52 protein-coding genes, 1 tRNA gene and 1 riboswitch (2 of these 54 running past the window's edge) are annotated in these 56646 nt (G+C 65.4%); of the genes, 22 read left to right on the forward strand and 31 right to left on the reverse strand.

Annotation, left to right across the window (positions count from 1 at the left end; translation table 11 throughout):
• Positions 1 to 304, reverse strand: partial view of an MOSC domain-containing protein gene (locus NX782_RS02770; protein WP_258843969.1) — the start only. It extends 548 nt beyond the left edge of the window; 304 of the gene's 852 nt are visible here — the first part of the coding sequence; it begins with the start codon at positions 302 to 304; its stop codon lies off the left edge, out of view.
• A 54-nt stretch (positions 305 to 358) separates the two neighbouring features.
• Positions 359 to 880, reverse strand: coding sequence for a hypothetical protein (locus tag NX782_RS02775; RefSeq protein WP_258843970.1), 522 nt, complete (start codon positions 878 to 880; stop codon positions 359 to 361).
• Between the two features lie 138 nt (positions 881 to 1018).
• Positions 1019 to 1129: riboswitch (TPP riboswitch) on the forward strand.
• Between the two features lie 75 nt (positions 1130 to 1204).
• Here NX782_RS02775 and thiC point away from each other — a divergent pair.
• From thiC to thiE, 5 genes are read left to right on the forward strand one after another with little or no spacing between them, the layout of a single operon-like run.
• The gene (gene thiC, locus NX782_RS02780; protein WP_258843971.1) at positions 1205 to 3085 is read left to right on the forward strand and encodes a phosphomethylpyrimidine synthase ThiC; all 1881 of its coding nucleotides are present in this window, start codon (positions 1205 to 1207) and stop codon (positions 3083 to 3085) included.
• A gap of 2 nt (positions 3086 to 3087) precedes the next feature.
• The gene (gene thiS, locus NX782_RS02785) at positions 3088 to 3291 is read left to right on the forward strand and encodes a sulfur carrier protein ThiS (RefSeq protein ID WP_258843972.1); all 204 of its coding nucleotides are present in this window, start codon (positions 3088 to 3090) and stop codon (positions 3289 to 3291) included.
• 23 nt (positions 3292 to 3314) lie between these two features.
• Positions 3315 to 4115 (forward strand): thiazole synthase, encoded by an 801-nt coding sequence (locus NX782_RS02790; RefSeq protein ID WP_258843973.1) that lies wholly within the window; start codon positions 3315 to 3317, stop codon positions 4113 to 4115.
• A 1-nt stretch (position 4116) separates the two neighbouring features.
• Positions 4117 to 4860, forward strand: a complete 744-nt coding sequence (thiD, locus tag NX782_RS02795) for a bifunctional hydroxymethylpyrimidine kinase/phosphomethylpyrimidine kinase (protein WP_258843974.1) — start codon at positions 4117 to 4119, stop codon at positions 4858 to 4860.
• Positions 4861 to 4862: 2 nt separating this feature from the next.
• On the forward strand, positions 4863 to 5483 hold the full coding sequence (gene thiE / locus NX782_RS02800; RefSeq protein WP_258843975.1) for a thiamine phosphate synthase: 621 nt from the start codon (positions 4863 to 4865) through the stop codon (positions 5481 to 5483).
• 80 nt (positions 5484 to 5563) lie between these two features.
• On the opposite strand, the gene NX782_RS02805 is transcribed toward thiE, so the two are convergent.
• Positions 5564 to 7558, reverse strand: coding sequence for a PhoX family protein (locus NX782_RS02805; RefSeq protein ID WP_258843976.1), 1995 nt, complete (start codon positions 7556 to 7558; stop codon positions 5564 to 5566).
• A gap of 379 nt (positions 7559 to 7937) precedes the next feature.
• The gene (locus NX782_RS02810) at positions 7938 to 9185 is read right to left on the reverse strand and encodes an RNA-guided endonuclease InsQ/TnpB family protein (RefSeq protein WP_258843977.1); all 1248 of its coding nucleotides are present in this window, start codon (positions 9183 to 9185) and stop codon (positions 7938 to 7940) included.
• 210 nt (positions 9186 to 9395) lie between these two features.
• Here NX782_RS02810 and NX782_RS02815 point away from each other — a divergent pair, with 210 nt between their 5' ends.
• The 3 genes from NX782_RS02815 (at position 9396) to NX782_RS02825 (ending at position 11452) form a co-directional block, all read left to right on the forward strand.
• Positions 9396 to 10001: a GMC oxidoreductase gene (locus NX782_RS02815; protein WP_258843978.1), complete on the forward strand. Its 606-nt coding sequence runs from the start codon at positions 9396 to 9398 to the stop codon at positions 9999 to 10001.
• 284 nt (positions 10002 to 10285) lie between these two features.
• Positions 10286 to 10852, forward strand: a complete 567-nt coding sequence (locus tag NX782_RS02820; protein WP_258843979.1) for a porin family protein — start codon at positions 10286 to 10288, stop codon at positions 10850 to 10852.
• A gap of 15 nt (positions 10853 to 10867) precedes the next feature.
• On the forward strand, positions 10868 to 11452 hold the full coding sequence (locus NX782_RS02825; RefSeq protein ID WP_258843980.1) for a porin family protein: 585 nt from the start codon (positions 10868 to 10870) through the stop codon (positions 11450 to 11452).
• A 72-nt stretch (positions 11453 to 11524) separates the two neighbouring features.
• Here NX782_RS02825 and ychF read toward each other — a convergent pair whose 3' ends face one another.
• Together ychF and NX782_RS02835 are read right to left on the reverse strand one after the other, a co-directional pair.
• Positions 11525 to 12616 carry a redox-regulated ATPase YchF gene (ychF, locus tag NX782_RS02830; RefSeq protein WP_258843981.1) on the reverse strand — a complete coding sequence of 364 codons (1092 nt, stop codon included), beginning with the start codon at positions 12614 to 12616 and terminating at the stop codon, positions 11525 to 11527.
• 76 nt (positions 12617 to 12692) lie between these two features.
• The gene (locus tag NX782_RS02835) at positions 12693 to 13790 is read right to left on the reverse strand and encodes a patatin-like phospholipase family protein (RefSeq protein ID WP_258843982.1); all 1098 of its coding nucleotides are present in this window, start codon (positions 13788 to 13790) and stop codon (positions 12693 to 12695) included.
• A 153-nt stretch (positions 13791 to 13943) separates the two neighbouring features.
• On the opposite strand from NX782_RS02835, the gene NX782_RS02840 reads away from it, so the two are divergent.
• From NX782_RS02840 to NX782_RS02860, 5 genes are all read left to right on the forward strand, one after another.
• Positions 13944 to 14639 (forward strand): YIP1 family protein, encoded by a 696-nt coding sequence (locus NX782_RS02840; protein ID WP_258843983.1) that lies wholly within the window; start codon positions 13944 to 13946, stop codon positions 14637 to 14639.
• A gap of 4 nt (positions 14640 to 14643) precedes the next feature.
• Complete coding sequence (locus tag NX782_RS02845; protein WP_258843984.1) at positions 14644 to 15867, forward strand: efflux RND transporter periplasmic adaptor subunit; 1224 nt, start codon at positions 14644 to 14646, stop codon at positions 15865 to 15867.
• Positions 15864 to 16553, forward strand: a complete 690-nt coding sequence (locus NX782_RS02850) for an ABC transporter ATP-binding protein (RefSeq protein WP_258843985.1) — start codon at positions 15864 to 15866, stop codon at positions 16551 to 16553. Before NX782_RS02845 ends, NX782_RS02850 begins: the two co-directional genes overlap by 4 nt.
• Entirely contained in the window at positions 16550 to 17770 is a 1221-nt protein-coding gene (locus tag NX782_RS02855; RefSeq protein ID WP_258843986.1) for an ABC transporter permease, read from the forward strand. The genes NX782_RS02850 and NX782_RS02855 overlap by 4 nt, the downstream gene beginning before the upstream one ends.
• A gap of 96 nt (positions 17771 to 17866) precedes the next feature.
• Positions 17867 to 19768 (forward strand): DUF3857 domain-containing protein, encoded by a 1902-nt coding sequence (locus NX782_RS02860; protein ID WP_258843987.1) that lies wholly within the window; start codon positions 17867 to 17869, stop codon positions 19766 to 19768.
• Here NX782_RS02860 and NX782_RS02865 read toward each other — a convergent pair.
• On the reverse strand, positions 19765 to 20247 hold the full coding sequence (locus NX782_RS02865) for a GNAT family N-acetyltransferase (RefSeq protein WP_258843988.1): 483 nt from the start codon (positions 20245 to 20247) through the stop codon (positions 19765 to 19767). The genes NX782_RS02860 and NX782_RS02865 overlap by 4 nt on opposite strands.
• Before the next feature lie 45 nt (positions 20248 to 20292).
• Here NX782_RS02865 and NX782_RS02870 point away from each other — a divergent pair, with 45 nt between their 5' ends.
• Positions 20293 to 21735, forward strand: coding sequence for an HD domain-containing phosphohydrolase (locus NX782_RS02870; RefSeq protein WP_258843989.1), 1443 nt, complete (start codon positions 20293 to 20295; stop codon positions 21733 to 21735).
• A 72-nt stretch (positions 21736 to 21807) separates the two neighbouring features.
• On the opposite strand, the gene pth is transcribed toward NX782_RS02870, so the two are convergent.
• The 7 genes from pth to NX782_RS02905 all read right to left on the reverse strand — a co-directional run bounded on the left by pth (position 21808) and on the right by NX782_RS02905 (position 27895).
• On the reverse strand, positions 21808 to 22392 hold the full coding sequence (gene pth, locus NX782_RS02875) for an aminoacyl-tRNA hydrolase (RefSeq protein ID WP_258843990.1): 585 nt from the start codon (positions 22390 to 22392) through the stop codon (positions 21808 to 21810).
• Between the two features lie 138 nt (positions 22393 to 22530).
• The gene (locus tag NX782_RS02880) at positions 22531 to 23118 is read right to left on the reverse strand and encodes a 50S ribosomal protein L25/general stress protein Ctc (RefSeq protein ID WP_258843991.1); all 588 of its coding nucleotides are present in this window, start codon (positions 23116 to 23118) and stop codon (positions 22531 to 22533) included.
• A 207-nt stretch (positions 23119 to 23325) separates the two neighbouring features.
• Positions 23326 to 24276, reverse strand: a complete 951-nt coding sequence (locus NX782_RS02885) for a ribose-phosphate pyrophosphokinase (protein WP_230024151.1) — start codon at positions 24274 to 24276, stop codon at positions 23326 to 23328.
• A gap of 127 nt (positions 24277 to 24403) precedes the next feature.
• Positions 24404 to 24480 (reverse strand) — tRNA-Gln (locus tag NX782_RS02890).
• 77 nt (positions 24481 to 24557) lie between these two features.
• Complete coding sequence (gene ispE, locus NX782_RS02895) at positions 24558 to 25457, reverse strand: 4-(cytidine 5'-diphospho)-2-C-methyl-D-erythritol kinase (protein WP_258843992.1); 900 nt, start codon at positions 25455 to 25457, stop codon at positions 24558 to 24560.
• Position 25458: 1 nt separating this feature from the next.
• Entirely contained in the window at positions 25459 to 26073 is a 615-nt protein-coding gene (locus tag NX782_RS02900) for an outer membrane lipoprotein LolB (protein ID WP_258843993.1), read from the reverse strand.
• A gap of 64 nt (positions 26074 to 26137) precedes the next feature.
• The gene (locus NX782_RS02905) at positions 26138 to 27895 is read right to left on the reverse strand and encodes a tetratricopeptide repeat protein (RefSeq protein WP_258843994.1); all 1758 of its coding nucleotides are present in this window, start codon (positions 27893 to 27895) and stop codon (positions 26138 to 26140) included.
• Positions 27896 to 28056: 161 nt separating this feature from the next.
• On the opposite strand from NX782_RS02905, the gene mutM reads away from it, so the two are divergent.
• The 3 genes from mutM to mutY are packed head-to-tail and all read left to right on the forward strand — an operon-like array spanning position 28057 to position 31994.
• Positions 28057 to 28890, forward strand: a complete 834-nt coding sequence (gene mutM / locus NX782_RS02910; RefSeq protein ID WP_258843995.1) for a bifunctional DNA-formamidopyrimidine glycosylase/DNA-(apurinic or apyrimidinic site) lyase — start codon at positions 28057 to 28059, stop codon at positions 28888 to 28890.
• A 21-nt stretch (positions 28891 to 28911) separates the two neighbouring features.
• On the forward strand, positions 28912 to 30873 hold the full coding sequence (locus NX782_RS02915; RefSeq protein ID WP_258843996.1) for a dynamin family protein: 1962 nt from the start codon (positions 28912 to 28914) through the stop codon (positions 30871 to 30873).
• Positions 30870 to 31994: an A/G-specific adenine glycosylase gene (gene mutY, locus NX782_RS02920; protein WP_258843997.1), complete on the forward strand. Its 1125-nt coding sequence runs from the start codon at positions 30870 to 30872 to the stop codon at positions 31992 to 31994. Before NX782_RS02915 ends, mutY begins: the two co-directional genes overlap by 4 nt.
• A gap of 11 nt (positions 31995 to 32005) precedes the next feature.
• On the opposite strand, the gene NX782_RS02925 is transcribed toward mutY, so the two are convergent.
• The 8 genes from NX782_RS02925 to NX782_RS02960 form a co-directional block, all read right to left on the reverse strand.
• The gene (locus NX782_RS02925) at positions 32006 to 33145 is read right to left on the reverse strand and encodes a deoxyguanosinetriphosphate triphosphohydrolase (RefSeq protein WP_258843998.1); all 1140 of its coding nucleotides are present in this window, start codon (positions 33143 to 33145) and stop codon (positions 32006 to 32008) included.
• On the reverse strand, positions 33142 to 34812 hold the full coding sequence (aroKB, locus tag NX782_RS02930) for a bifunctional shikimate kinase/3-dehydroquinate synthase AroKB (RefSeq protein ID WP_258843999.1): 1671 nt from the start codon (positions 34810 to 34812) through the stop codon (positions 33142 to 33144). Before aroKB ends, NX782_RS02925 begins: the two co-directional genes overlap by 4 nt.
• 86 nt (positions 34813 to 34898) lie before the next feature.
• Positions 34899 to 36881, reverse strand: coding sequence for an Ig-like domain-containing protein (locus NX782_RS26335; RefSeq protein WP_308632786.1), 1983 nt, complete (start codon positions 36879 to 36881; stop codon positions 34899 to 34901).
• Positions 36882 to 36916: 35 nt separating this feature from the next.
• A complete protein-coding gene (locus NX782_RS02940) occupies positions 36917 to 39058 on the reverse strand; it encodes a type IV pilus secretin PilQ (RefSeq protein ID WP_258844000.1) in 2142 nt (713 codons plus the stop codon).
• Entirely contained in the window at positions 39055 to 39603 is a 549-nt protein-coding gene (locus tag NX782_RS02945) for a pilus assembly protein PilP (protein ID WP_370661753.1), read from the reverse strand. The genes NX782_RS02940 and NX782_RS02945 overlap by 4 nt, the downstream gene beginning before the upstream one ends.
• Positions 39600 to 40262: a type IV pilus inner membrane component PilO gene (locus tag NX782_RS02950; RefSeq protein WP_258844001.1), complete on the reverse strand. Its 663-nt coding sequence runs from the start codon at positions 40260 to 40262 to the stop codon at positions 39600 to 39602. The genes NX782_RS02945 and NX782_RS02950 overlap by 4 nt, the downstream gene beginning before the upstream one ends.
• Complete coding sequence (locus tag NX782_RS02955; protein ID WP_258844002.1) at positions 40259 to 40867, reverse strand: PilN domain-containing protein; 609 nt, start codon at positions 40865 to 40867, stop codon at positions 40259 to 40261. Before NX782_RS02955 ends, NX782_RS02950 begins: the two co-directional genes overlap by 4 nt.
• The gene (locus NX782_RS02960; RefSeq protein WP_258844003.1) at positions 40867 to 41940 is read right to left on the reverse strand and encodes a pilus assembly protein PilM; all 1074 of its coding nucleotides are present in this window, start codon (positions 41938 to 41940) and stop codon (positions 40867 to 40869) included. Before NX782_RS02960 ends, NX782_RS02955 begins: the two co-directional genes overlap by 1 nt.
• Before the next feature lie 338 nt (positions 41941 to 42278).
• Here NX782_RS02960 and NX782_RS02965 point away from each other — a divergent pair, with 338 nt between their 5' ends.
• The 3 genes from NX782_RS02965 to NX782_RS02975 are packed head-to-tail and all read left to right on the forward strand — an operon-like array spanning position 42279 to position 47714.
• Positions 42279 to 44630: a penicillin-binding protein 1A gene (locus tag NX782_RS02965; protein ID WP_258844004.1), complete on the forward strand. Its 2352-nt coding sequence runs from the start codon at positions 42279 to 42281 to the stop codon at positions 44628 to 44630.
• Between the two features lie 31 nt (positions 44631 to 44661).
• Positions 44662 to 46164: an ATPase domain-containing protein gene (locus tag NX782_RS02970; RefSeq protein ID WP_258844005.1), complete on the forward strand. Its 1503-nt coding sequence runs from the start codon at positions 44662 to 44664 to the stop codon at positions 46162 to 46164.
• Positions 46164 to 47714: a hybrid sensor histidine kinase/response regulator gene (locus NX782_RS02975; protein WP_258844006.1), complete on the forward strand. Its 1551-nt coding sequence runs from the start codon at positions 46164 to 46166 to the stop codon at positions 47712 to 47714. Before NX782_RS02970 ends, NX782_RS02975 begins: the two co-directional genes overlap by 1 nt.
• Positions 47715 to 47743: 29 nt before the next feature.
• Here NX782_RS02975 and cyaY read toward each other — a convergent pair whose 3' ends face one another.
• Complete coding sequence (gene cyaY / locus NX782_RS02980; protein ID WP_258844007.1) at positions 47744 to 48073, reverse strand: iron donor protein CyaY; 330 nt, start codon at positions 48071 to 48073, stop codon at positions 47744 to 47746.
• A 41-nt stretch (positions 48074 to 48114) separates the two neighbouring features.
• Here cyaY and lptM point away from each other — a divergent pair, with 41 nt between their 5' ends.
• Positions 48115 to 48375, forward strand: coding sequence for an LPS translocon maturation chaperone LptM (gene lptM / locus NX782_RS02985; RefSeq protein ID WP_258844008.1), 261 nt, complete (start codon positions 48115 to 48117; stop codon positions 48373 to 48375).
• Positions 48376 to 48377: 2 nt separating this feature from the next.
• Positions 48378 to 49652 (forward strand): diaminopimelate decarboxylase, encoded by a 1275-nt coding sequence (lysA, locus tag NX782_RS02990; RefSeq protein ID WP_258844009.1) that lies wholly within the window; start codon positions 48378 to 48380, stop codon positions 49650 to 49652.
• Between the two features lie 118 nt (positions 49653 to 49770).
• Here the strand turns inward: lysA and NX782_RS02995 are convergent, their stop codons facing one another.
• The 8 genes from NX782_RS02995 to NX782_RS03030 form a co-directional block, all read right to left on the reverse strand.
• The gene (locus tag NX782_RS02995; protein WP_258844010.1) at positions 49771 to 50505 is read right to left on the reverse strand and encodes a hypothetical protein; all 735 of its coding nucleotides are present in this window, start codon (positions 50503 to 50505) and stop codon (positions 49771 to 49773) included.
• Positions 50506 to 50514: 9 nt separating this feature from the next.
• Positions 50515 to 51273, reverse strand: a complete 759-nt coding sequence (locus NX782_RS03000; protein ID WP_258844011.1) for a helix-turn-helix domain-containing protein — start codon at positions 51271 to 51273, stop codon at positions 50515 to 50517.
• A gap of 107 nt (positions 51274 to 51380) precedes the next feature.
• A complete protein-coding gene (locus NX782_RS03005; protein ID WP_258844012.1) occupies positions 51381 to 51647 on the reverse strand; it encodes a hypothetical protein in 267 nt (88 codons plus the stop codon).
• Positions 51648 to 51752: 105 nt separating this feature from the next.
• The gene (locus NX782_RS03010; protein WP_258844013.1) at positions 51753 to 51941 is read right to left on the reverse strand and encodes a hypothetical protein; all 189 of its coding nucleotides are present in this window, start codon (positions 51939 to 51941) and stop codon (positions 51753 to 51755) included.
• A 1-nt stretch (position 51942) separates the two neighbouring features.
• On the reverse strand, positions 51943 to 52602 hold the full coding sequence (gene msrQ / locus NX782_RS03015; protein WP_258844014.1) for a protein-methionine-sulfoxide reductase heme-binding subunit MsrQ: 660 nt from the start codon (positions 52600 to 52602) through the stop codon (positions 51943 to 51945).
• Between the two features lie 10 nt (positions 52603 to 52612).
• Positions 52613 to 53593: a protein-methionine-sulfoxide reductase catalytic subunit MsrP gene (msrP, locus tag NX782_RS03020; RefSeq protein WP_258844015.1), complete on the reverse strand. Its 981-nt coding sequence runs from the start codon at positions 53591 to 53593 to the stop codon at positions 52613 to 52615.
• A 123-nt stretch (positions 53594 to 53716) separates the two neighbouring features.
• Positions 53717 to 54904 carry a c-type cytochrome biogenesis protein CcsB gene (gene ccsB, locus NX782_RS03025; RefSeq protein WP_258844016.1) on the reverse strand — a complete coding sequence of 396 codons (1188 nt, stop codon included), beginning with the start codon at positions 54902 to 54904 and terminating at the stop codon, positions 53717 to 53719.
• A 27-nt stretch (positions 54905 to 54931) separates the two neighbouring features.
• Positions 54932 to 56646 carry the 3' portion of a cytochrome c biogenesis protein ResB gene (locus tag NX782_RS03030; protein WP_258844017.1) on the reverse strand. 421 nt of this gene lie beyond the right edge of the window, so the window shows 1715 of its 2136 coding nt (coding positions 422-2136); its start codon lies beyond the right edge, outside the window; the stop codon is at positions 54932 to 54934.

A 56646-nucleotide genomic window follows, 5' to 3' on the forward strand; every position in this document is an offset into this window, starting at 1 on the left:
CCGAGTCGTCCCAGATCTGGACGTAACGGGTGGGCGCCGAGCCGTCCCAGGCCAGCGGCAGCAGCAGGTCGCCCATGCCGGGGCTGCTGACGCGCAGGTTGCCGCCGTCCGGACGCGGCCGGATCAGGGCCATGCGCGGAAACTCGCGCTGGGTCAGGAACTGGCCGGTTTCCGTGACCAGCATCCATTCGCGGTCGTGCACGCCGTGCGCGGCCAGGCCGGTTTCCAGCAGGGTGGCTTCCTGCACCGCCATGCCGGCGCAGGATTTGATCGGGTACAGCAGGAGTTGCGACAGGGTCGGCATTGCGGCGTTCGATTCACTCGGGCTGCATAGTATCGCACCAAAACGCCGCGACGTTTAGTGGGCCGCAGCCGTGCGCCAGGGGCCGAGCGCGGTCTTCACGTAGGCCAGCCATTGGTCGCCGGGGTCGGGCCGGCCGTCGACCATGTCGATTTTTTCGAAACTGCGCCAGGTCGGCGCCGCGCCGAGGAACACGAGATAGCTGTTGCCGACGACGAAACCCGGGCGCAGTACGCAATCGGATCCGTTCATCGTACGGCCGCCGCCACGGGCCCAGAACCGGGGATCCGTGTGGCCGCTGAAGCTGGTGTCCTTGTTGTTGAACCCTTCGGGACCGCCGACCACCGTGAACGTCTTCTGCTCGACGCCCGCCAGCTGCTCGATCGTCAGGAAGCGGTATTCGACCAGGTAATCTCCGAGGGGCGTGGCGCCGATGACCTGGCCGAGCGCGACGTCCGCCGCCAGTTGCACCTGTTCGCCAGGCCCGATGAGTTGCGCCTGTGGCGGCGCGTAACATGCCTGGGATGCGCCGGCGCCGAGGGCCAGCAGGGCGAACACGAGGCTGTGTAGCTTGGTCATTTTATTCATGACGAATGAGCTTATCACCTTGCTGGATCCCAAAATACGCGCATTGTCACGCCTTCCTGCCTCCATTGCCAAGGTCCCGAATCCGACGTACACTCCCGCCGTCGCCTCAATCCGAAACGAACGAGGCAACAACAACGCTAGGGGTCCTGCGCCGATCGCAACAGCATCGGCCGCGGGTGAGAAATACCCTCCGAACCTGATCTGGATAATGCCAGCGAAGGGAAGCTACAGAGACCGCGCACGCCCTCGCGCCTGCGCCTCCTTTGCACTCCTCCGAGCTGGATCGCCGATCTTCAGCTGCCATAAGGAGTGCAATTGAACGCCGATCCGAAATTCCTGTCCGCCAGCGCCACGGTCGATGCCGCGGCCGTGACGCCCCTCCCCAATTCGCGCAAGGTCTACGTGACCGGCTCGCGTCCCGACCTCCGGGTACCGATGCGCGAGATCCAGCAGTCGCCGACGCCGGCGTCCTTCGGCTTCGAAGCCAACCCGCCGGTCTGGGTCTACGACACCTCCGGTCCCTATACCGACCCGGACCTCCGCATCGACATCCGCGCCGGCCTGCCCTGCCCGCGCAGCAATTGGATTCGCGAGCGCGGCGACACCGTCGAACTGGCCGGACCGTCCTCCAGCTACGGCCAGGCGCGCCTGAACGATCCGAAACTGGCCGAGCTCCGCTTCGACCTGCAGCGCCGGCCGCGCCGTGCCGCCGGCGGGCGCAACGTCACCCAGATGCACTATGCGCGGCAAGGCATCGTGACGCCCGAGATGGAGTTCGTCGCCATCCGCGAGAACCTGCGGCGCCAGGAATATCTTCAAAATCTGCGATCCGCCGGCCCGACCGGGGAGCGCATGGCGGCGCTGCTGGGCCGCCAGCATCCGGGCCAGCCCTTCGGCGCGGCCATCCAGCACGAAATCACGCCCGAATTCGTACGCGACGAGATCGCCCGCGGCCGCGCCATCCTGCCGGCCAACATCAACCATCCGGAATCCGAGCCGATGATTATCGGCCGCAACTTCCTCGTCAAAATCAACGCCAACATCGGCAACTCGGCCGTCACCTCCTCCATCGGCGAGGAAGTCGAGAAGATGACCTGGGCCATCCGCTGGGGCGGCGATACGGTGATGGACCTCTCGACCGGCAAACATATCCACGAAACGCGCGAATGGATCATCCGCAACAGCCCGGTCCCGATCGGCACCGTGCCGCTCTACCAGGCGCTGGAAAAGGTGAACGGCAAGGCCGAGGAACTGAGCTGGGAGATCTACCGCGACACCCTGATCGAACAGGCGGAACAGGGCGTCGACTACTTCACCATCCACGCTGGCGTGCGCTTGCCCTTCATTCCGATGACGGCGAATCGCCTGACCGGCATCGTCTCGCGCGGCGGCTCGATCATGGCCAAGTGGTGCCTGGCGCACCACCGCGAATCCTTCCTCTACACGCATTTCGAAGAGATCTGCGAGATCATGAAGGCCTACGATGTCGCCTTCAGCTTAGGCGACGGCCTGCGCCCCGGTTCCATCTACGACGCCAACGACGAAGCCCAGCTGGCCGAGCTGCACACCCTCGGCGAGCTCACGCAAATCGCCTGGCAGCACGATGTGCAGACCATGATCGAAGGCCCGGGCCACGTGCCGCTGCAGCTGATCAAGGAGAACATGGACCTGCAGCTGGCGCAGTGCCACGAAGCGCCCTTCTACACGCTCGGGCCGCTCACCACCGACATCGCGCCGGGCTACGACCACATCACCTCGGGCATCGGCGCCGCCAACATCGGCTGGTACGGCACCGCCATGCTGTGCTACGTGACGCCGAAGGAGCACCTGGGCCTGCCCGACAAGGACGACGTCAAGGACGGCATCATCACCTACAAGATCGCCGCCCACGCCGCCGACCTGGCGAAGGGGCATCCGGGCGCGCAAATCCGCGACAACGCCCTGTCCAAGGCGCGCTTCGAATTCCGCTGGGAAGACCAGTTCAACCTCGGCCTCGATCCGGACAAGGCGCGCGAGTTCCACGACGAGACCCTACCCAAGGAGTCGAGCAAGGTCGCCCACTTCTGCTCGATGTGCGGGCCGCATTTCTGCTCGATGAAGATCACGCAGGAAGTGCGCGAATACGCGGCCGGCGGCATGCAGGAAAAGGCGGTCGAATTCGTGCGCAAGGGCGGCGAGCTCTATCAGAAGGCCTGAGCATGCTGGAAATCGAATTGAACGGAGAACCGCATCAGCTCCCGGGCGCCGCCAGCCTGCATGCGCTGGTGGAGACGCTCGGCCTGTCCGGCCAGGCGGTGGCGCTGGCCGTGAACCGCCGCGTGGTGCCGCGCGAGCACTGGCGCAGCACCCTGCTGCGCCCGCGCGACCGGGTGGACGTGGTACGCGCCATCGGCGGCGGTTGAACCCTCACGAAATCGGAGAACACATGAATGAGATACAGGACCGGCCTCTCGTCATCGCCGGCAAAACATACCGCTCGCGCCTGCTGGTCGGCAGCGGCAAATACCAGGACCTGGCGCAGACCGCCGCCGCCACCGAGGCATCCGGCGCGGAGATCGTCACCGTGGCGATCCGCCGCGTGAATATCGGCCAGGACCCGCATGCGCCGAATCTGCTCGATGCGCTGCCGCCCGCGCGCTACACCATCCTGCCGAATACGGCCGGCTGCTACACGGCGCGCGACGCGGTCTACACCCTGCAGCTGGCGCGCGAACTGCTGGACGGGCACAAGCTGGTGAAACTCGAAGTCCTGGGCGACGAGAAGACCCTGTTCCCCAACATGCCCGAAACCCTGCGCGCCGCTGAGGAACTGGTGCGCGACGGCTTCGACGTGATGGTCTATTGCAGCGACGACCCGATCCAGGCGCGGATGCTGGAGGACATCGGCGTGGCCGCGGTGATGCCGCTGGCTTCCCTGATCGGCTCGGGCATGGGCATCCTGAATCCGTGGAACCTCTCGCTGATCATCGAGCAGGCCAAGGTGCCGGTGCTGGTCGATGCCGGCGTCGGCACCGCTTCCGACGCCGCCGTGGCGATGGAACTGGGCTGCGACGGCGTGCTGATGAACAGCGCCATCGCCCTGGCCCGCGATCCGGTGCGCATGGCGGGGGCGATGCGCCTGGCGGTGCAGGCCGGCCGCGAAGCCTACCTGGCGGGACGGATGCCGCGACGCTTCGCGGCATCGCCTTCGTCGCCGATGGCGGGGCGTGTCAATGGGGTTGCATAGCATGCGCCCCTGCGTACTGGTGTTTTCCGGACTCGATCCGTCCGGCGGGGCCGGCATCCAGGCCGACATCGAAGCGATCGCCGCCCAAGGCGCACACGCGCTGCCGATCGTGACGGCGCTGACGGTGCAGGACAACCAGCGGGTGCATGAAGTGGCGCCGGTCGATGCCGGTCTGATCACGCGCCAGGCCGCGCTGCTGCTGGAGACCATGCCGATCCGCGCGCTCAAGCTGGGCATTCCCGGCAACCTGGCGAACGCCGAAGCCATCGCCGGCATCGTCCTGCAGCTGCGTGCGCCCCAGCCTGCGCTGCCGGTGGTGCTCGACCCGGTGCTGGCCAGCGGCCACGGCGATCCGCTCGCGCGCGGCGACGCGCTGGCGGCACTGACGCCGCTGCTGGCACTGGCGACCGTGCTGACGCCGAACCTGCCGGAAGCGGCGGCGCTTGGCCGCACCGACGTGCCGCATGTGCTGGTGACCGGCGGCCATGCCGACGGTGACGAGGTATGCAACCGCTGGCACAGCCGCGAAGGTGTGCGCGAATGGCGCTGGCCGCGCCTGCCCGGCGAGTTCCACGGCAGCGGCTGCACGCTGGCCGCCACCCTGGCCGCACGCCTGGCGCTGGGTGACACGATGGCACAGGCGTTGGAACGCGCCCAGCGCTGCTGCAACCAGGCGCTGGCCGATGCGTATGCCATCGCCGACGGCCAGCAGATTCCGCGCCGGATCGAACATCGGGGAGCGTGAGCATGAAAATCGACATGAAGGGACTGTATCTGGTCACACCCGACTGGGATGACACGGCGCGGCTGCTGGAGGTGACGAACCGTGCACTGGAGGCCGGCGCGGCGCTGGTCCAGTACCGCAACAAGACGGCTTCCGACGCGCTGCGGCGGGAACAGGCGGCTGCCCTGCTGGCGCTGTGCCGCCAGCACGACCGGCCGCTCATCATCAACGACCACGTCGACCTGTGCCTGCAATTGGGTGCGGATGGCGTGCACGTCGGCGGCCTTGACGCGCCGGTGGCCGCGGTGCGCGCGGCGCTCGGGCCGGACAAGATCGTCGGCGCGTCCTGCTATGGCCAGTTGGCACTGGCACGAAGCGCGCAGGATGCGGGGGCGAGCTATGTGGCTTTCGGCGGCTTCTATCCGTCGAAGGTGAAGGTGTACGAGGTGAGCACGCCGCCGGGGATTGTCGCGCAGGCGAAGGGGCAATTGACGGTGCCGGTGGTGGTGATCGGCGGGATGACGGTGGCGAATGCGCGCCCGCTGGTGGAATCGGGGGCGGACTTGGTGGCGGCGATCAGCAGTGTGTATCTGGCGGAAGATGCCAGTGCCGCGGTGAGAGAGTTTGCGGCGATGTTCCGCTGAAGTCGCAGGCGTGGGCACGGGGTGCCCACCCTACCGGCTGTGCGTAGGGTGGGCTCCCCGAGCCCACGCGTGATGCTCGCTTACGCCTTCGCCAGCTTGAACTGCGTCAGCTCACCCGTCAGGTAACCCACGGCCGCACCGAACTTGTCCTTGTAGTTGGCCTTGATCAGCGGGTCCAGCGTGGTCTTCACGTTGGCGTGGATGCCTCCCCAGTCGCCCGCGTGCTGGAAGTTGCTCATGATGTAGGTCCAGCCGTTGATGTCGTCGACCGCGTGCAGGCCGGTCGATTCGCCGCCAGCCGGCACCGACAGCAGGCGCGAGAGCTGCTTGGTGTCGACGTTGTAGGCCCACAGGAAGTTATTCACGTGCTGGCTGCTGTCCTCGCCGATGAACAGGGTGCGCATCTTTTCCGAGAACTTCAGGTTGTCCGGATTGCCCACCTTGTTCGGGTTCGCGGTATTGCCGAGCGCGTCAGCGGCGATGTCCTCGCCCACCAGCAGCGCCTTGGTGTCGGCCGGCATCCACTCGCTGTTGATGGCGTTACCCGCCGTATCCTTCTGGCCGCCCTTCAGGCTCAGCATCATGACCGCGCCGGCATTGACCGCTTTCGGGATCGAGATGCCGTTGCCCGGCACGTTCAGCGCGTTCCCGGCCACCATCGAGCTCTGGCAGTTCTGCAGGGCCGAGTAGGCGATCTTGTCCTTCAGGTTAACCGTCGTGCCTTCCATCTTGGTGAGGCCCATCGATGCGCCGACCAGCGAGGCGTAGCGGTGGGTTTCGAGGAAGGCGGCCGCCTTTTCCATGCCCGGCTTGAGCTTCAGCCATTCGGTGCGGCCGTTGGCGGCAACCTTGGTATAGCTGGCGTCCTGCGGATCGCTGGTCTTGACGTCCATGATGTCGGTGGCCTTGATCGAGGCGGCCAGCGAGCGGATCTCGTCGCTGGTGGCAGACCCCAGCTTGATCCAGGTGAGCGGTGCGGCGGCGGCTGCCGGGTCCAGCGAGAAGCCGGCACCGACCTTGGCCACGTACAGGGTGCCGCTCGACAGGTCTTTTTCCTTGTCGGCCACGAACACGAAGTAGCCGCTGTTGGTGGCGTCGTCGCCCATGATCACGGTGCGGTTGTCGCCCAGCACCTGCACCAGCTCGTGCGAGATGCGGCCCATGCAGTAGTGCTTCTTGATGCTGGCGGTGCCGTCCAGGTTGACGGTGATTTCCGGCAGGTGGCCGTAGTTGTACGGGTTGGCGCGGGTCTCGTCGCCGTACAGGTTCTTGCTGAAGGCCTTGAACTGGGCTTCGCCGGCGGCAGTGAAGGCGTTCGGCTCGTACTCCTCGCTCGACAGGTGGGTGCCCCAGGGCGACAGGCTGGCGCCGCAGGTGATCCACAGGCCGTTCACGCTGGAGGTGTCGACGTTGTGGTACTTCACCAGGCTCAGTTTGCCGTTGGCCGGGTCCTGGTCCAGGGTCAGCACGGCGATCGGCGACGGCAGCTTGCCGTACATGTCGGTCTTGCCGTCCTGGGCCCAGGTGGTGTATTCGAACTGGACCACCGCGAACACGGTGTTGCCCTTCACGCCCGCCACTTTCGCGTTCGGCACGGTTAGGAGCGAGGTGCCGTCCGGCGAATCCGAGAAGAACTGGCGCTCTTTACCGGCCACGGTCGTGTCCATGATCGGCTTGTTGTTGATGTCGTAGTAGCCGCCGGCCAGGATGGTGCCGCCGCTGCCGTTCGGGACCATGTCGCCGGTGATGAAGAAGGGCTTATAGGACAGCTTGAAATCCAGCTTGCTGCTGTCGCTGAAGTTGACCGTCATGGTCGAGCCGACCGAGGTGGTGGCCATGGCCGCGGCGTCCGCGAGGGTCGGTGCGTTCATCGCACCGAAGCTCACGCTGGACAGGGTCACGGCCGGCGGCGTGGTCCCCACCGGGGTGCCCGGTGCGGTGCTCACCGGGCTGTCGTCGCCGCCGCCGCAGCCGGCGAGCATGGCGGCCACGGTGCCGGCGCCGATCGGCAGCATCGGGGTCGCACCCAGCAGGCGCAGCAGGCGGCGGCGGGACAGGTCGGTATTCGGATTCATACGTCAGCTCCAGATCAGGTGAGTGGGGCCGCACCGGTAGCGCGGCGATCGCTGGGCAGAATAGTGGAGACGTATGTCAGGAGAATGACAGGAATTTAACGGTTTTGTGACAAACCCAGCCGGAATGCTGGAGTGCTTGCTCAATCGCCGGCTAGAATTCCATCATGATCGGTACCAGCCCCACCAGCGCTGTAGACCGGCCGCGGCCGCCTCTCTTCGGGCAATACGCGCATCATGCTGGCGATGGAGACGATGTGCGCCAGCCACGCTGCTGATGAACTGCTATCGAAGACGTGGACAATGCGTTCCTCGTCCTCTTCCTGCCCCGAGCCGTCCTGCTGACCGTGCTCGTGCCTGACAGGCGTTACTTTCCCGCCTGCTACCGGATGTATTCCGGCAGCAGTACCGACGTCGCCGTCGGACTCGCCTCGGGTAGCGCCGATTGCGTCCCTAGGGCGCCGGAGGCGATCCGTTGCAGGTTGACGGCGGCATTTACGTCGCGGTCATGGGTTATACCGCAGCTAGCGCAAGTCCAGGTCCGCTCATCCAAAGTGAGCTCGCCGTTTCTGGTCCCGCATGTGGAGCATAGCTTGCTGGACGGGTACCAGCGGTCCGCCAGCACGATCCGGGTGCCAAAGCGTAGCGCCTTGTATAGCAGCTGGCGCCGGATCTCGAAGAAGCCGACATCCGCAATCGCGCGGGCCAGCCGGACATTGGCCAGCATTCCCTTCACGTTCAGGTCCTCAATCCCTACCGCTTGGTTTTCGCGGCAGAGACGGGCCGTGAGCTTGTGCGTAAAATCTCGGCGAACCCGCGCTACCCTGGTGTGCAAGCGTGCTAAAGCCTTCGCCCCTTTGGTACGGTTCTTTGATACCGGCAGCCGTGTACCCTTCGGGACTCGGCCCCTGATGCCGATCATCACCTTGGCGCTTTCGAGTTTGCGCGACAGGCGACGCGATCGGATGCGCAAGCGCCGCAGCGCTCCTCGCAGTGGCCTTGGCGCTGTAATCTTCTCTCCACCGGAGAGGGTCGCGGCGCTGCTTACGCCCAGATCGACGCCGGTTATACCATTCGCAGTGCGCCGCCGAATGGCGGCCTTCTCCAACACCTCGACTTGTACTGACAAGAACCAGTGGTCCGCTTCGCGCGACACGCTCGCGCCGAGGATCTTGCCGGGCCAACGCAATGCTTCGCGCAGCACCACGCGGCCGATCTTGGGCAGCACAGCAGTGCATTCCTCAAGCTTGAATTTATCATTCGCCAAGTAAAAACTATCTTTGCAGCGTCCCTTCTTTTTGAAGCACGGCGGATACGCCCTTTCACCGGTGCGACATCTTTCGAAGTAGCGGCTCCAGGCCTTGGCGAGATTGGCGAACGGCTGCGCGTGGGCGTCGCGATGGATGCTGCGCAGCCAGGGGTTACCATCGGCATCCAACCAGACTGGATCGGTGTACTTGATGGCGTTGAACTGCTTTTTTAGCATCATCGCATTGGGCTTCTGGCCCAATGCTGCCTGGTGTAGCCATTCGGCGAGCGCCCAGTTCCACACACGGCGCGCCGTCCCAGCCGCGCGCACAAAGTAATCGCGCTGGGCGGGAGTCGGATCAAGACGGATGCTATGGGCCAAAAGCATGTCAGCAAGCGGTCATAGATGGCGTCTTGTTGGACATGGGTTGGCTTCGAGTAGTTCAATGGTCGTAGCAAGTTCGGTGTCGCCCGGTTCACCTTTGATCATCACTGTTCACGGTGGTTGTGAGTAGAAGCTAACTCTTTCGGCGCGCTGGAGCTGGGCGCGCACTACCTGCACGGCCGCGCCGACAACGGCCTGCAATACCACGTGCAGGCCAGCGCCTTCGCTTCCAGCCACCCGGAGCAGGACGCCGCCGCCATCGCCTACGAGGCGCCGGATGCGGCCGCGGTGGCATCACCGGCCCAACTGCGCGGCTCCGAAGACTACGTGCTGTTCGTGTGCGCGACGCTGGGCGAAGTCTGCGAGCAGAACGAGGCCAACTGGATCCGCCTGAACGGCGACCACGACCCGACCGCCAACATCACCCTGCAGCTGCAGACCGGCCCGCTGGACGAGCGCCTGTGGGACGTGCTCGACGAAGCGACTTATCAAACCATCGCCGCCCTGGCCAGCCGCGGCACCGGCTTGACGCCGGAGATCGAGTACTGGGTCGACGCCGGCCAGTCCGAGGGCTACTGGCAGGCGGAGCGCCCGAGCCGCCAGCAGATCCGGCTGCCGATCATCGTGCACGAGGCGTCGCCGTTGTGGATCGGTGCCGATCCTTCTACTTCGGTGGTTGGGCTGGATTACCGGCCGCATGGGGTCAGGAACGTGTATGTGACGGGTGGCGCGCTGTTCCCGACTTCGGGGTCGTGGAATCCGACCTTGACCATGTGCGGGTTGGCGCAGGATCTGGCGGACCGGCTGGGCTGAACCTTGTTTACCGGAGGCGGTGCCTGCCGCCTCCGTTTTGAATTGTAAGTACTTGCAACAGCGTAGTTTTCCCGATCTGCTGCCATCTCCCCGCCTCTACCGCACAACGTCTTCCATCTTTTCCATCTCGGCAACATGCATATCTGACTCTTCAGTCATTTATATGCACGACCGTCACATTTCCTTACTAATCAGACAGTTTTTCAAAAGAAACAAGCTGCTATCGTTTTTCCCGTCGCGATGCCGGTGCATCGGGGCACAGTCAACGATAACCAAGGAAAAAAATGAAAAAGACGATGTTTGCAGTGCTCGCAGGGATGCTTGCCATGGGGGCGGCACAGGCCCAGACCCTTTCGACAAATGCCGCCGACACGGCGCCGCATTTCTACATGGGCACCGGTATCGGTGTGGTCAAGGATTCGGTGTCGGGTGACCGTGATCGCACCTGGAAAATTTTCGGCGGCTACGAATTCGACCAGAACTGGGGCCTCGAGGCAGGTTATTCCCACCTGGGCAAAACCGGTTTCTATGTCCCGGGCACCACCGACTACACCGCCGCGCATATCAAGAGCTCGAGTGTCTACGCGGCCGCCAAGTACAAGTACGCGCTCAGCGAGCGGACCTCGGTCTACGGCAAGCTCGGCCTGTCCCATGGCGAATACCGCTACAGCAGCTCGGCGCCGGGCTGGAACTTCAAGGAGAGCAACAACGGCGTGTATGCGGCGGTCGGTGTCGATGCGAAATTGACCGAGCGGGTGTCGCTGTATGCCGAGTATGAGCGCAACGGCAAGCGGGCGTGGAATGGTCCGGAGAACAGGATCTTCGGTGCCGGGGTGAAGTTCGGGTTCTGACCGGGGGGAACAGACATGAAGAAGATGATGTTTGCCCTGCTCGCAGGACTGTCCGCCGTCGGCGCCGCCCAAGCCCAGACCGCTGCTTCGACTTCACTCACCACTGCCGACACGGCGCCGCATGCCTACATGGGCCTGGGCGCGAGCGCCGTCGGCGATACCATCGGCGGCGGCCTCAAGGTCCATCCCAAGATCTTCGGCGGCTACGCGTTCGACCGGAACTGGGGCGTCGAAGCCGGCTTCATGCGATTTCGCACGGCCGACTTCTTCTACTGGGACGGCAACCAGCAAGGCACGGTCGCCGACGGCCAGGTGAAGGGGTATCGCAGCTACGCGGCTGGCAAGTACACCGTCCCGATCAACGAGAACTTCTCGGCATACGGCAAGTTCGGCCTGTCGTACAGCGTGCGCAAGGTGTCGATACCGAAGATCGGCTTGCGCGATACCGAGCGGGATACCGGCCTGTATGCCGGGCTGGGGGCGCAGTACAAGCTGACCAAGAATGTCGCTGCGGTCGTCGAGTATGAGCGTTATGGCAAACGCAAGGAGAATGGGCCGAAGGCGGATGTCTACAGCGTCGGTTTGAAATACGGTTTCTGAGTTTTCGTCTTTGGCATGAAAAAAGCCCCGGCACCAGCAGGTGCACGGGGCTTTTTTATCGGTAAAGCTGGATCAGACGTTGAACAGGAAGTTCAGCACATCGCCATCCTTGACGATGTATTCCTTGCCCTCGGCACGCATCTTGCCCGCCTCCTTCGCACCCGCCTCGCCCTTCAGCGCGATGTAGTCGTCGAAGGAAATGGTCTGCGCGCGAATGAAGCCGCGCTCGAAGTCGGTGTGGATCACGCCGGCGGCCTGCGGGGCGGTGGCGCCGATCGGCACGGTCCAGGCGCGCACTTCCTTCACGCCGGCGGTGAAATAGGTCTGCAGACCCAGCAGCTTGAAGGCGGCGCGGATCAGGCGGTCCAGGCCCGGCTCTTCCATGCCCATGTCGTCCAGGAAGGCCTTCTTGTCTTCGTCGTCCAGGTTGGCGATTTCGGATTCGATGGCGGCCGAGATGGCGACGATCGGGGCGTTCTGCTTGTTCGCGAACTCGGTCAGCTGGTCCAGCAGCGGGTTGTCCTTGAAGCCGCTTTCCGAGACGTTGGCGACGAACATGGCCGGCTTGCTGGTGATCAGGCACAGCGGCTTGATCAGTTCCAGGTCTTCCTTGTCCAGGCCCAGGGTGCGGACCGGCTGGCCTTCGTTCAGGTGCGGCAGCAGCTTTTCGATGATGGCGCACAGCTTGATCGCGTCCTTGTCGCCGGCGCGGGCTTTCTTCTGCTCGCGGTGCAGGACTTTCTCGGCGGTGCCCATGTCGGCCAGCGCCAGTTCGGTCTGGATCACTTCGATGTCGTCGATCGGGCTGACCTTGCCGGCCACGTGGATCACGTTCGGATCTTCGAAGCAGCGCACGACGTTGACAATGGCGTCGGTTTCGCGGATGTGCGACAGGAACTGGTTGCCCAGGCCCTCGCCTTTCGAGGCGCCGGCCACCAGGCCCGCGATGTCGACGAATTCGACGATGGCCTTGACGATGCGCTCCGGCTTGACGATAGCGGCCAGCTGGTCGATGCGCGGATCCGGCACCTCGACCACGCCGACGTTCGGCTCGATGGTGCAGAACGGATAGTTTTCAGCCGGGATGCCGGCCTTGGTCAGGGCGTTGAACAGGGTGGACTTGCCGACGTTGGGCAGGCCGACGATGCCGCATTTGAGACTCATGGGAAGCTTTCAGGGGTCGAATTTACGAAACCCCGTATTCTACCTCTGCTTGCCGCCAAAGACTGCAAATGCTCGCTCAAAGCGGACGAATCAGCGACAAATCCGGCTTGTTCACAAATGCCGCGAATGCATCGCGTAAGCGCTCCCCCGCATCCATCGCCTGCTTCCAGGCAAGAATCCGCGCATCGTGGTTCAAACCGTAATGCTTGAAGTCGCTACGGTCGATCAGCTTCCCGCGCGGCAGCCTGCTTAAAAACTCGCTGCTGGGCGCCACGATCAGCACATTGTCCAGCCAGCCGCGGTTCGGTCCACGCGCCGCGCGGCGCCAGGGCAGCGCCTTGTCCAGCCAGCCCGGCACGATGTGCTCGCTGAAGTGCGGATAGAACACGATCGATCCGGGCTCCTGCCGAGTAAGGCGGGCATACGGCAGCGCCAGGTTGTAATCGATGATGCCGCCATCCCAGTAGTGCCCCGGCGGCGCGCCGGCGATGTCGCGCACCGGGTTCATCAGCATCGGCAGCGTGCCGGACGCCAGCAGGCCGGACGCCAGGTTCTGGCGGCTCAAGGGCGAGAAATGCGTGGCGAAGCCGTCGAATGTGTCGCGCAGCCAGGCGGCGCCGCCGCGCGCATCGCCGATCACCACGCGGTCCATCAGATGCGCCAGGCGGTCGCGCGACGCCAGGTTGTGCAGGGCCGCCGCAGCAAAACCCTTCATTTCCGCATACCGGTGACCGGGTGCGGACAGCAGCCGCTTGCCGCGCACGGTCAGCAGGTGCAGGCGGTGGTGCGGGTGGTTGACGATGTCGTCCTCGTGGCCGCGCACGAATTCGTTCAGCAGCCCCTGCACCACCTCGTCGATCTGCTCCTGCGACGGTTTCGTGCTGGTGTAGCGCTGGCCGCTGTACAGCTCGCCCAGGCGCTCGAAAGCCCGCACCGGATCCTTCTGGCAGGCGGCGGCCATGCGCCAGGTGCCGATCGAGGAGCCGATCAGGGTGCGCTCGCGCGGTGCCGAAGGAAACCACTCGCCGAACACCCACTGGTCGAGCGAGCGGAAGATCAGCCCCTTGGGACCACCGGCGGCGGCGGGAACGACGGCGATGTCCTCTGCGCGCAGGCCATGCGTGCGGATACGGGCCAAGGCCAGTGGCCCGGCGTGAAAAGTCAGTGCGCTCATCGGGAAATTATCGCAGGAAGCGTGGACGAACGCAGATGCGCCGGCATCGCTAACGTATGCATACCTCATAATTACTTTTGATTTGTGACAATCAGTGAGTTTTTTCTCGTAGGATCTGGCCTACACTGAATTTCCATTTGTCACGGAGGCATCATGGCCACGCAAGCGCTGTTCGATATCGGTAACGTCATTCTGGAACCCACGTCCACCTTCGCCCGCCTGAAGGACAAGACCCGGGCCTGGCTTCCCCTGTTCATCCTGATCGCGCTGTCCGTCGGCATCATGGTCTGGTGGATCTCGACTCTCGACTTCCCCTGGCTGGTCGAGCACACGGTGGCGGCCCAGCCCAAGGCCACGCCGGAAATGCGCGCGGCGATGGAAAAATTCATGACGCCGACCTCGATGATGTGGAGCTCGGTCATCGGCGCCGTGCTAGGCACGCTGGTTGCCATGGCGGTGTCGGCTCTGTATTACCTGGTGGCCGGCAAGATCATGGGCGTGCCGATCGGCTTCGGCAAATGGTTCGGTTTCTCGGTGTGGACCAGCGTGCCGCGTCTGCTGACGGTGCCGCTGTCGGCGCTGCAGATCATGACCTCGAACGGCCGGCTGGCACCCGAAGACCTGAACATGGCTTCGCTCAACTTCCTGCTGTTCCATCTGCCGGTCACGCATCCCTGGGCCAGCCTGGTCGGCAGCATGGACCTGACCATGTTCTGGAGCATCGCGCTGGCGGTGCTCGGCCTGAAAGCCTGGACCGGCCGTTCGACCGGCACCTGCGTCCTGGTGGCCGTCCTGCCCTACCTGATCATCTACGGCCTGTGGGCCGCGAAAATCGCCTTCCTCGGATAAACGCATGCGCAAGAAACTGATCGGTGCGGCCATCGTGGTCGCCTTCTTCGCCGTCCCGGTGGCGGTCAAGTTCGGCCACCGCGAGCCGGCCCGCGAGGCCGAGTTGGCGGCCGTGCAGAAGTTCGAGATCCACCCGTCGATCCTGGCCACCGGCAACCTGGTGTTCCGCCAGGAGGTGCAGCTGTCGGCCGAAGTGATCGGCAAGGTCGCGGCGGTGCTGGTCAAGGAAGGCGACCACGTCGCACGCGGCCAGATCCTGCTGAAGCTCGATCCGACCGTCTACCTGGCCGAGGTGGCGCAGCAGGAAGCCAGCCGCCGCAATGCCGCGATCGCCATCGAACGCTCGCAGATCAACCTGTCTAACCAGCAGCGCGGCCTGGAGCGCACCGGTCAGCTGTACAAGGCCAAGTACATCGACATCTCGAAGTACGACGACTCAGTGCACCAGGTCGACGTCGCCAAGGTCGACCTGCGCGCCAGCCGCGAGACGCTGGAACAGGCCAGCGCGATGCTGCTGCAGGCGCGCGAGCGGCTGGCCAAGACCGAGGTACGGGCGCCAATCGACGGCACCGTGACCGCGGTGCCGATCAAGGTCGGCGAGACGGCGGTCGCCAGCGCCACCGGCATCGCCGGCTCGTCGCTGATGACGATCGCCGACGTCGGCTCGATCATGGCCGAGGTCAACGTCGACGAAGCCGACATCGCGCGCGTGGCGGTGGGCCAGCAGGCCAAGGTGTTCCCGGCCGCCTACCCCGACCAGCCGCTGATCGGCAAGGTGGAAAGCGTGGCGATGGCGCCGAAAAGCGCGATGCCCGGCGCCCAGAGCCAGGGCCGCAGCTACGTGGTCAAGCTGCGCCTCGACGACCCGAAACTGGCGCTGCGCTCGGGCATGACCTGCCGCGTCGAGATCGTGGTCGGAGGCAGCAGCGCCAAGCCCGCGGTGCCGATCCAGGCGGTGCTGAGCGAGGAAGTCGCCGCCAGCGCCAGGGACAAGGAAAAAATCAGGAACACCAGCTACGTGTTCGTGGTGCAGGACGGCAAGGCGAAAAAGACGCAGGTCGAACTCGGCCTGTCCGACGACGCCAACCAGGAAGTGACCAAGGGCCTGGCGCCCGGCCAGACCATCGTGACCGGCCCGGCGCGCCTGCTGCGCGAACTGCGCGACGGCGACGCCGTGAGCGCGAAGAAGCTTGATGCCAAGGTCGCCGGCGCGAAGGTCGCCTCGTGATCCGCCTGCAGGGCATCACCAAGAAATACCGGATGGGCGACCAGATCGTGCGCGCGCTGCAGGGCGTCGACCTGCAGATCGAGCGCAACGAGATGGTCGCCTTCATCGGCGCCTCCGGTTCCGGCAAGTCGACCATGATGAATATCGTCGGCTGCCTGGACCGGCCCAGCAGCGGCGAGTACTGGCTCAACGGCCGCGAAGTGGCGACGATGTCCGGCGACGACCTGGCGCGCGTGCGCAACCAGGAGATCGGCTTCATCTTCCAGAGCTTCCACCTGCTGCCGCGCGCCAGCGCGATCGACAACGTGGCCCAGCCGCTGATCTACCGCGGCGTGCCGCTGCGCGAGCGCCTGGCGCTGGCGACCGAGGCCCTGCGGCGCGTCGGCCTGGGCGAGCGCATGCATCACCGGCCCAACGAGCTGTCAGGCGGCCAGCGCCAGCGGGTGGCGATCGCGCGCGCGCTGGTCGGCAAGCCCTCGATCCTGCTGGCCGACGAACCGACCGGCAACCTCGACAGCGCCACCAGCCTCGACATCATGAACCTGATCCGCGAACTACACGCCGGCGGCCAGACCGTCGTCATCGTGACCCACGAGCCGGAGATCGCCGAACAATGCCAGCGCGTGGTGCGCCTGCGTGACGGCCGCGTCATGTCGGACACCCTGGTTGCGGAGCGTGTCGCATGAACCTGTTCCTGGAAAGCGTGCGCTCGGCGCTGGCGTCGATCCGCGCGCACCGGCTGCGCAGTTTTCTCACCTCGCTCGGGATCATCATCGGCGTGGCGTCGGTCATCACCGTGATCTCGCTGATCCAGGGCCTGTCGAAAAGCGTCAGCGACCAGTTCGAGGGGCTGGGCGGGAATGGCCTGACGATCCGGCCGCACAATGAATTCAAGGAGGTCATGCGCGGCAAGATCAACTACCTGCGCTTCGAGGACGTCGAACAGCTGCGCCTGCGGGTCGAGGAAATCCGCGACCTGAGCCCGGTGTTCTCGCCGGGATTTTCCGAGGTGCGCTTTACCGGCATGTCGGCCACGGCCCAGGTGATGGCCACCTCGGGCAGCTACCAGGAAGTGAACCAGCGCTATGCGCGCCTGGGCCGCTTCATCAGCGATTCGGACAACGCCGGCGCGCGGCGCGTGGCCGTGATCGGCGAAAAGCTGATCGAGGACCTGCATTTGCCGCCGAATCCGGTCGGGCAGTTCGTCCTGTACGGGAACGAGTGGTTCAAGATCGTCGGCGTGATGGAAAAGCGCGGCGAGATCTTCGGCATGTCCCAGGACAACTACATGATCATTCCGTTCAAGACGGGACAGAGCCTGATCGGCAACAACACCCGGCCGCAGCTGTCGATCACGGTGGCGGTGCGCGACCTGACCCGGCTGGACGAGACGCGCAACCATATCCGCAGCGTGATGCGCGTGGCGCACCGCCTGAAGGCGGACGAACGCGACGATTTCGAGATCGAATCGGCCGACCAGATCGCAAAAAGCTTCGACAAGCTCAGCACGACCGTGACCCTGGTGATGGGCGGCGTGGTCGGCATCGCCCTGCTGGTGGGCGGGATCGGCATCATGAACATCATGTTGGTGTCGGTGAAGGAGCGGACCCGCGAGATCGGCATCTGCAAGGCGATCGGCGCGCGCAGCCGCGACATCCTGCTGCAGTTCCTGATCGAGGCGGTGACGCTGTCGCTGCTGGGCGGCCTGCTCGGGCTGATCATCGGCTATGCGCTGGGCATCGGCATTGCCGCCATGATCCCCGACTTCCCGCCGGCCGTGGTGCCGTGGTGGGCGGTGGCGCTGTCGGTGCTGTTCTCGGGCGGCGTGGGCGTGGTGTTCGGGGTGGTGCCGGCCAGCCAGGCGGCGCGTCTGGATCCGATCGACGCATTGCGGTACGAGTAAGGAGCGCAAAGGCACGCTTGCGCCGGCTCAAGGGTAGCAGCTTGAGCCACCGTAACATGGGCCGGTCGCGTTTGCGCCCCTGCGCCCGGAGCCTGCATGCCTCGCCGAGTTTGCCGTGTCTTGACCCTGTGGCTGTCCCTGTGGCTGCCCCTGTGCTGCCTGTTCGCCTCTGGACCGGTGCTGGCGCGCGACACCGGCACCGATCCGGCGCTGGTGATCGACCGCCACATCCAGCATTACACGGTCGAGACCGACGGCAGCTACCGCCTGAACGTCGACCTCGCCAAGACCATCGTCCAGCAGCGCGCCCTGCGTGGCCACGGCCAGTACGCGATCGGCTACAACCGCACGCTGGACGACATCCTGGCGCTCGAGGCCTGGACCCAGAAGCCCGATGGGCGGCGCGTGCCGGTGCAGCCGGGCCAGGTACTGGACCAGCAGGAAGCCGCCACCGGCGCGGGCGAAGCGCCGATGTTCGAGGACACACGCCTGAAAGTCGTGGTATTTCCCGAGGTGGCGGTCGGCGACCAGCTGGTGCTGCGCTACACGCTGCGGCGCAAGGCCGGGCTTTTCCCGGGCAACTTCGAAGACCTGTCGTCGGCGCCCTTCTACGCCAGTAAAAACACCCTGCTGATCTACGACATGCCGTCCACGATGCCCTTGTACGCCGATGCGGCCGGCTTCGTGCCCGTGCCGGGCGAGAATCCGCCGGGACGGCGGCGCTACCAGTGGCGCTACCTGAACGGCGACAACGAACGCCTGGAAGCCGGCGCGGTCAGCTACCTGGACTACGGTAAGCGGCTGGCGGTGTCGACCTTTGCCGATTACGCGGCCTTTGTCGGGGCTTTCCGCGCGCTGGCCGCCAATGCAAGCAATGCCGCCGGCCGCACCCCGCCCGCGCCCGCCATCGCCGCCCTGGCGCGCCAGCTCACGGCCGGGCTGCCGGACACGCGCGCCCGCGCACTGGCGCTGTCGAACTGGGTGCGCGACAACATCCGTTACGTCGGCGTCTACGTCGGACCGGGCGGCGTGGTGCAGCATCCGGCCAGCACCGTGCTGGAGAACCGTTACGGCGACTGCAAGGACCACGCCGGCCTGCTCGAAGCCTTGCTGGCCGCGGCCGGCATCGAGTCCACCGGCGCGCTGGTCAATAGCGGCAATGCCTACCGCCTGCCGGAAACGCCGACGCTGGGCGTGTTCAACCACATGATCACCTACGTGCCCAGCCTCGACCTCTACCTCGATTCGACCGCCGAAGCGGTCGGCGCCGGCTACCTGCCGCCCGCCCTGCTCGGCAAGCCGGTGCTGCTCTTGAGAACCGGGACCTTTGCGATGACGCCGATCCTGCAGCCCGAACGCAAGCGCAGTACAGCCTGGTTCGACATCCGCCGCGATGGCCGCAGCAGCTTCAAACTCAGCAAGACAGCGGTCGGCGCCGTCGCCGAACCCTACCGCAGCGCCTTGCGCGATGCGCGCCAGGCCGAGCGCGAAGCCTTTGCGCAGCGCATGCTGCAGGGCCTCGGGCGCAAAAGCCGCGGCGTGTTCGATGCGTCCTCGGGCAAGGGCAGCGCGGACGAGGTCAGGCTGTCCTTTTCCGGCACCAGCGAGGGCTTCCTCGAACTGCCCGGACCGAGCGCCCTGGCCACCAGCTACGATGCCTGGGGCGGGCTGGCGGAAGCGGTGTCCAGCCTCGGCCAGGAAAGCGAGCGGCGCCAGGATTTCGTCTGCCCCGCCATCGATCACGAAGACGAGACCGGCTTCCGCTTCCCGAAAGGCGTGCGCATCCTCGCCCTGCCCAAGCCGCTCAAGCTGATGGATGGCGGCATCTATTACCACGCCAGCTATGCGCGGCGCGGCAGCGCCGTCGTAATCAAGCGCCGCCTGAGCTTCCGCCATGGCAGCGCCACCTGTACGCCTGCCGACTACCGTGCCATGCAGCCGGCGCTGGAACGCATCCAGCGCGATCTGCGCAGCCAGGTCGTGGTGAGCGGCGACTAGGCCGCGCGCAACTTCTCCACGGCGGCATCGCTCAGCTCGAAGCGCAAGTCGACCCGGTCGCGGCCGGAGCGGTAGCCGCCGGGCCAGCGCGCGATGACCTCGAAACCGCAGCGTTCGAAAAAGCCTGCCGTGTGCGGGTGCGTGTCGACCGTTACCCAGCGCGGGCGCGCCTTGCGGCCGGCCATGTGCAGCAGGCGGTAATGCAGCAGGGCGCGGCCGAGGCCGGTGCCGTGGCGGTCGGCACGCACCAGGCCGAATACCAGCGTGCCCAGGTTGTAGAAGGGAGAGAGCTCGTAGCCGCCGAAGGCCAGCACCTCCTCACCTTCGACCGCGACGAAGAAAGGGCCGTCCGGTTCATCGAGCGCCGAACGCAGCCAGGCTTCCTCCGAGGCCGGAAAATGGTCCGGGACATTGCTGCGGAAAGCGGCCAGTACCGCCTTGCGGTCGGCCGGCCGGTAGCGCCGGATACGAATCTTCATTGCGTGCTCCTTGTTCACTCTCGTGTTGGCCGTTACATTATGGCCATGCAACTCGACGAAACCATCAGCGTGGAAGATGCCGTGCAGGTGCTGGCCATGGTCGGCGACCTGAGCATGGGCCTGCCGCCCGACCACTCGGTCCGGACGGCGCGCCTGGCCGCACGCCTGGCGGAAGAAAACGGCGATGCCGCGGATGCCTGCACCAGCACGCGCCTGGTCGGGCTGCTGCGCTGGTCCGGCAGCACGGCGACGGCGCCCGGCTTTTCCAACCTGCTGGGCGACGACGTCCTCGGCCGCCACGCCATGGTAACGCGTACCCTGTCCGGCAATCCCAACCTGACCCTGCCGAACGTGCTGCCGCTGGCCGAGATGCAATGCGAGGTGGCGGGCGACATCGCCGCCTTGCTGGGGCTGGCGCCGGACGTCGAGGAAGCGCTGCGCCACCTGTTCGGCAGCCACGCCCGCGGCGACATGCAGGACGCGCTGTTCGCCCCGAACATCCCGCGCGCCGTGTTCTACGTGCGCCTGGCCGGCGACCTGGAAGTGCTGGCGCCGGCCCACGGCACCGAGGGTGCGATGCGCCTGATCGGCGAGCGCGCCGGCGTGAAGTACCCGGCGACCCTGGTCGAACGCCTGGCACCGCATGCCCAGGACTGGCTGGATGCGCTGGGCGAGCCGTCCTGCGCGGCCGACTACGCCGGCCACGACCGCCGCGTGCCGCTCACCATCATCGCCGATGTGATCGAGTTGAAGCTGCCCTGGCTGGCCGGCTATTCGCGCCGGGTGGCAGCGCTGGCCAAGCGCAGCGCGGTCGGCGCCGGCCTGATCGCCCTCGAGGAAAAGCCGCTGGTGCGGGCCGCCCTGCTGCACGGGATCGGCCGCGTGGCGGTGCCGAACAGCGTCTGGCAGCGGCCGGCCAAGCTCGGCGACCTCGACTGGGACCAGGTACGCAAAGTGCCGTTCTGGACCGCGCGCGCCGCGGTCCTGGTGCCCGCCATCGCCCACGATACCACGCTGGCCTCCTTCGTCTACGAGCGCCTGGATGGCAGCGGTTACTTCCGCAAGGCGCGCGGCGAAGCGATCGGACCGCAGGAACGGGTGCTGGCGGTGGCCGCGGCCTACGCGGCGCTGACCTCGCCGCGGCCCTGGCGCCCGGCCCATGGCGAGGCAGCCGCCGGCACCCTGCTGGTGGCACAGGCCGGCGCCGGGCGCTTCGACCGGCAGGCGGTGAGCGCGGTGCTCGAGGCGGCGCGCTCGATGGCGCCGAAGCCCGGGCGTGCGAAACCGGTGCGCGATGCGCTGCTGTCCTCGCGCGAAGTCGAGGTGCTGCGCCACATCAGCCTGGGCGAAACCAGCCGCGAGGCGGCGCGCGCGATGAAGATCACCCCGGCCAGCGTGCGGACCCATGTCGATACGATTTTCGAGAAGCTGGAGGCCAGTTCGCGGCCGGCGGCGACCTTGAAGGCGCTGACCCGCGGCCTGATTTAGCAGGGTGGACTCTCCGAGCCCACGCGCACGCTTGCAGACCTCTACCTTCCCCGTGGGCACGGGGTGCCCACCCTACTCCGTATGCAGCTGCGTGGTCGCCGCCGCCATCTTCCCTTCGCACACCATCGGAATAATGCGCAGCGCCTTGTCGATCGCTTCCTCGATCAGCGTCTGCTCTTCGCGGCGTGGGCGGTGCAGCACGAAATCGACCACCGCCTGCTGCAGGTTGAGGGTGCGCGGATGGCCGATGCCGAGGCGCAGACGCCAGTAATCCTGGGTGCCGAGCGCCGAGGTGATGTCCTTCAGGCCGTTGTGGCCACCCGAGGAGCCGCCGCGCTTGAGCTTGGCCGCGCCGGGCGGCAGGTCGAGTTCGTCGTGCACGACCAGGATCTCTTCCGGCGCGATCTTGAAGAAGCGCGCCAGCGCGCCGACGGACTGCCCGGAGCGGTTCATGAAGGTCAGCGGCTCCAGCAGCCAGACTTCCTTGCCCGAGATGGACGTCTTCGCCACCATGGCGTTGAAACGCGATTCGCGCTGCAGCCGGCAGCCGGGCAGCGTGTTGGCGAGGTTGTCGACCAGCCAGAAGCCGGCGTTGTGGCGGGTGGTTTCGTATTCCGGGCCGGGGTTGCCGAGGCCGACGATCAGGCGGATGTGCATAAAGCGTCAATCGAATCGTAAAGCTCGATTATCGCGGAAAACCGCGAACACCTGAGCAGAAAACAAAAAACCCGCCGGACGCGGGGTCGCAGCGGGTTTTTATCGTGCCGCTCCCGGGAGAGCGGCAACAAACAGCAATTACTCAGCAGCGGCTTCAGCCGTAGCAGCACCACGCGGGATCGACGAGGTAGCGACGGTCTGGTCCTTGCCGTGGGCAACGATGCTCACGCCTTCCGGCAGGGTCAGGTCGGACACGTGCACCGATTGACCGGCTTCCAGCTTGCTCAGGTCGACGGTGATGAATTCCGGCAGCTTGCCCGGCAGGCAGGTGACGTCCAGCTCGTTCAGCACGTGCGAAACGATGGCGCCGCTCAGCTTGACGGCCGGCGAGACGTCGGCGTTGACGAAGTGCAGGGCGACCTTGGTGTGGATCGGCTGCGAAGCGTCGACGCGCTGGAAGTCCACGTGCAGGACCAGTTGCTTGTATGCGTGCATCTGGAAGTCACGCAGCAGGACTTGCTGGGCTTGACCGTCCAGTTCCAGGTCCAGGACGGCGCCGTGGAAAGCTTCTTTCTTGAGCGCGTGGAACAGCGCGTTGCCATCGACGGCGATCAGTTCCGGGGCGCCAGCGCCACCGTAGATGATGCCAGGGGTCTGGCCAGCGTTGCGCAGGCGGCGGCTCGCTCCGGTCCCCTGCTGTTCGCGTTTGAATGCGACTACTTTCATGGTGTTACTCCAAGTAATGTGGGCTCGAATGCCGGCATGGCCGGCCCGCTTGCCCGGTGGTGGTCGCCCCCGCGACCAGGGGCTTCCGTGAAATGAGCGCAATGTTACGCACTCAAGAAATTCTGTATAGCTTGCGTGGACGTGGGCACAGGGTGCCCACCCTACCGTTCAATGTAGGGTGGGCACCCCGTGCCCGCGTTTTCTATCTTAGTCGACGAACAGCGAGATAACTGAGTCGCCCTTCACGATACGCTTGAAGGTTTCAGCCAGCAGCGGCGCGCAGGTCAGCTGGCGGATCTTGCCGCAAGCACGGCCGGCTTCGCTCAGCGGGATGGTGTCGGTGACGACCAGTTCGTCCAGCGGCGAATTCGAGATGCGGTCGATTGCCGGACCGGACAGAACCGGGTGCGTGCAATAAGCCACAACTTTCTTGGCGCCACGTTCTTTCAGGACTTCGGCGGCCTTGGTCAGCGTGCCTGCGGTGTCGACCATGTCGTCCATGATCACGCAGTTACGGCCTTCGACTTCACCGATGATGTTCATGACTTCCGACACGTTCGCCTTCGGGCGACGCTTGTCGATGATCGCCAGGTCGCAGCCGAGACGCTTGGCCAGCGCACGGGCACGCACCACGCCGCCGACGTCCGGCGACACGACCAGCAGGTCGTCGTAGTTGCGCTTCTGCAGGTCGCCCAGCAGGATCGGCGATGCGTAGATGTTGTCGACCGGGATGTCGAAGAAGCCCTGGATCTGGTCGGCGTGCAGATCCATGATCAGCACACGTTCGACGCCGGCTTCTTCCAGCATGTTGGCGACCACTTTGGCCGAGATCGCGACACGCGCCGAACGCGGACGGCGGTCCTGGCGGGCATAGCCGAAGTACGGAATCGCCGCGGTGATGCGGCCTGCCGATGCGCGCTTGAGAGCGTCGACCATCAGCATGATTTCCATGAGGCTGTCGTTGGTGGGAGCGCAGGTCGATTGCAGAACGAAGACGTCCTTGCCACGAACGTTCTCGTTAATTTCGACCATCACTTCGCCGTCGGAGAACTTCGAGACCACGGCCTTACCAAGAGGAATACCGAGGCTTTTTGCGACCCCTTCTGCTAGCGCCGGATTGGCATTGCCGGTAAAAACCATCAGGTTTTCGTAAGCCATGGGGAGTCCCAGAAGAAGAGTAAAATTGAAAGATTCTGAACTACAAAAAAAATGGGCCGCTCTAGGCGGCTCCACTTTACATTGCCTGCTGGAGCACTAGTCATCAACAGGTCAGGCAATAAATCTTTGGCAGGGGAACAAGGATTCGAACCTTGGTATGCCGGAATCAAAATCCGGTGCCTTAACCAGCTTGGCGATTCCCCTACACTGAAACTTGTACTGCTTATTTGCTGCCGCCGCTTCAGCTATGTTGCCGTTGCGTCGACAGGCAAAATTTTATTCTACAACTCGTTGATTTGCAAGAGCGATTTCATCGGATGTTTCGTTAGCGACCTTGTTTTCCACGCTATCCACTTCGCCGGCACCTGCTTCAGCACCTGCTCTGCTTCTTGCTCTGTGGAAAACGCGCTGAATACGCACGCTCCGGAGCCAGTCATCCTGGCCGCCCCGTGATTGCCCAACCATTCGATCGCCTCTGCTACCGGCGGGAACAGGCGAGCTGCCACGTCCTGCAAATCATTTTTCCCGAACTCAACAGAACCTTGCGATTCAGTGTTGCGCCCTAGGAAGTCCGCTACTGTAATGGGTTTCGTGTTTCTTGTCAAATCGGGTGCCGTAAAAATCGCGGCGGTCGGCACCGAGACACCCGGCTCGATCACCACATACCAGCAATCCGGGCCCGGCACCGCCTGCAGGGCCTCGCCCACGCCTTCGGCAAATGCGGTCTCGCCGAACAGGAAGAACGGGATATCCGCGCCCAACGGCAGGCCAAGCGCGATCAGCTCGTCCGTGTTCAAACCGACCTGCCACAAGTGATTCGCGGCCATCAGCGCGGTGGCGGCATCGGATGAACCGCCGCCCAGCCCGCCACCCATCGGCAGGCGCTTCTCGATACGCACGGCGATGCCTGGCGGCAGTTTGCCGTGGCGGCGCCGGTATTCGGCCTGCAGTGCCCGCAGGGCGCGCACGATCAGGTCCTGCTCTTCCGGCACGCCCGGCACGTCGTTGACGCGGACGATGCGTTCGTCGTCGCGCAGGTCGAAGTCCAGGATGTCGCCGTGGTCGATCAGCTGGAACACCGATTGCAGCAAGTGGTAGCCGTCAGGGCGGCGGCCGGTGACGTGCAGGAACAAATTGAGCTTGGCCGGTGCCGGGCAGCCGTGCAGCGCAGTCAGGGCCATCTCAGCTTTCCGGGAAGATCGTGATGCCGATCGAGAGCTCGCCGCCGTTGCCGGTGGCGCCGCGCTCCGCACGGATGAGCTTCGGCAGCGGTGCGCCGTTCGCTCCCGGCTTGTCTTGCCACTCGGTAAAGCGCAGCTGCCAACCATCGCGCGTCTGCACATTGTTGTTGGACGGCGATGCCACGAAGCGCTTGCCTTGCGCGTCGACCGCATAGCCCTGCAGCCAGTCGCGCAGGCCGGCCACCGGCAGCGCATAGCCGAGGGCCTGCTGGGTCAGCGCGTCGATGTCCTTGGCCGTGCGTGGTTCGCGGTTGGCCTGGGTCAGCGTGGCGGACTCCGGCGTCACGGTGATCTCGGCGGCAGTCTGCCCGGTTGGGGTGAACAAGGCGACCTCGATGCGGCCCGGGCGCTGGGTCCAGCTGAATTGCCCGTTGACGCCTTCCCGGCCACCTTCGCTCTTCTGGTAGACGACATTGATCTTGCCGTTCAGGTCGATGGTGTCGCGGTAGGCGCCGACCGGGGCGCTGGACAGGTTGGCGGTGGAGGTGGCGCAGCCGGCCAGGGAGATGGCAAAGGCTGCGGCAAGGAGGTGGCGGGAGAATCGGGTGATTGGCATCGGTGCTGGCTTGGGTTCCCGCCTGCGCGGGAACGACGTTTATAGTAAAAGATTATTTCAGGCCTCAAAGCGAAGCGCGCAGGCGGCTCAGCGTGCTTTTCAGCGCATCGTTCTTCGGATCCTTGGCCTGCGCTTCTCGCCACAGCTTGCGTGCATCGTCGTGCTGGCCCTTCTTCCACAGCACCTCACCCAGGTGGATGCCGATCTCCGGGTCGTTGCGCAGCTGGTAGGCCTTGCGCAGTTGGGCTTCGGCCGCGTCCAGCTTGCCGAGGCGATACTGCACCCAGCCCATGCTGTCCATGATGAAGGGATCGTTCGGCGCCATCTTCTGGGCCTTCTCAATCAGCGCATGGGCTTCCTTCAGGCGCACGTTGCGGTCCGCCAGCGAATAGCCGAGGGCGTTGTAGGCGTGCTGGTTGTCCGGCGCCTTGGCGATCACCTTGCGCAGCGACTTTTCCATGACCTGGGTCTTGCCCAGCTTCTCGGCCATCAGCGCGTAGTCGTACAGGAAATCCATGTTATCCGGGAAGCGCTTGAGGCCCTGCTCCATCAGCTTGAAGGCTTCCTGGGACTTGCCGGCGTCGCGCAACAGCTGGGCCTCGATGAGCACGACCTGGGCCTGCTCGGTCGGGTCTTCGGGCTTGAGCGTGCCGAGCAGCTTGCGGGCGCCGGCCAGGTCGCCTTGCTTGGCGGTCAATTGCGCGCGGCGCAGGTCGGCGCCGAGCTGGATCTTCGGATCGTTGGTGTCGAGGCGGTCGAGCCAACCCAGGGCCGCCGGGATATCGCCGCGTTCCTCGGCGATCTGGGACAGGATCAGCACGGCCTTGGTCGGGTCGCGCTCCTCGTCCGGGGTCTTGTCCATCACGTCGACGAAGCGCGTGAAATAGTCTTCGGCGGCCTTGTTGTCGTTCATCTGCATCGACAGGATGCCGAGCGCGTACAGGGTGCCGGGATTGTTCGGCTGGGCCTTGTCGAGGGTGAGGAATTGCTGGCGCGCGGCTTCGTACTGCTTGGCATTGACCAGCATGCGGGCATAGGCCACGCGCACGTCTTTGGCGTCCGGGTGCGCGGCCAGGTAGTCGGCCAGCACCTTCGCGGACTGCTCCTCGCCTTCCGTCACCTGGGCCAGGGTCAGGATGGCGATCTCGGAATCGGGCTTGATCTGCAGCGCGGCGCGCGCTTCGCGCTGGGCGTCCGCTTTGGCGCCGCGGGCCAGCGCGGTCTGCGCCAGCACCACGTGGGCTTCCATCATGTTGCCGTAGGGCGCGACCAGGCGCTCGAGCATGACGATGGCCGCTTCCTTGTCCTTGGCGCGCATCACCAGCTGCTGCATCTGGAACATCACCAGCCCGCGGGCGCCCGGGGGCGCCTCGGCCAGGCGCTGCTTGAGCGCATTTTCTGCTTCGACGAGGTTGTCGGACACGACCACCAGCCCCAGATAGTACTGGTTGGCCTCGTCGGAAGTCGGCGCCAGCTGGCGCCACAGCTTGACGGCGGCGAGTGCGTCGTCGGACTGCTTGGCTGCCAGCGCCATTTCGGTGGCGCGCTTGGCCAGACGCGGGTCCTTGGTCTGCTGGGCCAGGCTCATCAGCGTGAGGTAAGGCCCCTGCCAGTCGCCCTTCTTGAAGGCCAGCTCGGCATTCATGAGCTGGTACATCATCTGGGGCGTCATGTTCACGTTCGGGGCCTGCTCGTCTCCCGGCGTGGCGTCGTCCTGGGCCGGCTCGCCGGCGGCAGCGCGGCGCTGGGCCTCGGCGGCGGCCAGCGGCTGGTCCGAATGATCACGGGTTTGCGCGTCCTGCGGCTGCTGTTTGGGCGCCACAGCGCATGCAGATAACAAGGCCGAGAGAGTTACAATGGCGAAAGTGTTTTTCAAGGTCGATCCCGCATTGACAAGATGGACCGATTCTACGCTTAACGTCCCCCGCGCGTGCGCCGTTGCAACACGAATTTACATACTTTTCCTCTGTTCTTCATTGAAACATGCCCGAACTCCCAGAAGTTGAAGTCACCCGGCGCGGCGTTGCACCGCACCTGGAAGGCCGTGTCGTCGAACAGGTCGTGCTGCGCCGCGAGGGCCTGCGCTGGCCCTTCCCGCCGAACCTGGACGCGCTGCTGAGCGGCCGTGAAATCCTGTCGACCAGCCGGCGCGGCAAGTATCTGCTGATCCATTTCGCGCACGGCACGCTGATCGTCCATCTCGGCATGTCCGGCCACCTGCGCGTGCTGCCCGAGGGCGTCGAGCTGAAAAAGCACGACCACTTCGACCTGATCGTGCGCGGCCCCGAAGGCCGGCGCGTGCTGCGCCTGCACGATCCGCGCCGCTTCGGCGCCGTGCTCTGGCATGCCAACGACGATGGCGAACTCGAACAGCACATCCTGCTGCGCGGCCTGGGCGTCGAGCCGCTCGAAGACGGCTTCTCGGGCGCCCTGCTGCACCGCGAAACCAGGAAGCGCAGCGCGCCGATCAAGCAGGTGCTGTTGCAGGGCGACATCGTGGTCGGGGTCGGCAACATCTACGCCTGCGAAAGCCTGTTCCGCGCCGGCATCAACCCGAAGACGGCGGCGTCGCGCATCAGCCGCGCCCGCTACGACAAGCTGGCCGAGGCCATCCGCGAAATTCTTGCGGCCGCGATCGTGCAAGGCGGCAGCACTCTGCGTGACTTTATTGCGGTAAATGGGCAATCTGGATATTTCCAGCAGACATATTTCGTCTATGATCGTGCAGGAGTGCCTTGCAGAAACTGTGGCGCGCCGGTGCGCCAGATCGTGCAGGGCCAGCGGTCGACCTTCTACTGCGCGACCTGCCAGAAATAGTTCCCAATCAGGCGGCACAACATGCAAGATATTCAAGAATACGGGGCCTGGCGCGCACGCGTGGCCGACGCGCTGGAACAATATCGCGGCTGGGTCCAGGCCGCCGAATTGCTGGACGGCGCCGCCGAACAACACCTGGCGCGCGCCCTCACCCGCGTGCGCGACGACCGCCTGTCGGTGGCCTTCGTGGCCGAGTTCTCGCGCGGCAAATCCGAGCTGATCAACGCGCTGTTCTTCGCCGATTACGGCCAGCGCATCGTGCCGTCCAGCCCGGGCCGCACCACCATGTGCCCGACCGAGCTGGCCTACGATCCGCAACTGCCGCCCTGCCTCCGCCTGCTGCCGATCGAGACCCGCGCCCAGCGTCTGGCCACCAGCGATTACCGCGACGATCCCGCCGCCTGGACCGTGCTGCCGCTGGACCTGGACTCGCCCGAGCGCATGATCGCCACCTTCCGCCAGGTCAGCCTGACGCGCCGCGTGAGCGTCGCCGAAGCCAGCAGCTACGGCCTGTACGATCCGGAAGACCCGGACCTGTCCGCGACCCTCGGCGACGACGGCCAGGTCGAGATCCCGCAATGGCGGCATGCGCTCATCAACTTCCCGCATCCGCTGCTGAAACAGGGCCTGGTGATCCTGGACACGCCGGGCCTGAACGCGATCGGCACCGAGCCCGAGCTGACCCTGAATCTGATCCCGAACGCGCACGCGGTGCTGTTCATCCTGGCCGCCGAGACCGGCGTGACCCGAAGCGACATCGAAGTCTGGCGCACCCACATCGGCGCCGCATCCGGTTCCTCCGCAGGACGCATGGTGGTGCTGAACAAGATCGACGCGCTGTGGGACGAGCTACGCAGCAGCGAAGAGAACGACGCCGCGATCGCGCGCCAACAGGCCAGCGTGGCCCAGCTGCTGGGCGTGCAGGAACAGCAGGTGTTTCCGGTGTCGGCGCACAAGGGTCTCGTCGGGCGCGTGACCCAGGACATGGCGCTGTTCGAGAAGAGCCGCATCGGGCTGCTGGAAGCGGCGCTGTTCAACGAGCTGATTCCGGCGCGCCAGGACATCCTGCGCCGCCAGCTACGCGAAGACATGGCGGCGATCACCGCCGGCCAGCAGGCGCTGCTGGCCACGCGCATCCGCGACCTGGTCGAGCAGCTGCAGGAGCTGCAAAGCTTGCGCGGCAAGAACCAGGGCGTGATCGCGCACATGGTGCGCCGCGTCGAGATGGAGAAGAAGGAGTTCGACGCCAGCCTTTTTAAACTGCAGGGCACGCGCGCGGTGTTCGCGACGCTGTCGACGGAGCTCTACACCTGCATCGGCATGGACGTGGTGCAGGCACAGGTCGATGCCGTCCGCACCGCGATGGAAGGCGTGCGCTTCAGCACCGGCATGCGCGCGCCGGTGCGCGTGTTCTTCGACGAAGCCCGCGCCAGGCTCGACGCGGCCAGCGCGAAGATCGGCGAGATCGGCGCAATGATGGAAACCATGTACCGCCGCTTCTCGGCCGAGCACGGCCTGGCACTGGCGATGCCGATGGCCTTGTCGCTGGCGCGCTACCGCAGCGAGATCGACGCCATCGAGGCGATCTGGCAGAAGCAGTCCGGCACCGCGACCCTGCTCATCACCAGCCGCGGCACGCTGTTGGAACGCTTCGTCGACTCGATCGCCGCGCGTGTCAAACACAGCTTCCGCGCCGCGAATGCCGACGTCGAAGCCTGGCTGAAGGTGATCATGGCGCCGCTGGAAGCGCAGATCCGCCAGCACCGCGAACAGCTGCGCCACCGCCAGTCCTCGATCCAGCGCATCCACGATGCGACCGAGGGACTGGAACAGAAGATCGCCGCCTTCGAGGCGGCCCAACAGGACCTCGAGCAGGTCAAATCACGCCTGGCGACGCTGGCGGGTACGGTGACGCGGGTGCTGAATGCGCCGGATGCGCAGCCGGCACCGGCATCGGCGTCGCCCTCACTGGAAGTTGCATGAAACGATTGACCGAATTCGACGCCACGCAGGGTACGAGCGCGCTGGCAGACCCGAGCTTTTCACGCGCCGTGATCGACTGGCAGCGCCGGCACGGCCGCCACGCCCTGCCCTGGCAGAACACGCGCGACGCCTACCGCATCTGGCTGTCCGAGATCATGCTGCAGCAGACCCAGGTGAGCGCGGTGCTCGGCTATTACGCGCGCTTCCTGGAGCGCTTCCCGGACGTGCAGGCGCTGGCCGCGGCGCCGGTGGAAGACGTGATGACCTACTGGGCCGGCCTGGGCTACTACACGCGGGCGCGCAACCTGCACGCCTGCGCGCGCCGCGTGGTGGCCGAATACGATGGCGTGTTCCCTTCCGACCCGGCGCTGCTGGCCGACCTGCCCGGCATCGGCCGTTCGACCGCGGCGGCCATCTCCGCTTTTTCGAGCGGCACCCGCGCCGCGATCCTGGACGGGAACGTCAAGCGCGTGTTTGCGCGCGTGTTCGGCATCGACCAGTATCCCGGCCTGAAGCCGGTCGAGGATGCGCTGTGGCGGCGTGCGGAAGCGCTGACGCCTGCCGAAGAGGGGATCGAGTCCTATACGCAGGGCTTGATGGACCTGGGCGCGACCCTGTGCACGCGCTCGCGCCCGGACTGCCCGCGCTGCCCGCTGCAAGACCGCTGCGTGGCCCATGCCACGGGCCGCACCGCCGAGCTGCCGGTCCGCAAACCGAAAAAGACGACGCCGGAAAAGCGCGCGCAGATGCTGGTCGTGATCGATGGCGGCCAGGTGCTGCTCGAGCAGCGGCCGGGCACCGGCATCTGGGGCGGGCTGCTGTCGCTGCCGGAAGTCGACGGCCACGTGGCGCTGGACGAGGAAGCGCTCGACCTGGGCGCTGCAGCCGAAGCGGCGGAGAAGTTCGGCACGGTTGTGGAAACCGAAACGCTGCTGCCGCTGGAACACGGCTTCACGCACTACAAGCTGCACATCCATCCCTACCGGATCGCGCTGGCCGCGTGCGCAGAGACCCCAGCCGGCTACGTGTGGTGGGACCTGGCACGCATCGACGAAGCCGCCCTGCCCTCGCCGATCAAGAAGCTGCTGGGGCAGCTGGGCCAGCCTTCCCTGTTCGCTTGACCCCGGGTTGATTAAAGTTCATCCAAAGAGAAGATTCGCTTGTGCTCGCGGATCGCATAGCGGTCCGTCATCCCGGCGATGTAGTCCGCGATCTTGCGCGCCTGCTTCATGGTGTCGCCCGACGCGACCTGGTAATCGAAGGGCAGCAGCACCGGGTCGGTCATGAAAGCGTCGAACAGCTCGCGCACGATGCGGCTGGCTTTTACGCGCATGCGGTTCACCTTGTAGTGGCGGTACAGGTTCGCGTACAGGAAGCGTTTTAACGCCGTGGTCTCTTCGCGCATCTTCGTCGAGAACCGGATCAGCGGCGGGCCATTGCGCACGTCTTCGATGCTTTGCGGCGCGGCTTCCTTCAATAGCCGGCACGACTCCTCGACCAGGTCGGCCGTCATCGCCGTGATCATCAGGCGGATCGTTTCGTACAGCTCGCGCCGGCCCGGCAGTCCCGGGTACTGCTGCACGACCTGATGGTGCAGGCGCGCGAACAGCTCGACTTCTTCCATCTGCTTCATGCTGAGCAGGCCGGAGCGCAGGCCGTCGTCGATGTCGTGGTTGTTGTACGCGATCTCGTCGGCCAGGTTCGCCAGTTGCGCTTCCAGGCTGGGCTGCTTCTTGTCGATGAAGCGCTGACCGAGGTCCCCGAGCTGGCGCGCGTTGGTCAGCGAGCAGTGCTTCAGGATGCCTTCGCGCGTCTCGAAGGTCAGATTGAGGCCGTCGAAGGCGCCGTAGTGCTCTTCGAGATGGTCGACCACGCGCAGGCTTTGCAGGTTGTGCTCGAAGCCGCCGTGGTCCTTCATGCATTCGTTCAGCACGTCCTGGCCGACGTGGCCGAAGGGCGTGTGGCCGAGATCGTGGGCCAGCGACACCGCTTCCACCAGGTCTTCGTTCAGGCGCAGGCTGCGCGCCAGCGTACGCGCGATCTGCGCGACCTCGATCGAGTGCGTCAGACGGGTGCGGAACAGGTCGCCCTCGTGGTTCAGGAAGACCTGGGTTTTATACTCGAGCCGGCGGAAGGCCGTAGAGTGGATGATGCGGTCGCGGTCGCGCTGGAACTCGCTGCGCGAGCCGGCCGCCGGTTCCGGATGACGACGCCCACGCGACTTCGACGAGTGCGCCGCATACGGGGCCAGATGGGCGTCGAAATCGATCATCCCCGGCTCCTCGTCACGTTCGCCTCCAGCGTCGCCAGCAACTGGTCCTGCGGGGCGCCGGTGATGCTCGGGCTGCCCAGGGGTTTCAAAAGGATGAACTTGATCGCCCCGCCCTCGTTCTTCTTGTCGACTTCCATCAGCTCGATCCAGCGCTCGACGCCCAGGTCCGGCGCTTCCACCGGCAGCCCGGCCGCCTTCACCAGGCGCCGCACGCGCAGCGCGCCGTCGGCGTCCAGCAGGCCCAGACGATGCGACAGATCCGCCGCCATCACCATGCCGCAGCCGACCGCCTCGCCGTGCAGCCATTCGCCGTAGCCCAGGCCATTCTCGATCGCGTGACCGAAGGTGTGGCCGAAGTTCAGCACCGCGCGCAGGCCGCCTTCGCGCTCGTCGCGCCGCACCACGTCGGCCTTGATCTCGCAGGAGCGCAGGATCGCATGCGCCAGCGCGGCATGGTCGCGCGCCACCAGTTTGCCGATGTTCGCCTCGATCCAGTCGAAGAAGGACAGGTCGAGGATCGCGCCGTGCTTGATCACCTCGGCCAGGCCGGCCGACAGCTCGCGGTCCGGCAGCGTGTCGAGGGTCGCGGTATCGGCGATCACGGCGCGCGGCTGATAAAACGCGCCGATCATGTTCTTGCCGAGCGGGTGGTTGATGCCGGTCTTGCCGCCCACCGAGGAATCGACCTGCGACAGCAGCGTGGTCGGGATCTGCACGAAGGGCACGCCGCGCATGTAGCTGGCGGCCGCAAAGCCGGTCAGGTCGCCGATCACGCCGCCGCCCAGGGCCACCAGGGTGGTCTTGCGATCGCACTTGTTGGCCAGCAGGGCGTCGAACACCAGGTTCAGGCTCTGCCAGTTCTTGTGCTCTTCGCCGTCCTGCAGCACGATGGTGACCACCTCGCGCCCGGCCGCGCGCAAGGGCGCCGTCACCTTTTCCAGGTACAGCGGCGCCACCGTGGTGTTGGTGACGACCGCGACTTTTCCGCTGCCGCCGCCGATGTGGCGGTTCAGGAGCGCGCCGTCGTCCAGCAGCCCGCGCCCGATCAGGATCGGATAGCTGCGTTCGCCGAGATCGACGTTAAGGGAGATGCATGCCTGTTCGTTCATGTTCGCTCGTGCCTTGGACCGCTGGCGTCCCGCGTCCATCGCGGCCAGCTGGTCCAGTATTGTCTGGACCATCGATTGTACGTTAGGCCGGCCGGTATCGATGACGAGGTCGGCGATCTCGCGGTACAGCGGCTCGCGCTGCGCGGTCAGGTCCTCGAGCTTCTTGCGCGGATCGGCGGTCTGCAGCAGCGGACGGTTCTTGTCGTGCGAGGTGCGCGCCAGGATGCTGTTGACGCTGGCGCGCAGGTAGATCACGGTGCCGCGCTCGGCCAGCAGGCGCCGGCTGTCGGGATTGAGCACGGCGCCGCCGCCGGTGGCCAGCACCAGGCCGCTGCCGGCGGTCAGCTCGCGGATCATGTCGGCTTCGCGCCGGCGGAAGCTGGGCTCGCCCTCGATCTCGAAGATCCAGGGAACCGAGGCGCCGGTGCGGGCCTCGATCTCGTGGTCGGAATCGGCGAAATGCATGCCCAGCCGGCGCGCCAGCATGCGCCCGATCGTGGTCTTGCCCGCGCCCATCAGGCCGACAAGGAAGATGTTGTTATTCTTGCAGTGAGGCACTATTCGCTATCGCTCAAAATGCAAACGGCCAGGATGACCTGGCCGCCGCGTGTTTCGTTTTTTGCTACCGGTTCTGCTGCATTGTATTACGGGCAGGTGAACGTGAGTTTAAACGGAATGGTCGTTACCGAATTGTACGGTGCCGGCGTGGTCACGGTGACGTTGAACGAGGACTGCACGGTGGTCGTGCAATTCGTCGGCGTCGTGCTCGACACGCTGAAAGTATGGATCGAGCCCTGGTTGCCGCTGATGAGCGTACCGGTCGGGTCGTCCACGTTGCTGGCGTTGTGCGGCGCGATGTTCGGCACCGTGGCCGGTGCCACCGCTGCCGCGTTACCGTTCAGCATACTGGTGATGGCCACCGTGCTGCCTGCCGGCAGCGGGTTGAAGTTCACGTCGTTGAACTGCAGCTGGAACACCTTGGTGTTGCTGGCGCTGATGGACCCCAGGTCGTTCGGCGCCGCGGCGTTGAACGAGACCCTGGCACCGTTCAGGAAGGTGTTATCGGCCGTACCGCCACTGAAGAAGACCGCGGTGCGGGCGGACAGGAAGTTGGTGCCGTCGGTGGTGCTGGCGCAGACCGTCACCAGGCCCGGACGGGTATTGTCGGGCGTGGTGGCGTTGCAGGGCGTGGCCGGCAGACCCGGCGTCGCGACCGACGGTGCCTGGGCGCGCAGCGGCACCGAGCAGGTGCCGTTGACGGTGCTGCAGCCGCCCTTGTCCGACGTACCGATCAGGCCCATGTTGGTCTGGAATACCACCGGCGTACCGTCCGGCACCGGGTTCAGGAAAGCGTCGCCCAGGCTGACCGAGATCGTCGCCGCTGGGTTGCTCGGCGAGCTCTGGACATTCAGGCCTTCGACGTTGAATTTGTCGGTCGCGATCGAGAACGCGCGCTGCACCGGCTGGCCGGTGGTCACGACGATCGAGTCCGACATGGTCGAGATATCCGGGTTGCCGTTGGCCGCGGTGTTCGGCAGCAGGGCCTGCACCTTGAAGGTGGTGGCGGTCGCGCCCGAATTCACGGTGGTCACGACGTTGCCGCTGGCATCGGTGGTATCCGTGGTCTTGTTGACGGTCACGTCGGCGTTCGCCGGATAGCGGCGGAATTCGACCTTCTGGCCAGGCAGCGGGTTGCCGAAGATGTCGACGACCTTGAAGGTCAGGACCGCGGTTTCGGTGCGGCCGATGCCGCCTTTACCCTGGATGACCAGCGACTGGTTGACCGGCGTCGCCGACGCGAACTGCACCGACGCGGCGCGCGGCGGCGCGATCGCCAGCGTCACGGTGGCCGGCTTGGCGATGCCGTCGGCCGACACGGTGATCAGGTCGTTCGTGCCGCAGCCCTTGTCGCGGTACACAGTCTTGGCGATGCCGTTGTTGGTCGCCACGGTGGTGGCCAGTGTCGCGCTCCCCTTGTCGGCGCAGACCGACTTGAAGGTCACGTTGATCGGCTGTTCGGTGTACAGGCTCGATCCGCTCAGCACGTTGACCGACAGCTCGGTCGATTCGTAGGCCTGGATCGAGGTCGAGGCCGCGCTCAGCGTGCTGAAGCTCAGGGCGGTGGCGCCGACCGAATAGTTGGAGGTGCCGGTGATGGTGGTGCCGGCCACGTTGCTGGTGGCGGTGACCGTGCCGGCCCCGCCCGAGGCGATGCTGGCGGCGCGCATGGTGACGCTGGCCACGCCATTCACGTCGGTCAGCGCGGTGCCCGCCGTGGGCGAGAATACCGCCAGCGCGTTGTCGGTCGCGAAGGTGACGATGGCGTTCGGTACCGGCTTCTTGCTGGCGTCGAGCACGGTCGCCTTGACCGTCAGAGGGGTCGCACCGGTCAGCGCGTTGGTGCTGGCGCCGCTGGCGTTGGCGAAGCTCAGGGTCACGGTCGGGCTCGCGGTGACGGTGGTGCCGCCGGTACCGGTACCGGTGCCGCCATTGCCGGTGGAACCGCTGCCCGTGCCGCCGACCGCGCCGGGATTGCCGCCGCCGCCGCCGCATGCGGCCAGTACCAGCGCCATCACGAGCGCGGTGGCCGCGGGCGCGCCGTAGCGCTTGAAAGTGGTATTGCTCATGTCTGCCTTTTTTCTTGTCGGTTATGTGGATCGGATCAGCGCGCCGCGTTCTGCAGTCGGTCGGTCACGATCTTCGGGGTGATGAACACCAGCAGCTCGGTCTTCGAGGTCGAGCGTGCGGTGGATTTGAACAGGTGGCCGACCACCGGCAGGTCGCCCATCAGCGGGACCTTGGATTCGTCCGAGGTCTCGGTCTGCTGATAGATCCCGCCCAGCACCACGGTACCGCCGTTCTCGACCATCACCTTGGTCTTCACGTGCTGGGTGTTGATGGCGAAGCCGGCGTTGGTGTTCTCGCCGCGCGAATCCTTGTTGACGTCCACGTCCAGCACCACGTTGCCGTCCGGCGTGACCTGCGGGGTCACTTCCAGGCGCAGGTTGGCCTTCTTGAAGGTGACCGAGGTCGCGCCGCTGCTGGTGGCCTGCTGGTAGGGCAGTTCGACACCCTGCTCGATCACGGCCACCACGTTGTCTTCGGTGACCACGCGCGGGCTGGAGATGATCTTGCCCTTGCCGTCGGCTTCGAGCGCCGACAGTTCCAGGTTCAGGAAGCGGTTGGCGGCCGCCGAGAACAGCGAGAAGGCGATGCTCGGGGCGTTGGTGCCGTTGATGCCGGCCGCCGGCAGGTTGACCAGCTGGGTGTTGTTGTAGGAATCGCCGCTCAGCTCGAGCTGGCCGGTGGCCTGGCCGACGCCATTGATGTTGCCGCCGATCGCCACGCGCTGGTTGCCGTTGACCTGGTAGCCGGCGTCGCCGCCGCGGATGCCGCGCATGTCGGCGAAGCCCAGCTTGGCGCCGAGGTTGCGCGAGAAGCCATCGTTGGCTTCGACCAGGCGCGCCTCGACCAGCACCTGCTTGGTCGGGATGTCGACCTTCTGGATCAGCTGGCGCACGGCTTCGAGCTTGGCGGCGATGTCGGTCACGAACACCTGGTTGGTGCGCGGGTCGATGGTGGCGCTGCCGCGCTTGGACAGCACGCGGTTGCGGCCGTCGCCGCCGCCCTGGTCCAGGCCGAACACGGTGCGGAAGGCATCGGCCTTCTGGTAGTTCAGCTGGAAGACTTCGGAGCGCAGCGGCTCGAGGTCGGCGATCTGCGCCTTCTGCTCGAGCTCCAGCTTTTCCTTGGTCAGCAGTTCTTCCTTCGGCGCGATCCACATCACGTTGCCGTTCTTGCGCATGTCGAGGCCCTTGGCCTGCATGATCACGTCGAGCGCCTGATCCCACGGCACCTGCTTCAGTTGCAGGGTCAGGCTGCCGCTGACGGAGTCGCTGGCGATGATGTTCAGGCCCGAGATGTCGGCCACCGCCTGCAGCGCGGCGCGCACTTCGACGTTCTGGAAGTTGAACGAGATCTTCTCGCCCTTGTAGCCCTGCGGGCCCTGGGCCAGGCGGTTCGGGTCTTCCTTGACCGGCTTGACGTCGATGACCAGCTGGGTGTCGCTCTGGTACACGCTCTGTTCCCAGTTGCCCTGGGCGTCGATGGTCATGCGCACGTTCTCGCCCTGCGGCGTGGTGGTGACGCGGGTCACCGGGGTGCCGAAATCGGTCACGTCGAGGCGGCGGCGCAGCGTCGGCGGCAGCGCGGTGCGCAGGAAGTCGACATGGATCTGGTTGCCCGACTGGCGCACGTCGACCGGGACCTGGCTGTTCGGCAGGTCGACCACGATGCGGCCCTCGCCGTTGGCGCCGCGGCGGAAGTCGAGGTCGCGCAGGGCCTGAAGAGAGCGCGCGCCTGCGGCCACGGCTCGCGCCGGTGCCGCGGCGGCGGCGGCGCCCGTTGCCTGGGCGGCAGGGCTCGAGCCTTCGACGGTCAGCACCACCGACTTGCCGTCGATCGCGGTGGCGTAGTTCAGCGGACGCTTCAGGTTCAGCACCAGGCGGGTGCGCTCGCCGGCCTGCACCACGTTCACGCCGCGCACGTCGCCCAGGTTGATGTCCTGGGCGTTCTTGCCGGTGCCGTTGGCGGTGGCGCCGAAGTCGAGCGCGATCCGCGCCGGGTTCGTGATCGAAAAGCCGATCGGCAATTTGTTGGGCGCATCCTTCATCGCCACATGGATGACGACGTTATTGCCCTGCTGGTTGGCGCTGATCGATTCGATCGCGTTGGTCTGCGCAAAAGCGCTGCTGGCACCGAAGGCCAGCACCAGTCCGAGGGCGATGCTTCCAAGTCGGGTCATTTCCGGTTCTCCTTGTTTTGCAGCTCCAGCTTCGCCAGGCGCTCGACCCACTCGCCGGCTGCGTCCTGCACCACTTCACGGATATTGATGGCGTCGTCGCCCACGCGGGTGACGAGGCCGAAATTCTGGCCGATGCGCTGGCCGGCGCGGACCTGGTAGACCGAACGATCGATCTGCACGAGCGCGTAGTTCACGCCGCCCTTCTGCAGGGTGCCGACCATTTGCATGGTGTCGAGCGGGAAGCTCTCCAGCAGTTCGCGCGGGCGCTGCAGGTCCGGCTTGTTCGGGTTCGGCGAGGCTTCCGCCGCGAGCGCCAGCTGGTTCAGCAGTTTGCTCTGGCTGAACGGGTCCGTCGCTTCCCTGTCGTTGTAGGCGTAGGGGATGAAATCCTTCGGCTCGGCCAGCGGCTTGACGGCCGGCCTTGTCTCTTGCTTGACCTGGTCCATCCAGGCATGCACTTCCTTGACGTCGCTGTCGCCGCAGCCGGCCAGCAGCAGGGTCAGAAAAGCAAAGGCGGCGGTGCGCATGGTCATCTTCCCGATCACGACTTGGCCTCCTTCTTCTTTTTCTTGCGGGCCTGCGCCTGCTGGTCCAGTTCTTCCTGGTCGAGGTAGCGGAAGGTCTTGGCCACCGCGTCCAGCGCCAGCACGCCATCCTTGCCGGCGCTGAGCGAAAGGTTGTTCAGGGTGACGATGCGCGGCATCTTCGCCATGTCGGCGGCGAATTCGCCGATGTCGTGGTAGCTGCCGCTGACCTTGATATCGATCGGCAGCTCGGCATAGTAATCCTTGACGATCACCTGGCCCGGCCTGAACAGCTCGAACTGCAGGCCGCGGCCGAGGCCGGCCTGGTTGATGTCCGACAGCAGGGCCGCCATTTCAGCCTTGCTCGGCAACTGCTTCTCGAGACGCTCGACGTAGCGGTTGACCTGCTGCTGCTGGGCTTCCAGTGCGTCCAGGTTGATCGCCTGCGCCATCTTGGCCTTGTAGGCATCGCGCAGGGTCTGCTCCTGCGCCGCCAGGGTTTCCTGTTCCTCGAACTGGCCGCTCCAGTACAGGAAATAACCGGCCACCAGCACGGCCGCCATCACGCCGGCCGCGCACAGCAGACGCGGCGCCAGCGGCCACAGGCCGGGATGGCGCCCCTGCAGGCCTTCGAACTGGGCCGCGATGTCGGCGCCCAGCTGTTTCAGATCGATGTTCATGTTTTCGGTCCCGGCTTGGCGCTTTCCTTGGCCAGCTCTTCCTTTTCACGCGCGCGCTTGATCGACACGGTCAGCGTGAATTCGACGACCTTGCGTCCGGTCTTGCTCTGGGCCAGCGTGGCGGCCCGCACCTCGGTCAGGTCTGGGCGTTCCAGCCACGGCGAATTGCCCGACAAGTTGCGCAGCAGTTCGGCGACCCGCTCCTGCGATTGCGCGACGCCGTTCAGCAGCACCTTCTGGCCGTCCTGCTTGAAGCTCTTCAGGTAGACCCCTTCCGGCGTCTGGCGCACCAGTTCGTCGAGCAGGTAGACCGGCTGGTTGCGGTCGCCCTGCAGGTCTTCGACCGCCTGCTGGCGCGCCTTCAGCGCTTCGATCTCGCTCTTCAGGCTGGCGATCTTGCTGATCTTCTTGTCCAGCTCCGCGTTGGCCTGCTTGAGCGCTTCGTTGCGCTGGTTCTGGATCGAGATCTGGCTGGCGTTGTAGCCGCCCACCAGCAGCACCAGGGCCGCGCCCAGCAAGCCGCCGAGCGCCATCAGCGCCGCGAACGCGGCCTGCTTCTGCTTGCGTTTCGCTTCCCGGTGGGGAAGCAGGTTAATCCGGATCATCAGCCAAACCTCCGCAGTGCCAGGCCGCAGGCGACCAGGTAGGCCGGCGCCTCGTTGCGCAGCTGCTGTTCGCGCACCGAGGCGCCCAGCTGCATGCCCTTGAACGGCGAAATCACCGCGCTCGAAATGCGGGTGCGGCTGGCGATGATGTCGAGCAGGCCCGGCACCAGTGCGCAGCCGCCGGCCAGCCAGATCTGGTCGATGCGGGTGTACGGGGTCGAGGTGAAGAAGAACTGGATCGCGCGCGTGACTTCCAGCGCGGCGTTTTCCAGGAAGGGCGCGAGCAGGTCGGCGGCGTAGTTGTCCGGCAGGTCGCCGGCCTTCTTGCGCGCTTCCGCTTCCTCGAACGACAGGCCGTAGGCGCGCACGATATCTTGCGTTAACTGGATCCCGCCGAAGGGCTGCTCGCGTTCGTAGATGGTTTCGCCGTCCTGCAGCACCGAGATGTGGGTGGCCTGGGCGCCGATCTGGAACAGCGCCACGATCTGGCCCTCCGCGCCGCCGCTCTCGTCGATCGCGCGCTGCGCCGCCGCGCGGGCCGCATACGATTCGATGTCCATCACGGTGGCGGTGAGGCCGGCCGCTTCCAGGATCGCAACGCGGTCCTCGACCTTCTCGCGCCTGGCCGCGGCCAGCATGACTTCCATGTCTTCCGGCGAATTCGGCGCCGCGCCGATGACGTCGAAGTCGAGGCTGACTTCGTCCAGCGCGAACGGGATGTACTGGCTGGCTTCCGATTCGACCTGCACTTCGAGCTGGTCTTCGGCCAGGCCCGCGGGCAGGATGATTTTCTTGGTGATGACGGCGGCCGGCGGCATGCCGAGCGCGACATGCTTGATCTTGGTGCCGCTCTTTTTCCAGACGCGCAGCACGGCGTCCGAGACCGCTTCGATGTTTTCGATGTTACCGTCAACCACGGTGCCGCGCGGCAGCGGCTCGGACGCATAGCGTTCCAGCCGCAGTTGGCCTTTGCCGGCATCCGCCAGCTCCACCAGGCGCACGCCGGACGTACTGATGTCGATCCCGATCAATGGCGGGCTGGACTGTCCGAACAAGGAACCTAGACTGATCACGAGCGTTGCTCCCTCTTTGCTACTTCCGCGTTCCTTGGAACGGCTATTTGAACGCCCGGTCGGGGAATGATTTGTTTAGAAAAATTAGCTACTTAACGCGTCTTATTTATGTATACGCTCAAGGCACTGCGTCAAATCGTAGCAATAAGGATGAGTGCAGACAAGAAATTTCTGAGTGGGAACATTTCGACCGAAGCGTGAATGCGACACTTGGTTTTCGACGATGATCGATCGATATTGTCGCTATTTACACAGCTGTTATCGACTTGACCAGTCGTGTTTCCAGGACAGCACTGCCTTATAATGAATAGGGTCAACACAGCGAACCATTCATGCGCATGAAAGCATCTTCGAACGGGGCGCCGACCCCGCCGACTCCGCCGTCTTCCAGGCACAGCCCGAAGCGAATCATTCTCACCCTGCTCGCCAGCCTGTTCGGCCTGGCCGTGTGCGGCGTGCTGGTGATCGTGTTCGCGCTGGCGATGGCCTACCCCAACCTGCCCGCCCTGGATACCCTGACCGACTACCGCCCGAAAATGCCGCTGCGGATCTTCACCGCCGATAACGTCCTGATCGGGGAATTCGGCGAAGAACGGCGCACCCTGGTGCACTTCAAGGACATCCCGGACGTGATGAAGAAAGCCGTGCTGGCGATCGAAGACACCGGCTTCTACGAGCACGGCGGCGTCGATTACTGGGGCATTCTGCGCGCGGCCCTGCACAACGCCACCGGCGGTGCGCGCCAGGGCGCGTCGACCATCACCCAGCAGGTCGCCCGCAACTTCTTCCTGTCCTCGGAACAGACACTCAAGCGCAAGGCCTATGAGGCGCTGCTGGCCTGGAAGATCGAGAAGAACCTCACCAAGGACCAGATCCTCGAGGTCTACATGAACCAGATCTACCTGGGCCAGCGCGCCTTCGGCTTCTCGTCGGCGGCGCAGATCTACTTCGGCAAGGACCTGCGCGACATCACCGTGGCCGAAGCGGCCATGCTGGCCGGCCTGCCGAAGGCGCCCTCGGCCTACAATCCGGTGGTGAACCCGAAGCGCGCGCGCCAGCGCCAGCAGTACATCCTGCTGCGCATGCACCAGCTCGGCTACATCACCGACGCCCAGTACGAGCAGGCGAAGAACGAAGAACTCAAGATCAAGACCGACAGCACGGCCTTCGGCGTGCATGCGGAATACGTGGCCGAGATGGCGCGCCAGCTGGTCTACGAGCAGTTCAAGGAAGACACCTACACGCGCGGCCTGAACGTGTTCACCACCATCACCAAGGCCGACCAGGATGCCGCCTACCTGGCGCTGCGCCGCGGCGTGATGGACTACGAACGCCGCCACACCTACCGCGGTCCGGAAAAGTACATCGAGATCCCGTCCAACAAGAGCGAAGCCGACGAAGCCATCGAGGCCGAGCTGGCCGAGCATCCGGATTCCGACGACGTCGTCGCCGCCATCGTGCTGCAGGCCTCGCCCTCGCAGGTGACGGCGGTGCTGGCCTCGGGCGAGGAAATCAAGGTTTCCGGCAGCGGCCTGGCGTTCGCCCAGGGCTGGCTGTCGCCGAAGGCCGCCGAGACCCGCCGCATCCGCCGCGGCGCGGTGATCCGCGTGACCCAGGATGGCGGCTCGAGCTGGAGCATTACCCAGATGCCGGAAGTGGAATCGGCCTTCGTCGCGGTGAACCCGGACGATGGCGCGATCCAGGCGCTGGTCGGCGGCTTCGACTTCAACCGCAACAAGTTCAACCACGTCACGCAGGCGTGGCGCCAGCCGGGCTCCTCGTTCAAGCCTTTCATTTACTCGGCCTCGCTGGAACGCGGCTTCTCGCCGGCGACCCTGATCAACGACGCCCCGATCTCGTTCGACGCCGGCTCGACCGGCGGCCAGCCCTGGCAGCCGAAGAACTACGACGGCAAGTACGAAGGCCCGATGACGATGCGGCGCGGCCTGACCAAGTCGAAGAACATGATCTCGATCCGCATCCTGAACAAGATCGGTGCCCGCTACGGCCAGGAATACGCGACCCGCTTCGGCTTCGACGCCGATAAAAACCCGCCCTACCTGACGCTGGCGCTGGGTGCGGGCGCGACCACGCCGCTGCAGATGGCCGGCGCCTATTCGGTGTTCGCCAACGGCGGCTACCGCGTGATGCCCTACCTGATCTCGAAGGTGACCGATGCCGACGGCAAAATTTTGTCGGAAGCGCGCCCGGAACGCGCCGGCGTGGACGCCAACCGCGTGATCGACGAGCGCAACGCCTGGCTGATGGACAGCATGCTGCGCGACGTGGCGCGCTACGGCACCGCCGCCAAGGCCCAGCAGGTGCTGAAGCGCCCGGACATCGCCGGCAAGACCGGCACCACCAACGATTCGATCGACGCCTGGTTCGCCGGCTACCAGCCGCACCTGGTCGGCATCGCCTGGATCGGCTACGACCAGCCGCGCAACCTCGGCAACCGCGAGACCGGCGGCGGCCTGGCCCTGCCGATCTGGATCGGCTTCATGCAGAAAGCACTGAAGAACGTGCCGGTCGAAGACCGCCCGGCCCCGGCCGGCCTGGTGCAGTATGGCGACGAGTTCTACTACATGGAGAACCCGCCGGGCACCGGCGTGCAGTCGCTCGACGTCGGTACGATGCCGCCCGCGGCGGAGCAAAAAGCGCGTGACGCGGTCAGAAACGAGTTATTCTGACGAAATTGACGGTTTAGACGGAAGCACATACATGAGTATCCAGAACACCTCCAGCACGGCCTTCATTTCGACCGGCATTCCCGGCCTCGATAACGTGCTGGGCGGCGGCCTGACCAGGGACAGGCTGTACCTGGTCGAAGGCGACCCCGGCGCCGGCAAGACCACGCTGGCGCTGCAGTTCCTGGCCGAAGGTGCGGCGCGCGGCGAGACCGTGCTGTACATCACCCTGGCCGAGACCGAGGTCGAATTGCGCGCGGTGGCGCAGGCGCACGGCATGTCGCTGGAAGGCGTGACGGTGCAGGAGGTGATTCCGGACGAAAGCCTGCTCGCCCCGGGCGAGCAGTACACGGTGCTGCATCCGACCGAGGTCGAACTCGGCGAAACCAACAACCTGATCCTCAAGCTGGTCGAAAAGCTCAATCCGAGCCGGGTCGTGCTCGATTCGCTGTCCGAGCTGCAGCTGTTGTCGGGCAGTCCGCTGCGCTACCGCCGCCACGTGCTGGCGCTGAAACAGTATTTCGCCAAGCGTTCCTGCACCGCCATCCTGCTCGACGATAAAACCTCGGTGCAGGGCGACCAGCAGGTGCGCAGCGTCGCCCACTGCGTGATCTCGCTGCAGCACACGGATTCGGAATACGGCGCCGAGCGCCGCCTGGTGCGTATCCTGAAGTACCGCGGGGTCGCATTCCGCCGCGGCCCGCACGATTATTCGATCCACACCGGCGGCCTGGTGGTCTACCCGCGCATCGTCGCGGCAGAAACACGCGAACTGAAGCACCGCGCCCAGATCGGCAGCGGCCTGCCGGCGCTCGACATGCTGCTGGGCGGCGGCATCGAAGAAGGTTCCAGCACCCTGGTGTCCGGACCGCCCGGCACCGGCAAGTCCAGCGTCGCGGTGCAGTTCGTGAAGGCGATGACGGACCGCGGCCAGCGCGCCGCCATCTTCCTGTTCGAGGAATCCTTCAACACCCTGCTGAACCGCAGCGACGGCATCGGCATCGACCTGCGCACGCCGCATGCGGCCGGCCTGTTGAGCGTCCACCAGATCGATCCGGCCGAGATGTCGCCGGGCGAATTCAGCCACGCCGTGTGCGGCGCCGCCGATCACGGCGCGCGCGTGATCGTGATCGACAGCCTGAACGGCTACATGAACGCGATGCCGGAAGCCGGCTTCCTGACCACCCACCTGCACGAAATTCTCACCTACCTCGGCCAGCGCGGCGTGGTGACCTTCCTGGTCGGGGTCCAGCAGGGCATCGTCGGCAACACCATGTCCACCGGCATGGATGTCAGCTACATGGCCGACAACGTGCTGATCCTGCGCTATTTCGAGGCGCAGGGCGCGGTGCAGAAGGCGATTTCCGTGTTCAAGAAACGCGGCAGCGTGCACGAGACCACGCTGCGGCATTTCGAGATCACGCGCGACGGCCTCGCGGTCGGCCCGGTGCTCAGCAATTTCCAGGGCATCCTGACCGGCGTGCCGACCATCCTGGAAGCCGGCAAGAGCCAGGCCGCCCCGACCTTCGTAGCGTGATGCCCGAGGCAGCACTGGAATACCGCATCCTGATCCACGCCCCGGTCGGCAAGGATGCGCGCCTGATCGCCGAACTGTTCGGCCGCGCCGGCATCGACTGCGGCGTCTGCGCCCAGCTCGACCAGCTGATGGAAGAACTCGGCCGCGGCGCCGGCGCGCTGCTGGTCGCCGACGAAGCGATCACGCCGGAATTCCTGCGCGCCGTCGGCCACTTCGTCGAGCACCAGCAGGGCTGGTCCGACCTGCCGGTGCTGGTCATGAGCCGGCGCGAAGCCGCCTCGCCGGGCCTGCAGCACCGCTACCTGGAGCTGGGCAACGTTTCGCTGCTGGAGCGGCCGGCGCAGGGCGTGACCCTGGTGAGCGCTGCGCAATCGGCGCTGCGCGCACGCCGCCGCCAGTACGCGATGCGCGAAGTCGACCAGCGCAAGGACGAATTCCTGGCCATGCTGGGCCACGAGCTGCGCAATCCGCTGGCGCCGATCCGCGCCGCCTCCGACCTGCTGCGCCTGCCCTCGCTGGGCCCCGAGCGAATCCAGCAGACCAGCGAGATCATCTCGCGCCAGGTGAAGCACATGACGGGCCTGATCGACGACCTGCTCGATCTGTCGCGGGTGTCGCGCGGCCTGGTCACGCTGGACGAAACTTTACTCGACGCGCGCCAGATCGTCACCGCCGCCGTCGAGCAGGTACGGCCGCTGGTGGACGCGCGCCGGCACCGCGTGACGATCCAGATGCCGGGCGAAGCGGCCTTCGTGCACGGCGACCAGAAGCGCCTGGTGCAGATCGTCGCCAACGTGCTGAACAACGCCGCCAAGTACACGCCCGAGGGCGGCGAGATCGGCGTGGCCCTGTTTGCCGACGAGGACACGGTCAGCTATGTCGTCAGCGACAACGGCATCGGCATGGCACCGCACATGATCGAGCACGTGTTCGACATGTTCGCCCAGGCCGAGCGCTCGTCCGACCGTTCGCAGGGCGGGCTCGGCATCGGCCTGGCGCTGGTGCGCAACCTGGTGGCCCTGCACGGCGGCCGGGTGGCGGCGTACAGCGAAGGCATCGGCAAGGGCAGCCGTTTCACGGTCACCCTGCCGCGCGTCGAGGATGCGGCAAGAGAGGCGGCGCCGGCGGCGCATGGACTGGCGCCGGCACAGGCGCAGACGCTGCACCTGCTGGTGGTCGACGACAACGAGGACGCCGGGCAGATGCTCGGCATGTATCTGGAAATGGCGGGCTACCGGGTGACGGTGGTGCAGAGCGCACGCGCGGCGCTGGACGCCGTGCGCGCGGACACGCCCGACGTCTGCCTGCTCGACATCGGCCTGCCCGACATCGACGGCAACGAACTGGCGCGCCAGTTGCGGCAGATGCCGCACATGGCCTCGGCAACCCTGATCGCGATTACCGGCTACGGCCAGGAAGCCGACCGCGCGCGCACCGCGGCGGCGGGCTTCGACCACCACTTCGTCAAGCCCGTGGATATGCAGGCTTTACTGGCAGTGCTTGCCGGAGAAGGTGGGCTCGGGGAGCCCACCCTACCTCATCTGCCGTAGGGTGGGCACTCCGTGCCCACGCCATGTACTCAGCGCAGCTTGACGGGTGCCCCGCCCTGCTGGGTGGCGTAGTCGGACAGCGAGGCGAACAGTTCGCTGTCGTCGCGGGTATTGCGCCATTCGCCGTTCACGCGCTTGTAGTGGAAGCCGCCGGCGCGCGCCGCCACCCACATCTCCTGCAACGGGGCCTGGCTGTTGACGATGATTTTCGAACCGTTCTCGACGAACTCGATCTCGAGCACGTTGCCGCTGCGCTTGCATTCGACGTCCACCACGTCCTGCTCGAACAGGCGATCGAAGGCCAGTTCGATCTCGTTCAGGGTGGCGTCGGCCAGGTCCAAAAATTCGGTTTCGGTCATGCTACACTCCAAGGTCTGCTAATCAAACCGTGATTCTAATCGTGAAGTCCCCATTTGCGCTCCCGGCCGCCGGCTTTGCCCTCGCCGCCCTGCTGTCCGCCTGCGGCCAGCCCGGCCCGCTCTACATGCCCAAGCCGCCTGTGCGCGGCGCCGCGGCGACGCCGGCCGCGCCCGCCCCGGCAGCCGTGACGCCGGTGACGACGGTGTCGCCGCCGGCCCCCGCCGCCGGCACCAGCACGCCGCCGGCAGGATCGAACTCGAACAACACGCAAGCGCCCTCTCTCCCCGCCACCCAACAGTAATCATGTCGCATTTCTCGTACCAAGACGGCGTCCTGCACGCCGAAGGCGTTGCTCTGCCCGCCATCGCCGCACAATTCGGCACCCCGACCTACGTCTATTCGAAGGCCCAGCTGCTGCAGAACTTCCGCGGCTATGCGGCGCCAAGCAAGGGCCGCGACGCCCTGGTCTGCTATGCGATGAAGGCGAATTCCAACCTCGCCATCCTCGACATCCTGGCGCGCGAAGGCGCCGGCTTCGACATCGTCTCGGGCGGCGAACTGCTGCGCGTGATCGCCGCCGGCGGCGACCCCGGCAAGGTGATTTTCTCGGGCGTGGGCAAGACCGTGGCCGAGATCGAACTGGCGCTGAACAAGGGCATCCTCTGCTTCAACGTCGAATCGATTCCCGAACTGCACCGCATCAACGAAGTGGCCGGCCGCCTCGGCAAGCGCGCGCCCATCTCGCTGCGCGTGAATCCGAACGTCGACCCCAAGACCCACCCCTACATCGCGACCGGCCTGAAAGCCAGCAAGTTCGGCGTGGCCTTCTCGGATGCCCTCGCCACCTACCGCACAGCTAGCGCGCTGCCGCACCTGGACGTGGTCGGCATCGACTGCCACATCGGCTCGCAGCTGCTGGACGACGCGCCGCTGCTGGAAGCGCTCGATAAACTGATCGAACTGATCGACACCCTGGCGAGCGAAGGCATCGTTCTGCACCACCTCGACGTCGGCGGCGGCCTGGGCATCGACTACGGCACCGGCGACAATGCCCCCGTGCCGATCGGCGATTACGTGTCGCGCGTGTTCGCGCGCATCGACGCCTGGCGCGCCGAAAAATACGAGGGCAGGCCGATCAAGGTGATCTTCGAACCGGGCCGCTCGATCGTCGGCAACACCGGCGTGCTGCTGATGTCGGTGGAATTCCTGAAGCCGGGCGAGGAAAAGAACTTCTGCGTGATCGACGCCGCCATGAACGACATGGCGCGCCCGGCCCTGTACCAGGCCTGGATGGACGTCAAGCCGGTCACGCCGCGCGACGGCGCCACCGTCAAGTACGACCTGGTCGGCCCGGTCTGCGAGTCCGGCGACTGGCTGGCGCGCGACCGCGAGCTCGCGGTCGAACCGGGCGACGTGCTGGCCATGATGGCGGCCGGCGCCTACGGTTTTACGATGGCCTCCAACTACAACACCCGCGGCCGCGCGGCCGAGGTGCTGGTCGATGGCGACCAAGTCCACCTGATCCGCCAGCGCGAGAATCCGGCGGATCTGTTCGCGCTGGAAACCATCGTCAAGTAAAGCGGTCGCCGCGCGAAAACCGTCGCTCCCGCGAAAGCCCGTCGCCCCCGGGAGTGACCGTCGCCCCCGGGAGTGACCGTCGCCCCCGCGCAGGCGGGGGCCCAAGTTTTTTCGGCGTTCAGTCCCGCGAGCCAGGTGTGATCGACTTGCTGACCTTGCCCTGCTCGTCCAGCATCTGGATCTCGGCCTTGCCGTCGGCCGACACCAGCAGCAGCATGCGCGTGCGTCCCCTCGCATCTTTCAGCTGCAGGGCCGAGCCCTTGTCGCGGGTGTTGCCGAGCCAGATGCGGTTCTGCATCAGGCGTCCTTCGTCCGACAACTTCTGCCAGTAGGCGCCCCGCTGCGCCTCCGGCAGCTTGTCGCTCTCCTGGCCGAAGCGCGTCATGTCCTCCATCGACGTGACTTGGTAGAACGGTACGTCGTTGATGCTGATGCCGGTCCGCTGGTGGCTGGCACTGTCGTTGTTGATCAGCTGCATGGCCTGGTCCTGGCGGAAGCGGTCGAAGGTCAGCGACAGGCCGGACGCGATCTTGCCGTCGGCGCCGACACTGCCCTTCTGGATCAGTCCGCCGTTTTCCGTCCCTTCCTCGTTGATGAACAGCATGCCGGCAAACTCGCGCCGGTCCGGACGCGGCCTTTCCTTGCCCTGCTGGAAGTCGCCCGGAAAGCGTGCCTTGCTGGCGATGATCATGCGTTTGGTGCCGTCCGGCTCGACGATATTGATGCGGCCGACGGTGATCTCATCAAAGGTCTCGTGACGGAGCGGGCTTTTGGCGCCGCTCAGGGTGACGATGGCGGCGAGGGCAGCGGCCATGGTGCCGGCGCCGGCTAGGAAGGTGCGGATCTGCGACATGGGAGTCCTTTATTGTTGTGGCGAACGGCGTTTGGTTTTCAGGCGGCGCAGCCGCCATTCGATGAACAGGCCGACGAAGCCGCTCACCAGTACGACGGCACCCAGGTATTGCAGGATGCGGTTGCCCGGCGCCAGCGCGTAGGTGGTATGGACCAGGTCGAAGCGGCGGCGGCCGTTCTCGGCGGCTTCGAAATACACGGTGCCGCGGTTCACGGACGACTCCACCGTGAGCGGCCTGACGCGCCCACTCTGGAATTCGCTGATCTGTTTCTGTCCTTCTTCGAAGCTCACGAGTTTGGCGAGTATCTTCTGGTTCACGAACTCGCGCTGCTTCTCGAAGATGTTTTCCGGCTCCCCAGCAAGGAGGATGCCGGGCGAGTCGTACTTGTAGAGATTATTCGAAAAGAAGATCCCATCGTTCGCCGCCAGCATCATGGCGAAGCCGAGCACCCAGGCCGCCGCCGAGCCGTACAGCCACTTTTTCGTCTCCCTGATCTGGGCCACGGCGGCACCGGCCGTAAATTGGGTGACGGCCGGGATGTGGCGTAACGTGGTCGCCAGTACGTCCTGGTCGACCTCGGACAGAAAAGTGGCCGCGTCCATTTCCAGGCCGGCGAGAATGGTGGAAAACATCTCGGCCGAGGGCACCGATTTGTCGTTTTCCAGTTTCGAGAGATAGGACTGCTCGATACCCGCCGCCTGCGCAAACTGCGGCTGGGTCAGCCCCTTTTCGGTACGGATCTGTTTCAGTCGTTCGCCAAAATGCATGATGAGCTTTCCTGAACGTCAATGGAAAGCTTGTATTCTTGGCTATTCATGCATGACTTGGAAGATGAATATGCGCGAATATCGATGAATTTTGGAAAATCTTTCGGTCAGTGCCGGCCGCGCCAGCCGCCGCGGTAGCCGCCACCCCAGCCGCCTCGATAGCCGCCCCAGCCGTGACCGCCGCGATAGCGGTGTTCGTAGAAGCCAAAGTTGAGCGACACCGGCGGTCCGACGTAGGTCGGGTAGCCATACGCATAGGGACCGTAATACGCGGGCGCAGCTACCGGCGCCGCGTCGTAGGCATAGGGCAGCGGCGCATACACGCAGCCCGACAAGGCCGCGCCTGCCGCCAGCGAGAGAATCAGGCGTTTCATGGCAACACCCTCATGTCGTGTCTGATTTGATTCTAGACCGCAGGGTGCCGATTGCAATGTGTTTCAGGGTCGGCTGCGCCGCGACACCAAACCCTTGCGTGGGTTTTACTCGCGCCCGCGCGAGCGGTCTTCCGGCCAGGCCTGGCGCGCGCAGGCAACCGCCTGCTCGTTCCAGCGGCCGTCCAGGATCAGACAGCGGTCGACCGAGGAGCCGGTGCGAAAGCGCGACAAGGCCAGCACCAGCACGAGGGCGAGTACCAGCAGCAAACCAATGACGGACGGTCCCTTCATCATGTCAGGATACCGATCGTGGCGTGACGGGACTGCGCGTGCGGCTCCAGCGCCAGTACACGCGCAGGCCGAGCAGCACGGCAACGACCGTACCCCAGACGATGGGCTGCTCGAAATTGTGCTTGCCCGCCTTCATCCACCAGTAGTGCAGGATCGCCAGCGGCGCGATCAGGTAGATCAGGCGGTGCAGCTGGGCCCAGCGCCGGCCGAGGCGCTTGATCATGGCGTTGGTGCTGGTGGCGGCCAGCGGCAGCAGCAGCACGAAGGCGATGAAGCCGACCGTGATGAAAGGCCGCTTGAGCACGTCCTTCCACATCGCGCCGACGTCGAAATTGTGGTCGGCCCAGAGGAAGGTCAGGAAGTGCATCAGGGCGTAGAAGAACACGTACAGGCCCAGCATGCGGCGCAGGCGGATCAGCCAGTTCCAGCCGGTAAAACGGCGCAGCGGCGTGATGGCGAGGGTCGCGCACAGCAGGTACAGTGCCCAGTCGCCGGTGCCGTGGGTCACGAATTCGACCGGCTCGACCGGCACCTGCTGCACGATCAGCCAGACGATGCGCGCGAAGGGCAACAGCGCCAGCACGAACAGCAGGCTCTTGATGGCGGCGAGCTGTTTCGGCGATGGACTGGCGGTGGGTCGTGCCGGCGGCGCGTTCTTTGTCATCGGGCCTCGCTCAGAAGTACTTCTTCAGGTCCATCCCACTATACAGGGAAGCGACCTGGTCATAGCCGTTGAACATCAGCGTCTTGCGCTTGGGCGCGAAGAAGCCGCCCTCGCCGATGCGGCGCTCGCTGGCCTGCGACCAGCGCGGGTGGTCGACGTTCGGGTTCACGTTCGAATAAAAGCCGTATTCTTCGGGCGCGATGCCGTTCCAGGCGGTACGCGGCTGGCGGTCCGTGAAGCGGATGCGGACGATCGACTTGGCCGACTTGAAGCCGTATTTCCATGGCACGACCACGCGCACGGGCGCGCCGTTCTGGTTCGGCAGCACCTGGCCGTACATGCCCACCGTCAGCAGGGTCAGCGGGTGCATGGCCTCGTCCATGCGCAGCCCTTCCACATACGGCCATTCCAGCACGCGGCTGCCCACGCCCGGCATCTGGCGGCGGTCGGCCAGGGTGGTGAACTCGACGTACTTGGCGTTGCCGGTCGGCTCGACCTGCCGGATGAGATTGGCCAGCGAATAGCCGACCCAGGGGATCACCATCGACCAGCCCTCGACGCAGCGCAGGCGGTAGATGCGCTCTTCCAGCGGCGCCAGTTTGGTCAGCTGGTCGATGTCGAGCGTCAGCGGCTTCTTGACTTCGCCTTCGATGCGCACCGTCCACGGCCGGGTGCGCAGCGTGTGCGCGTTCTGGGCCGGATCGGACTTGTCGGTGCCGAATTCGTAGAAATTGTTGTAGTGGGTCGCATCCTCGAAAGAGGTTTGCTTTTCAAGGGTCGACAGGCCGGCATTGCGGGCGGCAGCCAGTTTTTGCGCGGGTGCGTTTTGTGCGAACGCTTCGCGGTTCGCCAGTTCCCACAGCGAAGACCCGACCGCGGCGGTGGCCGCGACCTGGGCGATGAACTTGCGTCGCCCCTCATAAATCTCGCGCGGCGTGATTTCGGAGGGGAACGGCAGGTCGATACCGTTCGGATTTCGTTTGAAAAGCATGGCTGGCTCCCGCAAAGCATGTCTGGCGTACAGGTTGTAGCCGACATAGCAACCTTACACCATCTACCTACGATGGGCTGTCACCGTAGAGTTTTCTTACTCTTTGTAATCCAGCCGTCATCTTCAGAGTTTGCCGTAGGAATGCAGCCCCGACAGGAACATGTTCACGCCCAGGAAGGCGAAGGTGGTGACCAGCAGGCCGATCAGCGCCCACCAGGCGGCGGCGCGGCCGCGCAGGCCGGACATCAGGCGCATGTGCAGCCAGGCCGCGTAGTTCAGCCAGACGATCAGGGCCCAGGTTTCCTTCGGGTCCCACGACCAGTAACCGCCCCAGGCCTCGGCCGCCCACAGTGCGCCGAGGATGGTCGCGACCGTGAAGAAGGCAAAGCCGACCGAGATCGACTTGTACATCACGTCGTCCAGCACTTCCAGCGATGGCAGGCGGTCGGCGAGGATGCCGTGCGACTTCAGCAGGTAGGCGCTGCCGACCATGGCCGCCAGCGCGAAAGTGCCGTAGCCGATGAAGTTGGCCGGCACGTGGATCTTCATCCACCAGCTCTGCAGGGCCGGCACCAGCGGCTGGATCTCGGCGGCGTCGCGCGCCACCGTGTACCACAGCAGGAAGCCGACCGCGGCCGAGATCACCAGCAGCACGAAGGCCCCCAGTTGACGGGTGCCGTAACGCTGTTCGTAGTACAGGTAGAACAGGGCCGTGATCATCGAGAACAGGATGAAGACTTCGTACAGGTTCGAGACCGGGATGTGGCCGACGTCGGCGCCGATCAGGTAGGACTCGTACCAGCGCACCATCATGCCGGTGAAGCCCAGCACCACGGCGGCCCAGCACAGCTTGGAGCCGACGGCGCCGCCGAACGGCGACCTGGCCGCCAGACCGATCCAGTAGAACACGGTCGAGAACACGAACAGCGCGCTCATCCAGAGGATCGCGGACTGGCTCGACAGCATGTACTTGAGGAAGAATTTCTGGTTGGCCGCCTCGAGCGAGCCGCCATACAGCGCGATGCCCCACAGCGACAGCACGGCGATCAGCGGCATCAGCCAGCGCACCGGTTTCCAGTGCCAGCCGAGCAGCGCGAAGGTGGGCGCGGCCAGCACCAGGATCGCCTGTTCGTAGATGTCCATGAAGCTGCCGTAGCGCTGCAGCGCGAACAGGCTTGCGGCCAGCAGGCCGGCGCCGAACAGCCAGTCGATGGCGGTCAGGCGCTTGAAGAAGCCCGGCGGCTGCGTATAGGCTGCGCGCGCTGCCGCTGCCTGCGAAGAATTGCCTGGGGTTTGCGTTGCTTGAGACATAGGTTCTCTCTCTCTTGGATAGCAGGCCTAGCTTACGCCGATTTGCGTGGATTGCGGAAGCCTGGTCTTCAAATCGGCGAACTCGCGTTCGAAGTCGAGCGTCTTGCGCTGGGTGCTCATCGCCATCATCGCGTGTGCTTCGCCGTCCCGCTCCTTGACCCAGACCCAGATGCGGCGTTCGCGGATATAAAACATCGCGAAGATGCCCAATACCAGCAGCAAACAGCCCAGATAGACCACCTTCTTGCCCGGCGACCGCGTGACCTGCAGCACCGATGCCTTGACTTCAGTGAACTCTTCGAGCGACAGGTAGACCGGTGCGCCATAGAAGAAACTGTCCGACAGCGCATTCGTCGCCAGTTGCAGGAAGCGGCCGTGGGCTTCGCTGGCCTCGACCGGCGGCTCGCCCGCGCGCGCATGCGCGGCCTGCCACAGCTCCCACATGGCGCCGTTGAGCATCTTCATGAAGACATTCGCCGCCTTTTCCTGCTCGGCCGGCGGAATGCGCTCGAGGAATTGCGAGACCGCCAGATAGCCGCCGCTTTTGCCGCCGCTGCCTTCGCCGGCGAAGATCGCCAGCGTCTTGCTCGCCGATTCCTGCAGCTGGCGCGCGAGGGTCGCGTCGGTCTTCGACGTCGGCATGGCGCGCTCGGCGTAGCGGCGCGCCGCTTCTTCGCGCAAACTTGGGTCGGCCAGCGCGGCGCGCAGGCGCATCCATTCGCGCACGCCGTGCTGGTCGTCGGCCGGAATGCGCAGGAAGCTGAACGGGTCGCCCGGATTGCTGCGCACGCCGGCCAGGTAGACCTCTGATCCTTCGAGCGTCACCGGCTGCATGTAGTTCATGAATTCGCGCGCCTGACCGGTCTTGTCGCGCAGCTTGTATTGCACGCTCGGACCGACGTTTTTCAGGTCCTTGTTGTTGGCGTTCTTGGCCGCCGAACCGGTGTGCTGGGACAGGGTGCGCGCCAGCTGCTGCTCGAGCGATTCGCCCTGCTTGACGTCGCGCGTGTCCTGGGCCGAGCCGTCTTTCGTGTTCTCGACGTTGAAGGCGCGGAAGCCCGACCACTCGACGGTGTAGGCTTCGTTGGCCTGTTTCAGGTCGGCGAGTTTCAGCTCGGTCGTGCTGCCGACTTCGCCGTCCATCGCGAAAGACTGGTCGGACGTGCCCGTCATCGGATAGGCGGTCAGCTTCAGCTTGCTGCCGCCGTCCTCGATGCCGGACTGGTAGATCGCCACGCCGCGGTAGATCAGCGGCTGGTTGACCTTGATGCTGGCCGGGAAGCTCTTGCCGGTTTCCGGGTCGTGGATCGTGACTTCGCTGGCGAACAGCTTGGGCATGCCGGTCGAGTAGAAGTCGACGATGAACTTGTTCAGGTGGATCGTGAACGGCAGCTCCTGGATCAGCACGCCGCTCGCCTGCGGCAGGACCGCGGTACTGCTGTTCTGCCCTTCCGGGATCATGGTGTTGCCGCGGAAGCTGGGGTTGCCCAGGCCGAGGCGGTGCTGCGGCGGAATCGCCGAGATCAGGCCGCTGCCCATGTAGGGCGTTTTGCCCATGAACCATTGTTGGAAGCGGATGGGCAGGTCGGAATCGAGCAGGCCGCCCAGCAGGATGATGACGATGGCCGAGTGCGCGAAGATGTAGCCGAACTTGTTGGCGGCGCCCTTCTTGGCCGCCACCAGCACGCCGTTCGGCTTGTCGACCAGTTTTACGCGGTAGCCGGCATCGCCGAGGCGCTGGG

Source organism: Massilia norwichensis, from assembly GCF_024753245.1.
Taxonomy (GTDB): Bacteria; Pseudomonadota; Gammaproteobacteria; order Burkholderiales; family Burkholderiaceae_D; genus Telluria; species Telluria norwichensis.

What these genes read in the sequence shown, in the direction of transcription:
- ispE (WP_258843992.1), bottom strand. Translation starts at nt 25,457, where the DNA reads ATGGCCCTGACTGCGCTGCACGGCTGCCCGGCACCGGCCAAGCTCAAT.
- NX782_RS02835 (WP_258843982.1), bottom strand. Translation starts at nt 13,790, where the DNA reads ATGAGCGCACTGACTTTTCACGCCGGGCCACTGGCCTTGGCCCGTATC.
- msrP (WP_258844015.1), bottom strand. Translation starts at nt 53,593, where the DNA reads ATGCTTTTCAAACGAAATCCGAACGGTATCGACCTGCCGTTCCCCTCC.
- cyaY (WP_258844007.1), bottom strand. Translation starts at nt 48,073, where the DNA reads ATGACCGAAACCGAATTTTTGGACCTGGCCGACGCCACCCTGAACGAG.
- NX782_RS02965 (WP_258844004.1), top strand. Translation starts at nt 42,279, where the DNA reads ATGAAAGCATCTTCGAACGGGGCGCCGACCCCGCCGACTCCGCCGTCT.
- NX782_RS02855 (WP_258843986.1), top strand. Translation starts at nt 16,550, where the DNA reads ATGAACCTGTTCCTGGAAAGCGTGCGCTCGGCGCTGGCGTCGATCCGC.
- NX782_RS02870 (WP_258843989.1), top strand. Translation starts at nt 20,293, where the DNA reads ATGCAACTCGACGAAACCATCAGCGTGGAAGATGCCGTGCAGGTGCTG.
- NX782_RS02845 (WP_258843984.1), top strand. Translation starts at nt 14,644, where the DNA reads ATGCGCAAGAAACTGATCGGTGCGGCCATCGTGGTCGCCTTCTTCGCC.
- ccsB (WP_258844016.1), bottom strand. Translation starts at nt 54,904, where the DNA reads ATGTCTCAAGCAACGCAAACCCCAGGCAATTCTTCGCAGGCAGCGGCA.
- NX782_RS03010 (WP_258844013.1), bottom strand. Translation starts at nt 51,941, where the DNA reads ATGATGAAGGGACCGTCCGTCATTGGTTTGCTGCTGGTACTCGCCCTC.
- NX782_RS02955 (WP_258844002.1), bottom strand. Translation starts at nt 40,867, where the DNA reads ATGATCCGGATTAACCTGCTTCCCCACCGGGAAGCGAAACGCAAGCAG.
- NX782_RS26335 (WP_308632786.1), bottom strand. Translation starts at nt 36,881, where the DNA reads ATGAGCAATACCACTTTCAAGCGCTACGGCGCGCCCGCGGCCACCGCG.
- NX782_RS02970 (WP_258844005.1), top strand. Translation starts at nt 44,662, where the DNA reads ATGAGTATCCAGAACACCTCCAGCACGGCCTTCATTTCGACCGGCATT.
- msrQ (WP_258844014.1), bottom strand. Translation starts at nt 52,602, where the DNA reads ATGACAAAGAACGCGCCGCCGGCACGACCCACCGCCAGTCCATCGCCG.
- pth (WP_258843990.1), bottom strand. Translation starts at nt 22,392, where the DNA reads ATGCACATCCGCCTGATCGTCGGCCTCGGCAACCCCGGCCCGGAATAC.
- NX782_RS03005 (WP_258844012.1), bottom strand. Translation starts at nt 51,647, where the DNA reads ATGAAACGCCTGATTCTCTCGCTGGCGGCAGGCGCGGCCTTGTCGGGC.
- NX782_RS02865 (WP_258843988.1), bottom strand. Translation starts at nt 20,247, where the DNA reads ATGAAGATTCGTATCCGGCGCTACCGGCCGGCCGACCGCAAGGCGGTA.
- NX782_RS02885 (WP_230024151.1), bottom strand. Translation starts at nt 24,276, where the DNA reads ATGGCTTACGAAAACCTGATGGTTTTTACCGGCAATGCCAATCCGGCG.
- NX782_RS02915 (WP_258843996.1), top strand. Translation starts at nt 28,912, where the DNA reads ATGCAAGATATTCAAGAATACGGGGCCTGGCGCGCACGCGTGGCCGAC.
- thiE (WP_258843975.1), top strand. Translation starts at nt 4,863, where the DNA reads ATGAAAATCGACATGAAGGGACTGTATCTGGTCACACCCGACTGGGAT.
- NX782_RS02995 (WP_258844010.1), bottom strand. Translation starts at nt 50,505, where the DNA reads ATGTCGCAGATCCGCACCTTCCTAGCCGGCGCCGGCACCATGGCCGCT.
- NX782_RS02940 (WP_258844000.1), bottom strand. Translation starts at nt 39,058, where the DNA reads ATGACCCGACTTGGAAGCATCGCCCTCGGACTGGTGCTGGCCTTCGGT.
- mutM (WP_258843995.1), top strand. Translation starts at nt 28,057, where the DNA reads ATGCCCGAACTCCCAGAAGTTGAAGTCACCCGGCGCGGCGTTGCACCG.
- NX782_RS02900 (WP_258843993.1), bottom strand. Translation starts at nt 26,073, where the DNA reads ATGCCAATCACCCGATTCTCCCGCCACCTCCTTGCCGCAGCCTTTGCC.
- NX782_RS02925 (WP_258843998.1), bottom strand. Translation starts at nt 33,145, where the DNA reads ATGATCGATTTCGACGCCCATCTGGCCCCGTATGCGGCGCACTCGTCG.
- NX782_RS02860 (WP_258843987.1), top strand. Translation starts at nt 17,867, where the DNA reads ATGCCTCGCCGAGTTTGCCGTGTCTTGACCCTGTGGCTGTCCCTGTGG.
- lysA (WP_258844009.1), top strand. Translation starts at nt 48,378, where the DNA reads ATGTCGCATTTCTCGTACCAAGACGGCGTCCTGCACGCCGAAGGCGTT.
- thiS (WP_258843972.1), top strand. Translation starts at nt 3,088, where the DNA reads ATGCTGGAAATCGAATTGAACGGAGAACCGCATCAGCTCCCGGGCGCC.
- NX782_RS02975 (WP_258844006.1), top strand. Translation starts at nt 46,164, where the DNA reads ATGCCCGAGGCAGCACTGGAATACCGCATCCTGATCCACGCCCCGGTC.
- NX782_RS02790 (WP_258843973.1), top strand. Translation starts at nt 3,315, where the DNA reads ATGAATGAGATACAGGACCGGCCTCTCGTCATCGCCGGCAAAACATAC.
- thiD (WP_258843974.1), top strand. Translation starts at nt 4,117, where the DNA reads ATGCGCCCCTGCGTACTGGTGTTTTCCGGACTCGATCCGTCCGGCGGG.
- NX782_RS02805 (WP_258843976.1), bottom strand. Translation starts at nt 7,558, where the DNA reads ATGAATCCGAATACCGACCTGTCCCGCCGCCGCCTGCTGCGCCTGCTG.
- NX782_RS02950 (WP_258844001.1), bottom strand. Translation starts at nt 40,262, where the DNA reads ATGAACATCGATCTGAAACAGCTGGGCGCCGACATCGCGGCCCAGTTC.
- ychF (WP_258843981.1), bottom strand. Translation starts at nt 12,616, where the DNA reads ATGAGTCTCAAATGCGGCATCGTCGGCCTGCCCAACGTCGGCAAGTCC.
- NX782_RS02775 (WP_258843970.1), bottom strand. Translation starts at nt 880, where the DNA reads ATGACCAAGCTACACAGCCTCGTGTTCGCCCTGCTGGCCCTCGGCGCC.
- NX782_RS02840 (WP_258843983.1), top strand. Translation starts at nt 13,944, where the DNA reads ATGGCCACGCAAGCGCTGTTCGATATCGGTAACGTCATTCTGGAACCC.
- NX782_RS03000 (WP_258844011.1), bottom strand. Translation starts at nt 51,273, where the DNA reads ATGCATTTTGGCGAACGACTGAAACAGATCCGTACCGAAAAGGGGCTG.
- NX782_RS02820 (WP_258843979.1), top strand. Translation starts at nt 10,286, where the DNA reads ATGAAAAAGACGATGTTTGCAGTGCTCGCAGGGATGCTTGCCATGGGG.
- NX782_RS02880 (WP_258843991.1), bottom strand. Translation starts at nt 23,118, where the DNA reads ATGAAAGTAGTCGCATTCAAACGCGAACAGCAGGGGACCGGAGCGAGC.
- mutY (WP_258843997.1), top strand. Translation starts at nt 30,870, where the DNA reads ATGAAACGATTGACCGAATTCGACGCCACGCAGGGTACGAGCGCGCTG.
- NX782_RS02825 (WP_258843980.1), top strand. Translation starts at nt 10,868, where the DNA reads ATGAAGAAGATGATGTTTGCCCTGCTCGCAGGACTGTCCGCCGTCGGC.